The organism is Acinetobacter baretiae, assembly GCF_015627105.1.
GTDB lineage: Bacteria > Pseudomonadota > Gammaproteobacteria > Pseudomonadales > Moraxellaceae > Acinetobacter > Acinetobacter baretiae.
Genome location: NZ_VTDM01000008.1, coordinates 1 through 57,671 on the forward strand (window position 1 = coordinate 1; position 57,671 = coordinate 57,671).

Annotated in this window: 51 protein-coding genes and 1 tRNA gene (1 of these 52 running past the window's edge); 29 read left to right on the top strand and 23 right to left on the bottom strand. The window is 37.9% G+C overall.

Features of this window, described 5'->3' with window-relative positions; all coding sequences use genetic code 11:
* The 3 genes from I2F17_RS12680 to sohB form a co-directional block, all read left to right on the top strand.
* On the top strand, positions 1-183 hold a 183-nt coding region (locus I2F17_RS12680), incomplete at its 5' end, for a transposase (protein WP_211139098.1).
* Between the two features lie 600 nt (positions 184-783).
* Positions 784-2,415, top strand: a complete 1,632-nt coding sequence (locus tag I2F17_RS03490) for an inorganic phosphate transporter (RefSeq protein WP_196422859.1) — start codon at positions 784-786, stop codon at positions 2,413-2,415.
* Between the two features lie 175 nt (positions 2,416-2,590).
* A complete protein-coding gene (gene sohB / locus I2F17_RS03495; protein WP_196422860.1) occupies positions 2,591-3,529 on the top strand; it encodes a protease SohB in 939 nt (312 codons plus the stop codon).
* A gap of 49 nt (positions 3,530-3,578) precedes the next feature.
* Here sohB and I2F17_RS03500 read toward each other — a convergent pair whose 3' ends face one another.
* Together I2F17_RS03500 and I2F17_RS03505 are read right to left on the bottom strand one after the other, a co-directional pair.
* Complete coding sequence (locus I2F17_RS03500; RefSeq protein WP_211139099.1) at positions 3,579-4,340, bottom strand: 5'-nucleotidase, lipoprotein e(P4) family; 762 nt, start codon at positions 4,338-4,340, stop codon at positions 3,579-3,581.
* A gap of 72 nt (positions 4,341-4,412) precedes the next feature.
* Positions 4,413-5,651 carry a L,D-transpeptidase family protein gene (locus tag I2F17_RS03505; protein WP_196422862.1) on the bottom strand — a complete coding sequence of 413 codons (1,239 nt, stop codon included), beginning with the start codon at positions 5,649-5,651 and terminating at the stop codon, positions 4,413-4,415.
* A 178-nt stretch (positions 5,652-5,829) separates the two neighbouring features.
* Here I2F17_RS03505 and hemE point away from each other — a divergent pair, with 178 nt between their 5' ends.
* On the top strand, positions 5,830-6,903 hold the full coding sequence (gene hemE / locus I2F17_RS03510) for a uroporphyrinogen decarboxylase (protein ID WP_211139100.1): 1,074 nt from the start codon (positions 5,830-5,832) through the stop codon (positions 6,901-6,903).
* Complete coding sequence (locus I2F17_RS03515; RefSeq protein WP_211139101.1) at positions 6,904-7,728, top strand: DUF817 family protein; 825 nt, start codon at positions 6,904-6,906, stop codon at positions 7,726-7,728.
* Between the two features lie 40 nt (positions 7,729-7,768).
* Here the strand turns inward: I2F17_RS03515 and folE are convergent, their stop codons facing one another.
* From folE to I2F17_RS03540, 5 genes are all read right to left on the bottom strand, one after another.
* The gene (folE, locus tag I2F17_RS03520; RefSeq protein ID WP_196422886.1) at positions 7,769-8,317 is read right to left on the bottom strand and encodes a GTP cyclohydrolase I FolE; all 549 of its coding nucleotides are present in this window, start codon (positions 8,315-8,317) and stop codon (positions 7,769-7,771) included.
* A 91-nt stretch (positions 8,318-8,408) separates the two neighbouring features.
* A complete protein-coding gene (locus I2F17_RS03525) occupies positions 8,409-9,095 on the bottom strand; it encodes a Smr/MutS family protein (protein ID WP_196422865.1) in 687 nt (228 codons plus the stop codon).
* A 107-nt stretch (positions 9,096-9,202) separates the two neighbouring features.
* On the bottom strand, positions 9,203-10,009 hold the full coding sequence (gene trpC / locus I2F17_RS03530; protein WP_196422866.1) for an indole-3-glycerol phosphate synthase TrpC: 807 nt from the start codon (positions 10,007-10,009) through the stop codon (positions 9,203-9,205).
* Positions 10,010-10,030: 21 nt separating this feature from the next.
* The gene (gene trpD / locus I2F17_RS03535) at positions 10,031-11,071 is read right to left on the bottom strand and encodes an anthranilate phosphoribosyltransferase (protein ID WP_196422867.1); all 1,041 of its coding nucleotides are present in this window, start codon (positions 11,069-11,071) and stop codon (positions 10,031-10,033) included.
* A gap of 5 nt (positions 11,072-11,076) precedes the next feature.
* Positions 11,077-11,661: an aminodeoxychorismate/anthranilate synthase component II gene (locus tag I2F17_RS03540; protein WP_211139102.1), complete on the bottom strand. Its 585-nt coding sequence runs from the start codon at positions 11,659-11,661 to the stop codon at positions 11,077-11,079.
* 274 nt (positions 11,662-11,935) lie between these two features.
* On the opposite strand from I2F17_RS03540, the gene I2F17_RS03545 reads away from it, so the two are divergent.
* From I2F17_RS03545 to I2F17_RS03575, 7 genes are all read left to right on the top strand, one after another.
* Positions 11,936-13,045, top strand: a complete 1,110-nt coding sequence (locus I2F17_RS03545) for an acyltransferase family protein (RefSeq protein ID WP_211139103.1) — start codon at positions 11,936-11,938, stop codon at positions 13,043-13,045.
* 662 nt (positions 13,046-13,707) lie between these two features.
* A complete protein-coding gene (gene glnA, locus I2F17_RS03550; RefSeq protein ID WP_196422870.1) occupies positions 13,708-15,117 on the top strand; it encodes a type I glutamate--ammonia ligase in 1,410 nt (469 codons plus the stop codon).
* A gap of 134 nt (positions 15,118-15,251) precedes the next feature.
* On the top strand, positions 15,252-15,686 hold the full coding sequence (locus tag I2F17_RS03555) for a MarR family winged helix-turn-helix transcriptional regulator (protein ID WP_196422887.1): 435 nt from the start codon (positions 15,252-15,254) through the stop codon (positions 15,684-15,686).
* Positions 15,687-15,774: 88 nt separating this feature from the next.
* Positions 15,775-16,206, top strand: a complete 432-nt coding sequence (locus I2F17_RS03560) for an organic hydroperoxide resistance protein (RefSeq protein WP_211139104.1) — start codon at positions 15,775-15,777, stop codon at positions 16,204-16,206.
* A 173-nt stretch (positions 16,207-16,379) separates the two neighbouring features.
* The gene (locus I2F17_RS03565; RefSeq protein WP_196422872.1) at positions 16,380-16,892 is read left to right on the top strand and encodes a chorismate--pyruvate lyase family protein; all 513 of its coding nucleotides are present in this window, start codon (positions 16,380-16,382) and stop codon (positions 16,890-16,892) included.
* Entirely contained in the window at positions 16,892-17,767 is an 876-nt protein-coding gene (gene ubiA, locus I2F17_RS03570; protein ID WP_211139105.1) for a 4-hydroxybenzoate octaprenyltransferase, read from the top strand. The genes I2F17_RS03565 and ubiA overlap by 1 nt, the downstream gene beginning before the upstream one ends.
* 44 nt (positions 17,768-17,811) lie before the next feature.
* The gene (locus I2F17_RS03575; RefSeq protein ID WP_196422874.1) at positions 17,812-18,048 is read left to right on the top strand and encodes a hypothetical protein; all 237 of its coding nucleotides are present in this window, start codon (positions 17,812-17,814) and stop codon (positions 18,046-18,048) included.
* 153 nt (positions 18,049-18,201) lie between these two features.
* On the opposite strand, the gene I2F17_RS03580 is transcribed toward I2F17_RS03575, so the two are convergent.
* Both I2F17_RS03580 and I2F17_RS03585 read right to left on the bottom strand, forming a co-directional pair.
* On the bottom strand, positions 18,202-18,639 hold the full coding sequence (locus tag I2F17_RS03580; protein ID WP_211139106.1) for a DUF2726 domain-containing protein: 438 nt from the start codon (positions 18,637-18,639) through the stop codon (positions 18,202-18,204).
* Positions 18,640-18,699: 60 nt separating this feature from the next.
* A tRNA-Asn gene (locus I2F17_RS03585) sits at positions 18,700-18,775 on the bottom strand.
* Between the two features lie 309 nt (positions 18,776-19,084).
* Here I2F17_RS03585 and I2F17_RS03590 point away from each other — a divergent pair.
* From I2F17_RS03590 to I2F17_RS03605, 4 genes are read left to right on the top strand one after another with little or no spacing between them, the layout of a single operon-like run.
* Positions 19,085-20,278: an efflux RND transporter periplasmic adaptor subunit gene (locus I2F17_RS03590; RefSeq protein ID WP_235985910.1), complete on the top strand. Its 1,194-nt coding sequence runs from the start codon at positions 19,085-19,087 to the stop codon at positions 20,276-20,278.
* Between the two features lie 13 nt (positions 20,279-20,291).
* Positions 20,292-23,405, top strand: a complete 3,114-nt coding sequence (locus I2F17_RS03595; RefSeq protein WP_196422876.1) for an efflux RND transporter permease subunit — start codon at positions 20,292-20,294, stop codon at positions 23,403-23,405.
* Between the two features lies 1 nt (position 23,406).
* Positions 23,407-26,529 (top strand): efflux RND transporter permease subunit, encoded by a 3,123-nt coding sequence (locus I2F17_RS03600; RefSeq protein ID WP_196422877.1) that lies wholly within the window; start codon positions 23,407-23,409, stop codon positions 26,527-26,529.
* Between the two features lies 1 nt (position 26,530).
* On the top strand, positions 26,531-27,946 hold the full coding sequence (locus I2F17_RS03605) for an efflux transporter outer membrane subunit (RefSeq protein WP_211139107.1): 1,416 nt from the start codon (positions 26,531-26,533) through the stop codon (positions 27,944-27,946).
* Positions 27,947-28,140: 194 nt separating this feature from the next.
* Here I2F17_RS03605 and I2F17_RS03610 read toward each other — a convergent pair whose 3' ends face one another.
* From I2F17_RS03610 to mrcB, 6 genes are all read right to left on the bottom strand, one after another.
* Positions 28,141-29,232, bottom strand: a complete 1,092-nt coding sequence (locus I2F17_RS03610; RefSeq protein ID WP_196422625.1) for an ABC transporter permease — start codon at positions 29,230-29,232, stop codon at positions 28,141-28,143.
* Positions 29,229-30,359 (bottom strand): ABC transporter permease, encoded by a 1,131-nt coding sequence (locus tag I2F17_RS03615; RefSeq protein ID WP_196422626.1) that lies wholly within the window; start codon positions 30,357-30,359, stop codon positions 29,229-29,231. Before I2F17_RS03615 ends, I2F17_RS03610 begins: the two co-directional genes overlap by 4 nt.
* A complete protein-coding gene (locus I2F17_RS03620) occupies positions 30,359-31,426 on the bottom strand; it encodes an HlyD family secretion protein (protein WP_211139108.1) in 1,068 nt (355 codons plus the stop codon). The genes I2F17_RS03615 and I2F17_RS03620 overlap by 1 nt, the downstream gene beginning before the upstream one ends.
* An 18-nt stretch (positions 31,427-31,444) precedes the next feature.
* On the bottom strand, positions 31,445-32,956 hold the full coding sequence (locus I2F17_RS03625; protein WP_196422628.1) for a TolC family protein: 1,512 nt from the start codon (positions 32,954-32,956) through the stop codon (positions 31,445-31,447).
* 693 nt (positions 32,957-33,649) lie between these two features.
* Positions 33,650-34,267 (bottom strand): hypothetical protein, encoded by a 618-nt coding sequence (locus tag I2F17_RS03630; protein ID WP_196422629.1) that lies wholly within the window; start codon positions 34,265-34,267, stop codon positions 33,650-33,652.
* 57 nt (positions 34,268-34,324) lie between these two features.
* The gene (gene mrcB / locus I2F17_RS03635; protein WP_211139142.1) at positions 34,325-36,649 is read right to left on the bottom strand and encodes a penicillin-binding protein 1B; all 2,325 of its coding nucleotides are present in this window, start codon (positions 36,647-36,649) and stop codon (positions 34,325-34,327) included.
* A 156-nt stretch (positions 36,650-36,805) separates the two neighbouring features.
* Here mrcB and I2F17_RS03640 point away from each other — a divergent pair, with 156 nt between their 5' ends.
* Positions 36,806-37,720 (top strand): NAD(+) kinase, encoded by a 915-nt coding sequence (locus tag I2F17_RS03640; RefSeq protein WP_211139143.1) that lies wholly within the window; start codon positions 36,806-36,808, stop codon positions 37,718-37,720.
* Positions 37,717-37,962: a YeaC family protein gene (locus tag I2F17_RS03645; protein ID WP_211139109.1), complete on the top strand. Its 246-nt coding sequence runs from the start codon at positions 37,717-37,719 to the stop codon at positions 37,960-37,962. Before I2F17_RS03640 ends, I2F17_RS03645 begins: the two co-directional genes overlap by 4 nt.
* Positions 37,963-37,986: 24 nt before the next feature.
* Here the strand turns inward: I2F17_RS03645 and I2F17_RS03650 are convergent, their stop codons facing one another.
* Complete coding sequence (locus tag I2F17_RS03650; RefSeq protein ID WP_196422633.1) at positions 37,987-38,979, bottom strand: glycosyl transferase family protein; 993 nt, start codon at positions 38,977-38,979, stop codon at positions 37,987-37,989.
* A 233-nt stretch (positions 38,980-39,212) separates the two neighbouring features.
* Here I2F17_RS03650 and pheA point away from each other — a divergent pair, with 233 nt between their 5' ends.
* Positions 39,213-40,316 carry a prephenate dehydratase gene (pheA, locus tag I2F17_RS03655; RefSeq protein ID WP_196422634.1) on the top strand — a complete coding sequence of 368 codons (1,104 nt, stop codon included), beginning with the start codon at positions 39,213-39,215 and terminating at the stop codon, positions 40,314-40,316.
* Positions 40,317-40,352: 36 nt separating this feature from the next.
* Positions 40,353-42,596: a bifunctional prephenate dehydrogenase/3-phosphoshikimate 1-carboxyvinyltransferase gene (locus I2F17_RS03660; RefSeq protein ID WP_211139110.1), complete on the top strand. Its 2,244-nt coding sequence runs from the start codon at positions 40,353-40,355 to the stop codon at positions 42,594-42,596.
* A gap of 123 nt (positions 42,597-42,719) precedes the next feature.
* Here the strand turns inward: I2F17_RS03660 and I2F17_RS03665 are convergent, their stop codons facing one another.
* Positions 42,720-43,415: an SIMPL domain-containing protein gene (locus tag I2F17_RS03665; RefSeq protein WP_211139111.1), complete on the bottom strand. Its 696-nt coding sequence runs from the start codon at positions 43,413-43,415 to the stop codon at positions 42,720-42,722.
* A gap of 456 nt (positions 43,416-43,871) precedes the next feature.
* Here I2F17_RS03665 and I2F17_RS03670 point away from each other — a divergent pair, with 456 nt between their 5' ends.
* The 8 genes from I2F17_RS03670 to I2F17_RS03705 all read left to right on the top strand — a co-directional run bounded on the left by I2F17_RS03670 (position 43,872) and on the right by I2F17_RS03705 (position 52,998).
* The gene (locus tag I2F17_RS03670; RefSeq protein ID WP_196422637.1) at positions 43,872-45,245 is read left to right on the top strand and encodes a diaminobutyrate--2-oxoglutarate transaminase; all 1,374 of its coding nucleotides are present in this window, start codon (positions 43,872-43,874) and stop codon (positions 45,243-45,245) included.
* A 3-nt stretch (positions 45,246-45,248) separates the two neighbouring features.
* Complete coding sequence (locus I2F17_RS03675) at positions 45,249-46,766, top strand: pyridoxal phosphate-dependent decarboxylase family protein (RefSeq protein WP_211139112.1); 1,518 nt, start codon at positions 45,249-45,251, stop codon at positions 46,764-46,766.
* 168 nt (positions 46,767-46,934) lie between these two features.
* Positions 46,935-47,966 (top strand): substrate-binding domain-containing protein, encoded by a 1,032-nt coding sequence (locus I2F17_RS03680; RefSeq protein ID WP_196422717.1) that lies wholly within the window; start codon positions 46,935-46,937, stop codon positions 47,964-47,966.
* A 79-nt stretch (positions 47,967-48,045) separates the two neighbouring features.
* Positions 48,046-49,425 carry a phosphate ABC transporter permease subunit PstC gene (gene pstC / locus I2F17_RS03685; RefSeq protein ID WP_196422639.1) on the top strand — a complete coding sequence of 460 codons (1,380 nt, stop codon included), beginning with the start codon at positions 48,046-48,048 and terminating at the stop codon, positions 49,423-49,425.
* A gap of 47 nt (positions 49,426-49,472) precedes the next feature.
* Entirely contained in the window at positions 49,473-50,810 is a 1,338-nt protein-coding gene (pstA, locus tag I2F17_RS03690) for a phosphate ABC transporter permease PstA (RefSeq protein WP_407926543.1), read from the top strand.
* Positions 50,811-50,831: 21 nt separating this feature from the next.
* On the top strand, positions 50,832-51,734 hold the full coding sequence (pstB, locus tag I2F17_RS03695) for a phosphate ABC transporter ATP-binding protein PstB (protein WP_196422718.1): 903 nt from the start codon (positions 50,832-50,834) through the stop codon (positions 51,732-51,734).
* Positions 51,735-51,864: 130 nt separating this feature from the next.
* Positions 51,865-52,419: a nicotinate-nicotinamide nucleotide adenylyltransferase gene (locus I2F17_RS03700; protein ID WP_211139113.1), complete on the top strand. Its 555-nt coding sequence runs from the start codon at positions 51,865-51,867 to the stop codon at positions 52,417-52,419.
* A 27-nt stretch (positions 52,420-52,446) separates the two neighbouring features.
* Entirely contained in the window at positions 52,447-52,998 is a 552-nt protein-coding gene (locus tag I2F17_RS03705; protein WP_211139114.1) for a YceI family protein, read from the top strand.
* 14 nt (positions 52,999-53,012) lie between these two features.
* Here I2F17_RS03705 and I2F17_RS03710 read toward each other — a convergent pair whose 3' ends face one another.
* The 4 genes from I2F17_RS03710 to dapD all read right to left on the bottom strand — a co-directional run bounded on the left by I2F17_RS03710 (position 53,013) and on the right by dapD (position 55,790).
* Positions 53,013-53,483, bottom strand: a complete 471-nt coding sequence (locus I2F17_RS03710; RefSeq protein ID WP_196422643.1) for a peroxiredoxin — start codon at positions 53,481-53,483, stop codon at positions 53,013-53,015.
* 63 nt (positions 53,484-53,546) lie between these two features.
* Positions 53,547-53,954: a hypothetical protein gene (locus I2F17_RS03715; RefSeq protein ID WP_211139115.1), complete on the bottom strand. Its 408-nt coding sequence runs from the start codon at positions 53,952-53,954 to the stop codon at positions 53,547-53,549.
* Positions 53,955-54,177: 223 nt separating this feature from the next.
* Positions 54,178-54,891, bottom strand: coding sequence for a 7-carboxy-7-deazaguanine synthase QueE (gene queE / locus I2F17_RS03720; protein WP_196422645.1), 714 nt, complete (start codon positions 54,889-54,891; stop codon positions 54,178-54,180).
* 77 nt (positions 54,892-54,968) lie between these two features.
* Entirely contained in the window at positions 54,969-55,790 is an 822-nt protein-coding gene (gene dapD, locus I2F17_RS03725) for a 2,3,4,5-tetrahydropyridine-2,6-dicarboxylate N-succinyltransferase (protein WP_196422646.1), read from the bottom strand.
* A gap of 222 nt (positions 55,791-56,012) precedes the next feature.
* Between dapD and I2F17_RS03730 the strand changes: the two genes are divergently transcribed.
* Entirely contained in the window at positions 56,013-56,642 is a 630-nt protein-coding gene (locus tag I2F17_RS03730) for a hypothetical protein (RefSeq protein WP_211139116.1), read from the top strand.
* A 41-nt stretch (positions 56,643-56,683) separates the two neighbouring features.
* Here I2F17_RS03730 and I2F17_RS03735 read toward each other — a convergent pair whose 3' ends face one another.
* Positions 56,684-57,382 (bottom strand): methionine ABC transporter permease, encoded by a 699-nt coding sequence (locus I2F17_RS03735; RefSeq protein ID WP_196422648.1) that lies wholly within the window; start codon positions 57,380-57,382, stop codon positions 56,684-56,686.
* A protein-coding gene (locus I2F17_RS03740) for a methionine ABC transporter ATP-binding protein (protein WP_211139117.1) crosses the window boundary here: on the bottom strand, positions 57,379-57,671 show its end. It continues 727 nt past the right edge of the window; 293 of the gene's 1,020 nt are visible here — the last part of the coding sequence; the start codon falls outside the window, past its right edge — the gene reads right to left on this strand; its stop codon occupies positions 57,379-57,381. Before I2F17_RS03740 ends, I2F17_RS03735 begins: the two co-directional genes overlap by 4 nt.

Here is a 57,671-nt window from a genome sequence, read left to right on the forward strand (position 1 = left end):
TCGGATATACAGGAGTTATTGGAACACTATGGGCATCAGATTTTATGGTTACCGCCTTATAGCCCTGATTTGAATTTTATTGAAAAGACTTGGGCATGGATTAAGAAAAAGAGAAAAGAATGGCAAGAGGATTGTATTGATCGACTCTTTCAGATGTTTTTTCATTTCTGTATGAGTAATTAGATTGTTTGACTATACAGCCAAAAACATATAAGAAATCGATGTTAAAGAAAGCATGTATAAGATTCGATTTGGGACTAAGGTGAGTATTTATTTTTATTTAGTTGTTTAATCATGGATCGACATGAGTAAAAACGATGTGTATTACACAAATTTCCTTTTTTATACCAACAATAAAACCCAGTCATTGTCATGTAGGTATTATAAGATCGGGTTTTTAAAATGACCAATATATAAAATAGTCATTTTATTGATGATGATGTGCTTTTGAGGGTATCTATTTGGCATTTAATGATGTTCAACATTGGTTAAATTCGTGTGATATCGCAAAAATTTAATCATTCAGTGATGTTCGTTAATCATATTGAAATATTTTTTGTATAGCTTATGAAAGCATTCAACATTTTAGGGCATTTATGGAATTAAAAAAAACTGACTAAAAACGGTACTCTACCATTTATCTTCATTTTATATCTTTCGTTTATTGCTTTTAAAAAAAGCAAATAGACTTAGACTCCCTATTGTCACGTCATTTTTGTCATATAACTGTCATAATTAGGGTGAACAATATGCGCATCTTATAGAGTCTATTATTTTGGCCGTATGAATCAGCAAAAAACACCTCAAGACAGCACCGCTCCAATGGCATCATCAGAGTTGTCGAAAAATGTAAATGTCCCAACGCCAAAGTTTTTTATGCCTGTTTTTCTAACAGTCATTATTGCAACGCTGATTTATATTGGATTTCAGTTACACAGTGATCTTTCAAGCGTTCCACCATTAAGTTTGTATTCCGTCATTTTACTTTCAACAGCTTTGTTTATTGCACTAGGTTTTGAGTTTGTGAATGGATTTCATGATACAGCCAATGCAGTTGCAACAGTAATTTACACCAATGCACTACCTGCACCTGTTGCAGTGATGTGGGCGGGTTTTTGTAATTTTTTGGGTGTTTTACTGGCAAGTGGTGCTGTTGCTTACGGAATTATTGCGCTATTACCTGTTGAAATGATTATGAATGTAGGTACAGGTGCAGGATTTGCAATGGTATTTGCAATATTAATTGCAGCCATACTGTGGAACTTGGGTACGTGGTTTTTTGGGATTCCCGCATCAAGCTCACATACGATGATTGGCTCTATTTTAGGCGTCGGGATTATGAATTACCTGATCAATACTGCTGCAAATGTGCAAAGTAGTGGTGTTGATATGGAACAGGTTATGAAGGTGGGTAAAGCCTTGTTGATCTCACCTTTAGTGGGTTTTGTTTTTGCTGCTATTGTATTTTTACTGGTGAAGTTTTTTTTAAGAAAGCAACTTGCATTGTTTCAGCCACCGAAAGGAACAGAACCACCACCACCTGTTATTCGTGCTTTACTGATTTTTACCTGTACAGGTGTAAGTTTTGCACATGGTTCTAATGATGGTCAAAAGGGCATGGGATTAATTATGTTAATTCTGATTGGTCTAGTACCTTTGGCATATTCTTTAAATAAAAATCTAGATAGTAATCAACTTCAGCAATTTAAAAATTTATCGAGTGAAACGGCATTGGTGATGTCTACAACACAACAACCTGCGCCTAATGTAGATACTGCTCGAAATGTATTGACACATTATATTCAAGATAAACAAGTCACCGCTGAAATTATGCCTGCTTTGGCCGTGATGACAGCACATGTTGGGCAAGTACTAACACCATACCAATCATTAAAAGATGTGCCTGAACATACTGTTGCACAACTACGTAATGAAATGTATTTAAATACCGCAACGTTAAAAGCACTCAATAAGCAAAAAGCATTGCCTGAATGGACAGCAGAACAACAAAAAACAGTCAAAGCTTATCAAAAAGGATTAGATGGCTTTTTACAATATATTCCAACATGGGTGAAAGTTGCTGTTGCTTTGGCGCTCGGATTAGGAACCATGGTGGGCTGGAAACGTATTGTGGTCACTGTTGGTGAACGTATTGGTAAAAACCATATGACGTATGGACAAGGAATGTCGGCAGAACTTGTTGCAATGACAACAATTGCAGCAGCAGATGGCTTGGGTATGCCAGTATCGACAACCCATGTTCTAAATAGTGCAGTGGCTGGGACTATGGTTGCAAATAAATCTGGTCTACAATGGGCAACCATTCGTAATATTTTATCTGCATGGGTGCTGACGTTACCTGTTACAATTTGTTTGTCTGGTGGATTATATTGGATATTTTTGGCAGTTTTTTAAACTTAATTTTTGTAAAAAACCTATGCATCGCATAGGTTTTTTTTACTTTTTCAATCATGTTTATATCATATAAAATGTATAATTTCAGTATTTACAATGATCTGAGCGCTTGATTTTTTAGTAAAAGAGTCCATATTAAACATACGATCAATAGTATTTAAAATTAGGCGGATATATGTTATTTCAGTTGCCAAAACTGCCTGCAGACATTCATGTCACTCATTTAAATGAGCGTTTGGACACTCAGAAAAAGAAAATTAAAGTGATTAAGCCTGAGCAAAAATTCTCTTTTTTAAGCTTGCTTAAATCAAAAAAATCAGCGAATAAAAAGAGTAAAGAACGTATTTTCGTTTTAGATTTTAAAGGTGATGTACAAGCTTCCGCTGTGGCGAATTTTAGAGAAGAAATTACACTGATCATTGCAACGGCAACGCCAAGGCAAGATCGTATTATTATTCGTCTAGAAAGTCCGGGAGGTGTGGTACATGGTTATGGTCTAGCTGCAGCTCAGGTGGCTCGTTTAAGAGATGCAGACTTTCACGTTACTGTATGTGTAGATAAGGTGGCAGCCAGCGGAGGCTATATGATGGCCTGTGTTGCCAATGAAATCATTGCTTCGTCATTTGCAATTTTAGGTTCGATTGGTGTTGTTGCACAAATTCCAAACTTTAATCGATTATTGAAAGATAAAAATATTGATTTTGAACAATATACTGCGGGTGAATATAAACGCACAGTGACCATGTTTGGTGAAAATACAGAAGAAGGGAAGACTAAATTTAAGCAAGAACTTGAAGAAACACATGAGTTGTTTAAATTGTTTGTAGAAAAATATAGACCGCAGCTTAATGTTGAACAGGTTGCAACGGGTGAACATTGGTTTGGTGAACACGCTTTGTCACTCAATTTAGTCGATCAATTAAAAACCTCAGATAGTTTACTGTTAAGTTTAATTAGTCAACATGATGTTTATTTAATTGGTACTCGTAGCAAACCAACTTTAGGTGAAAAATTAGGCTTGCAAGCTGCACAAGTTGCAGATGAACTTGTGCCTGTTGTGCTTAATAAATTAGTTGATGGTATGTTTAAGGCACAACAAAGTAAGATTCAATAAACTGACTTTGTTGTGAAAAACCACAGCACATACCAAGCTGTGGTTTTTTTTAATGCTCTTTCCATGTATCTAAAATATTTTTATGCCAACTGCCATAGCTTGCATTAGGTAATACAATCCAATCTGTCCCAAAATGTGCTTTATTTTTTTCTACGGCTGCTAAACCTTCAGATTTACTTTGCTTACTGTTAAACTCATTAGAAAAGTCATGTAATGTATCACCAAGCAACATAATCGTTTGATAGCCTTGAGCGGTGACCATATCGCGTCGTTTTTGTTTTGCAGGCCCTAAAAGAAGCACTTGATCTGCGTTGACTTGTGGTAATTTAAGTTGTCGCAATGTTGCAAGCGTTGCTGCTTTGTTTTCATCACTTCGATCGGAAATATAAAATATTTTAATTCCTTTATCATTTAGAAAATTAAAAAAGTCTAAACTACCTGCAATCAGTGTAGGATTTCCTGATTTTTCCCATGCTGACCACGTGTCCCAACCTGACCAATCGTGGCAAGCAAGCGTATCTCTTGCTAGTAAAGCACTATTATCTAGTACAGTTTCATCCAAATCTGTGACTACAGCCAATGGCTTAGTGATTTGAGGATGTTGTTCTAGATATTGTTGAATGCGCAACGTGGCGAGTGCATAGCTTTGCTGTTGTAATGCCTGAATTTCAGGTGAGCCTTGTTGGTACTTTAAGGCCATTTGATACTGTTGAATTGTACAATCAGGCGGTGCTTTAGCCAAAGCAGTTGTAGATAGGCATACACCGAATAATGTGCTCAAAATTGCCGCACTAAATTTGTTTTTTATCATATAAACCCCAAATAAGCGTTTTGTTGTGGATATAAAAAAGCACCCTAAATTGGGTGCTTTAACGAGAAAAAATTATTCTAAGAATTTAACGACAGTACCTGATTTAACTTTGCGACCGAGGTCATTGGCATCCCAGTTGGTTAAACGAATACACCCATGTGATGCAGTTTTAGAAATTGTAGATGGATTTGGTGTGCCATGTATACCAAACGAGCGCTTGCTTAAAGCAATCCAAATATTACCCACAGGTGCATTAGGGCCAGGAGGTAAAGAAAGTGGCTTTAAGTTATTCCCTTGTACGAAGTTACTTGGTGAGTAGCTATACCAAGGGTTTGGTGTGACACCTGTGACTTTATATGTTCCTGTTGGTGATGGTGTATCTGAACTACCAATGGTTGCTGGAAATGAACCCACCATTTGATTTTTTGAATTAAATAAGTAGAGCTGTTTTGCACCTTTGTGTGCCACAATTAAGTGAATGTCTTCAGATAAATTATTGCGAATATTGGTAACAATAATTTTTTGCCCAATTTTATTGAAATCTGCTTTTGGGTTAAGTTGTTTGAGAAAGCCTTCATCCATATGAAACTTTTCACCCAACATTTCTGTGACTCGAGTGTAATACAAGCCTTTCATTTTTGCTTGTAAAGCATAGTCATGTGGAATTTCTTTGGCATAAGGACCTTTGAGGTCACTTTCGCTAATCGTATATTCTTGAAAAGCAGGTTTATCTTGTGCGGTAACTAAAGCGTCCCATGTTTCTTGATCTAAAGCACCTGTGGTTTTTAAGCCTTGCATTTGCTGAAATGATGCAATGGCTTTGAGCATGTTTTTACCACTAGAACCATCGATTGCACCCGGTGATGCGTGTGCATTATTTAACATGACTTGTGCTCGAGCATAAGCAGGAAATTGCCCTCGACCAAGGCTTGATGACCATTCACTGTTATTTAAACCGTCAACTGTCCACGTACCTTTTTCAGATTTATTAAACGCTTTTGTTGTATTTTGTTTTTCAGCAGTTGTACCTGCGTCTATAGTTTGAGCCGTGTGTGAAACGTTATCTATGTGTTTTTGCTCTTCAGTACTGATTTGAACCTCAGATGCACTTGTATTAGATACTTGTTGATCTGCCATGACCTGAGAGGCGCCTTTATTATCAAGCACTAAAGGATCGATTGGATCTGCAACAGGTAATGATGCAACAGCAGTTGCATCTGTGGTTGCTACAGGAGTCTCTGAAGATACGGCAAATGCTGTTTGGCACATAATATAGCTTAGGCTCACAGCGAGTATTGAACGAACGAGCATGGATTAAACCTTAGAATTATAGTGTGATAAATCACAGTTAGTATTACAGAGTTTAAAATATCATGCATCAATTATTTTGTGCATATATAATAACAATGCTGTGCATCGTAAGGCTCTATTATCTAATTAAAAGAGTTTTTGTTATGATGGGGCAAATGAATAAGCCGTTGGAAAGGGCATGACTGAATTAAAAAATGATCGTTTTTTACGTGCATTATTGCGTGAACCTGTTGATACCACGCCCATTTGGATGATGCGTCAAGCAGGACGTTATTTACCTGAATATCGTGAAACTCGAGCAAAAGCAGGTGATTTTTTATCACTGTGTAAAAATACAGAATTTGCATGTGAAGTGACACTACAACCCCTTCGTCGCTATGCACTTGATGCGGCAATTTTATTTTCAGATATTTTGACAATTCCAGATGCATTAGGCCTAGGACTTTACTTCGAACCGGGTGAAGGGCCTAAATTTAATAAAGTTATTCGTACTGAGCAAGATATTCAAAATCTACCTAAACTAGATGTCAAACGTGACTTAAATTATGTTATGAATGCCGTATCGGCTATTCGCTCGGCATTGTCGGGGGCGGTTCCGCTCATTGGCTTTTCAGGAAGTCCATGGACACTGGCAACATACATGATTGAAGGTGGATCAAGTAAAGATTATCGCTACACCAAGCACATGTTATATAAAACACCAGAGCTACTGCATGCTTTACTTGATCATTTGGCTGACTCAGTTATTGATTATTTAAATGCGCAAATTGATGCAGGTGCACAAGCGATTCAAATTTTTGATAGTTGGGGCGGTGCATTGGCACACCGTGAATACGTAGATTTTTCTTTAAACTATATGACTAAAATTGTTTCTGGCTTGAAGCGAGAAAAAGATGGTCGCCGTATCCCGATTATTTTATTTACTAAAGGTGGCGGGCAGTGGCTTGATGTTATGCTTGAATCTGGTGCAGATGCCTATGGGTTGGATTGGACTACAAAGCTTGATCAAGCAAGAGTACAAATTGCAGGACGTGCAGCCGTACAGGGAAATCTTGATCCTGCAACATTATATGGTTCGTCTCAAAGTATAGAAAAAGCTGTAAAGGCGATGCTAGATGATGCTTATCGAAATGGTGAAAAAACGGGTTATATTGCCAACTTAGGGCATGGTATTACTCAATGGGTAAACCCTGATATGCCTAAAATATTTGTAGATACCGTACATGAATACAGTGCTAAGTATCTTGGTTAAATGAATCACATTTTTTCGTTTACTTTTTTGATAGCGCAGCGTCTGATTTCGGCTGCGCTTTTTGGTATTTTGCTTTTAATTATTTTTGCAATTACTTCATTAATGACAGATCAATCTTATTGGGGGTTCTACCGCTATGATTATCTGTTTTTTTGTGCAGTGCTCATTCAGATTTTAATGCTGTATTTTAAGCTAGAATCTTTAAATGAAGTTAAAGTCATTGCGCTCTTTCATCTCATGGCGATGTGCATGGAGTTAGTTTTAACGGCACCACATATTGGTTCTTGGCAGTATCCTGAACCTGCTATACTTAAAATACTGACCGTTCCTTTATTTGCAGGGTTTATGTACTCTGCGGTGGGAAGTTTTTTTGTTAGATTAATACGCCTATTTTCAGTTTGTTTTGAAAAATTACCTCATTTAGGCAATATGAGTGCACTGGCAGTTTTGGCATTTATAAATTTTATGAGTAAGTTTTTTATTGTAGATATTCGCAGTCTTTTATTTGTTTGGAGCATTCTCATTTTTTGGCGAACCAAAATATGGTTTAACGTACAACACTATACGATGAAGTTACCTCTTTTGCCTGTATTAATCTTTTTTGCTTTTATAATTTGGATTGCTGAAAATATTAGTACTTTTTATGATATTTGGGTATACCCCAATCAAGCTGATGGCTGGCGTTTGGTGTGGTTGGGTAAAATTGGTTCGTGGTATTTGTTGTTATTGTTAAGTTTTGTGTCGGTGTTGGTATTGTTAGGACAGCGTCAAAAAAATGGTCATTGGTACATGCGTGAACAATTTATTGGGCATAAAAAAAGATAAGTACAGGACTTATCTTTTTAAGTTTTTATTTTAAAATAAATTAGTAGCTTTCAGGGACTGCACTTAAAAACTCTCGGCGAGCATCGGTATTGGATTTAAAATCACCTAAAAAAGAAACTGTACGAGTTGTTGAATTTTGTTTTCCAACACCACGCATCATCATACACATATGTGCAGAGTCAATGACCACAGCAACACCACGAGCTTGAGTGACACTTTCTACGGCTTCAGCAATTTGTTGGGTTAAATTTTCTTGGATTTGTAGTCGTCGAGCAAACATTTCTGTAATACGTGCAAATTTAGACAACCCTAATACGTTGCCTTCAGGTAAGTACGCGATATGCACACGGCCATAAAATGGCAATAAATGATGTTCGCATAATGAATAAAATTCAATATTTTTCACCAAGACCATCTCTCGATTGTCTGAGGGAAAAACAGCACTATTGGTGACTTCTTCAAGACTTTTTTCGTAGCCTGAAGTTAGATAAGAGAATGCTCTTGCCGCACGTATAGGCGTGTCTTTCAGCCCTGGGCGTTCTAAATCTTCACCAATGGTTTGGAGTATATGTTGGTAGGATTGCTGCATAGACATAACAGGTGTTCACTTACACAGATTAAGCAAGGGCGACATTGTAACAGAAAATTCTATAAGCGCATGCTTCAATCTTAAAAAAGCTTTAGGCTTTCTCGTTTTTTATTGGTACACGGCGTTTGAGTAAAACCAGTACTGCTCCTGTACCACCTTGATTTTCTGGTGCACTGACAAATGCAAGAACATCTTGGTGTTGTCTGAGCCAACCGTTCACATACGTTTTTAAGATCGCTTCAGGCCCTTTACCATGTACAATTTTAATCACTGTTTGATTTTCAGTTTTTGCCATTTGAATAATATCTAATACCGCAGTTCGAGCTTGTTCAACTGTACAACCATGCAAGTCTACAGCTTCAAACCAACGAAGTTTTCCTGTTTTAAGCTCGTCAAATACTTTGTGCTGTAACGTTGTTGTGCGATAACTTAAGCTTTGTTGGCTTCCAACAGGATTAAGTATAGCTTGTGTGTCAGACATGGCAGTTGTGTCATGCTCATGCGCACCCTCAGCCGCAGCACGTTTAGCAAGTAACTGAGCATCGAGCTTTTTTTTCTGCACTTTAACAGGAGCAACATGATTGCTGTGTGCAAATTTTTCGACACCTTGCATGGCTTTTTTAAATAAATCATCATCATTTTGAACATGGGCTTGTTCAGTGGACATGTTGGATACTTGGGCTTTGTGGTCTGCGTGTTGCATGGGACTTATTTGTTTTCGAAATGCTTTAAGTAGCTTTTCTTGCTCTTTAGATAAGAAACTATCTTGTTTGCTCATGTGTTCAGTCACCATAAAATAAGATGGACGAGAGATCGTGTATAACAATGAAAAAAGATGGCAGTATTTAAACGACCATCTTCTTCATAATTGCGGCATATTTACGGTTACATGGATTTTGGTTGACCAAATAACTCAAAAAATGCTTGGTCTGGTGCAGCATGTTTCATAAAACTTTCACCGACTAAAAAGTGGTTAATATGATGTTCTTGCATTAATGCGACATCTTGTGGTGTTGCGATTCCACTTTCTGTAATTAACATGCGATGTTGAGGTAACATGTTTTTAAGTCGAATGGAGTGTGATAGATCGACATTAAAGGTTTTTAAATCTCGGTTATTTACCCCAAGTAGACAGCGTTCATCTAACATTAGTGCACGTTCAAGCTCGATTTCATTATGAACTTCAACAAGGACATCTAAACCATACTCAAATGCAGTTTTAGACATTTCTTCAAGTTGCTGATTGGATAAACAGGCAACAATAAGCAAAATACAGTCAGCATCAATTGCTCTAGATTCTACAACGTTATATGGGTCAATCAAAAAGTCTTTTCTTAGTGCGGGTAAATGGCAGTGTTGACGTGCAATGTGTACATTTTCATCTGCACCTTGAAAAAAATCAATGTCTGTAAGGACAGATAAACATGCCGCACCTGCATGCTCATACTGTTGTGCTATTTCAGCAGGGTTAAAATTTTGACGAATAATACCTTTAGAGGGAGAGGCTTTTTTTATCTCCGCAATTACACCTGGTTTTTTATGTAATAGAGCATGGGCAAAACCACGTACAGGACTGGCTTGTTGCGCCAATTGTTCTAGGTCATAGAGGCTATGACGTTGCTGTCGTACAGTGAGTTCTTCGACTTTGCGGTCAATGATTGTACCTAAGATTGTGTTTTTGATATTGGTCATGTCTGTACTCAACTGTAATGTTTAAACCATTTTTAAGTTTTTGGTAAACTCAGCAAAAACACTCATCTTTTCTAGTGCTTGGCCACCATCAATAATATCTTGTGCAAAAGCGACCCCTTGAGCATAACTGTTCGCTAAGCCTGAAACATAAATTCCAGCACCTGCATTTAATGCAATCATTTGTGCAGCTTTATGACCGAGGTCTGATTTTTTGCGTCCAAGCGCATTTTGAATTAATTTTAGGCTTTGTGCAGAGTTTTCAATGCTCAGGCCTGTCAGTGTTTGAGAGGTGATTTGAACATCTTCAGGACATATAGACCATTCCCAAATTTGACCTTCACGTAATTCAGCAACATGTGTAGATGTAGCAAGACTCACCTCATCAAGCCCATCTTGTGAGTGCACAACCATTACATGTTCAGCCCCAAGTTGTTTTAACACTTCAGCCAGTGGTAGACATAACTCTTTGGAAAACACACCAACCACAAGTCGTTTTACACCTGCTGGATTGGTGAGTGGGCCAAGTAAGTTGAAAATAGTGCGTATCCCTAAATCTTTACGGGCTTTAATGGCATATTTCATGGCTTGGTGATGATTGGGTGCAAATAAAAATCCAATTCCCATTTCACGAATACAGCGCTCGGTTTGCTGAATATTTAAATCTAGCTGTATGCCTGCTTGTTCAAGTAGGTCAGAAGAGCCCGAAGAACTAGATACTCCGCGATTGCCATGTTTTGCAACATGTGCACCTGCAGCTGCAATAACAAAACTTGATGCGGTTGATACATTAAATAAATTTTGACCATCACCACCAGTACCAACAATATCAACCAAATGTTCTACATGGGTGGTATCGACTGGAATCGCAAGCTCTCGCATAACCCGAGCGGCAGCGGTAATTTCTTCAATGGTTTCGCCTTTTAGACGAAGCCCCATGAGTAAAGCACCGATTTGTGCATCTGTTGCTTGACCTTGCATAATCGTACGCATGACTGCGGTCATTTGTATATCGGTCAGGTGAATCTGTTTGGTGATGTGGTTGAGTGCTTGTTGAATGTTCATTGTGCTTATTTATAAATCTCTAAAAAATTCTTAAAAACGTCATGGCCGTGTTGGCTCAAAATAGATTCTGGGTGAAATTGCACGCCTTCGATTGGCAGTGTCTTGTGGCGTACACCCATAATTTCCTCGATTGAACCATCTGTATTTTCAGTCCAACAAGTCACTTCTAGACACTTAGGTAAACTGTTTTGATCAATCACCAATGAGTGGTAACGTGTTGCAGTAAAAGGTGAGGGTAGATGACTGAAAATCCCAACATCGTGGTGATACATTTCAGATAAACGCCCATGCATGACTGTTTTTGCACGCACCACTTCGCCGCCAAAGGCTTGGCCAATACTTTGGTGCCCTAGACAAACGCCTAAGATCGGAATTTTACCTGCAAAGTGTTGAATTGCATCTAATGAAATACCTGCTTGTGTCGGGGAGCAAGGCCCAGGACCAATCACAAGGTATTTAGGTTGCCATGATTCAATGTCTTGTAATGATACTTGGTCATTGCGAACAACTTTAACCTCTTGATTTAACTCGCCAAAGTATTGGACGATGTTATAGGTGAAGCTATCGTAATTATCAATCATTAAAAGCATTTTGTATCCAACCTTTTGAAAAATAATGATTTATTTAAATATGATGGGGTGAGTTACTCAAACTATTACCCAAAAAATTTACAATGCGAAGTTTAATTTAACATTATTTTGTCGCTTTGTGGCAATTTAAGCGATTCATCTGACATCTTAGCGATCGCTATAAACAGATTTAATTGATCTATTACACGATGGGCATTGTTTTGGGGGTGGAACCACCAAGGCTATTGCCCTCCTAAATATTCCCTTTTTTTCTTTAAAATTTACTTGATTGCTTATGCGTAATTATAACATTGATATTTTGCGTGGATTTTCGATACTTTTGGTTCTCATTCATCATTTTAATATTCCTTATAAACTCGATGACACCTTTTTTAATGTTCAAATCTTTGGAGAAAATTTAACTACGTTGGTGGCTCGAAATGGCAATTATGGGGTCACTATATTCTTTGTCATATCTGGTTTTTTAATTACTCAGCATCTGTTGCGAAAAGAAAATTCTTGTAAAAGCATTGATCTAAAAAATTTTTATATTCGAAGAATCGCTAGAATTTTTCCATGTTTAATTTTACTCATTGTGATGGTGACTGCTTTAAAGCTGTTTGGTTTGAGTGCTTTTATGAATCATGCGCCTCGCCATATTGAGGTGTCTTATGGCATGACAATTTTATCTGCGCTTACTTTTTGGATGAATATTTTAATTATTGAAAATGGCTGGGTGAATTACGCGTTAGGGGTGCTTTGGTCATTGTCTGTTGAAGAGGTATTTTATCTTGTTTTTCCTCTCCTTTATTTGGTTTTAGGGCGTGGTAAGGGGTTAATTTTAGTTTTATGTGCTGTGATAATGTATGCACCTTATTTTCGTTCTTTACATTTTGCTCAAGACAATGAAGCGTATCTTTATCACTATTTCTCTAGTTTTGATGCCATAGCGATGGGGTGTTTAACCGCTTTATATACACCATATAAAAGCATGCCTTCTTTGTCCCGTATGACACCAATCGTATTGATTGTGTTGATGGTTGCGTTATATCTCTATGCACCAATTAAAGAGGTCAGTACATGGTCGATGAGCGTATTTGCCCTTTTGACTGCAATGTTGATTCTTTGTTGGTCTAAACCACAACATCAAGAAAAAGATAGTGTCGTGTTGTTTAAAGTTTTGATATGGATTGGACAACGTAGTTATGAAATATATTTATTTCATTTGGTGATTTTAGGTATGTTTAAAGTGATCTATATGCCTAAAGTCACTTTACCGTATGAAAAAACAATCCTACTGGTGGCATATTTTATTCTTGTATTTACTTTAAGTTGGGTGATTGAAAAATATTATTCAACTCCATTGAATCTGAAAATCAGACATCGTTTTATTGATAAAAAATAGTGTAATGAATTACTTAGTTCAGATGAATGATTCAGTTTTTGACAATTCATCATGAGGACAGACTTTCATTTTTAACCACATTTGACTTAGATAGAATCAAAGACAATTCTATTTTTTAAGTGTTGTTGTCTGATGATATCAATAGGTTTAATGTTTGGCCGATGATTTGAGTTTGTTCGATACATTGCAACCAATAAAAAAAATGGTGGTGCCTTAAGTAGACGTATGGCACCTGAGAAATTATCATGACTTGTGATGATGTATTTTTTTGGTGCGAAATATTCCTGTTTAAGTGAAAAGAAGAGAGGGTTTTGCGTATTTAAATGGTCTTTCATCGTATTTTTTTATTTTTTATCATTTTATTGGATTAAAATTAGTTCAAATATTGATTATTGAGATGTTTGTGCACTTAGTTTGTGCATTTTTTTAAAGAAAAAGGCAATTAATAGAGTAAATATGTATCAATGTTTATTTTTGGTGCGTTAGATAAATAATCATTTGTAATTTTGTATATAAAAATAGAAAAAAGTGATAATGTATTTTCTTGTTATCAACACCTTAGCCTCGATTGTCTAAGTTGGCATGAGAGTTGCTTTTCTAGGGGGTAACAACCAACATGCACTTCGCAAGTGCAATAAAATATGTTAAATGGAGCAAAGAGCATGTCAAACAAGGTTCTTGAACTAATCAAAGAAAGCGGTGCTAAATGGGTTGATTTTCGCTTTACCGATACAAAAGGTAAAGAGCAACATGTCACGTATCCATCTGATTCAGTTGATGAAGATAATTTTGAAGATGGTAAAATGTTTGATGGTTCTTCAATTGCAGGTTGGAAAGGCATTGAAGCATCAGACATGATTTTACGCCCAGATGCCAACAGTGCTTTTATTGATCCATTCTTTGCTGAACCAACTGTTGTTGTTACTTGTGATGTTATTGAGCCAGCAACTGGACAAGGTTACGAACGTGATCCTCGTTCAATCGCACGCCGTGCAGAAGAATATTTAAAATCTACAGGAATTGGTGACACGGCATTTTTTGGCCCAGAACCAGAGTTTTTTGTATTTGATGAAGTGAAATGGGACATTGATATGTCTGGTGCACGTCATACAATTTATGCAGAAGAAGCAGCATGGTCTACAGGTAAAGACTATGACGCAGGTAACTCAGGCCATCGCCCTCGTGTAAAAGGTGGTTATTTCCCTGTACCACCTGTAGATTCTCATCATGATATGCGTGCAGAAATGTGTGCAAAAATCGAAGAAATCATGGGACCTGGTCGTGTAGAAGTACATCACCATGAAGTTGCATCTTGCCAGTTAGAGATTGGGGTAAGCTTCAACACATTGGTTAAAAAAGCAGATGAAGTACAGCAGTTTAAATATGCGATTCACAATGTTGCGCACCAATATGCAAAAACAGCAACATTTATGCCAAAACCAATGGTAGGTGACAATGGTTCGGGCATGCATGTACATATCTCAATTGCAAAAGATGGCAAAAACTTATTTGCAGGTGATGAGTATGCAGGATTGTCAGAAATGGCACTGTATTTCATTGGCGGTATAATTAAGCATGCACGTGCATTAAATGCATTAACTAACCCTTCAACGAACTCGTATAAGCGTTTAGTTCCGCATTTTGAAGCACCAATCATGCTTGCGTATTCTGCATGTAACCGTTCTGCATCAATTCGTATTCCCTATGTTTCTAGCCCGAAAGGCAAACGTATTGAAGCGCGTTTCCCAGATCCTACAGCTAACCCATACTTATCATTTGCAGCATTACTTATGGCGGGCCTTGACGGTATCCAAAATAAAATCCACCCAGGTGGCCCTGCTGATAAAAACTTATATGACTTACCACCAGAAGAAGAAGCTAAAATTCCAACAGTGGCTCATAGTTTAGATATGGCACTTGAAGCTTTGGCTGCAGACCATGAGTTCTTGCTAAAAGGTGGAGTATTTACTAAAGATACAATAGATGCATTTATTGAATTAAAAACAGAAGAAGTACGTCGTTTAAATACAACCGTACATCCAGTTGAATTTGATATGTATTACAGCGTTTAATTTGAAATAAAAAAAAGCTCACTTCGGTGGGCTTTTTTTGTTTACATTGAGTGAGATAGATTACCTACATCTTAATTTTTTATATAAAAATGCTATAATGTTCAAATAGATTGATCAATTGTGAGTGATACATGCTGGAAAAAGATGAACTTCTGAAACTCGAGAACCAACTTTGTTTTGCTGTGTATTCTGCTAATTTATCGTTTAATCAAAAGTACCGTAAACTTTTACAGCCATTAGGATTGACGTACTCGCAGTACTTAGTAATGTTGGTTTTGTGGGAAAAAAAACAAGCAACAGTGTCAGATATTGGTAAAAGGCTGTTCTTAGAGTCTTCGACTTTAACACCTATGTTGAAGCGTTTAGAAGGGTTAGGATTTATTGCACGTAAGCGTTCTGCACAAGATGAAAGGCAAGTGATTATTACGCTTACCCAAACAGGTGCAGATTTAAAAGCATTGGCAGAAAATATCCCTGAAAAAATTCAGTGTGAAAGTGAATATACGTTACAAACTATCCTAGATATTAAACACCAATTAAACGATTTACGTGATAGGCTAATTAAGTAGGTCGAGATTTATTGTATAGGCTGTATTGACATCTTAAATACATCGTGTACGATAAAGTTGCAAGATAATTAAATATTGGAGCATAAAAATGTCATTAGAAAAAGTGGTTTATACTGCAAAAGCTGTAGCAACAGGTGGTCGTGACGGACGAGCAACTTCAGATAACGGCGCTTTAGATGTAAAACTGGGTGTACCTAAAGAAATGGGTGGCGCAGGTGGTAATGATGTGACCAACCCAGAACAATTATTTGCAGCAGGTTATTCAGCATGTTTTCTTGGAGCAATGAAGTTTGTTGCAGGCCGTGATAAATTAAATATCTCAAAAGATGTATCTGTGGCTGGTGAAGTCGGAATTGGCCCTGTTCCAACAGGTTTTGCCATTCAAGTAACATTAAATGTCTCTTTACCGGGTATGGGTGAAGAAGAAGCCACTAAATTGGTTCAAGCAGCACATATTGTATGCCCATATTCAAATGCAACACGTGGTAATATTGATGTTACATTAAATGTGACGACTTAATTCGTTAACATTAAAATAACACTCAAAAATGCTCACACCTTGTGGGCATTTTTTATGATGAGGTTTGAAAAAATAATGGCGTGGCTGTTTTATTTTAAATGGCGTTATCAGTCAGAAAAAAATCATGTAAGATGGTGGCCTGAAAAATTCATTATTAATGTAAGTAGTCGTGCATGTTTAAAAATGCTCAAGTACGTTCAGTATCTGCTGCTCAAGACATTCCAGATGTATTACAGTCGTGGTTGTATGCCTCGGGCTCTTTAACTGCACAGCTAACCCAATTATCAGAAGGTCAGTTTAAAGTTACGCCTGTTAAAGAAAGATTTGAGCGACAAAAACGAGAATATAATCAATGGTTAAATATGCCATTGCACCATACTGCATGGGTTCGAGAAGCATTACTTTATGGTTCAGAATCTTTTCCATGGGTAAAAGCCACCAGTATTTTTCCAATCACGAGCATACAAAAAAGAGCTCGAATTTTTAAAACATTGGGCAATAGACCTATAGGTTGGTTTTTATTCCAAAGAACTTCTCCTGTGTGTGAGCGTCGTATATTAAAACTTGATGAGGGTTGGGCACGGCAAAGTCACTATCGATGGCATGGTTGCTCATTTATGGTTCAAGAGATATTTCTTGTATCATTTGAAGAATATTTATATCGAAAGCAAAAAAAAGGTCTGTAATGACAACATTTCAAGGACGCTGGACACAAAAAATATCTGCATATTATCGCCTGTGTCGCTTGGATAAACCGATTGGGACAGAGCTTGTACTGTGGCCAACATTGTGGGCATTGTGGATTGCATCAAATGGCATACCCAATCTAAAAATTTTATTGATTATGATTTTAGGTGCTATATTTATGCGTGCTGCAGGTTGTGTCATTAATGATTTTGCTGACCGTAAAGTCGATTTACATGTGCAACGAACCAAACATCGTCCTTTAACAACAGGTGAAATATCCTCCAAAGAAGCCTTAACATTATTTTTCATCTTGCTAGGGGCAAGTGCAAGCTTATTGATCTTTTTGCCGATCACGAGTTTTTATTGTGCACTGGCTGCCTTGTTTCTCGCATGTGTTTATCCGTTTATGAAACGTTACACACATTTGCCTCAAGTGGTCTTAGGTGCTGCATTTTCATGTTCTATTCCTTTGGCTTTTACCGCAGTAGGTCGTCCGATAGATTTAACATGTGTATTATTATATATGGGTAATTTGGCATGGACAGTGGCATACGATACACAATATGCAATCACTGATCGGGTAGATGATTTGAAAATAGGAGTCAAATCAACCGCCATTTTATTTGGTCGCTTTGATCTTGCGATCATTGCGATCTTGCAATGTTTAAGTACATTACTGATTGCTTGGGCAATGTATAGAGATGATATACTGCATCCATATGGAACGATTGCTTTAAGTGTGGTGATCATTGATTTTTTATATCAGTGGTGGAATACACGACATAGACATCCACAGCAGTGTTTTAAAATGTTTTTGCACAACCGTTGGGTGGGTATGATGATCTTTATTGGTATATTTTTTAGTTTGTTGTAGCTACTCGATAGTCAGCAGATAAATCTTGTGGAGAAGGGTGTAAAATGACTCAAAATCAGCGTCAAATTAATAAAAAACGATGGATTATTTTTGGTGTTGCTTTACTGTTGCCTATATTATTGGTTTTATTGTTGTTTGTTGCTGCATCTCAAGATGCAAAAATGAAAAAACAATATGAAGCAGAAAGAGCATCGTATGCTGAGAATTATCAAAAAACACAAAGTGAGCAATTGATTGCTTCAGATCCAGAAGCTCGTACATCGTCAAATGTAAAACCTTAAAAAGATACCGCCATGTTGGCGGTTTTTTGTTCTACAGTGCTTAGATATGTACAGTTTGTTTGCTGTAAGATAGTCTTTTACGTTATGTGGTTTATTGTTTGTATGATTAAACGATTCAATGTTCTGATGAGTCATATGGTGTTTTGAATGCTTTTAAGACAGTAGATCTTTTCTAAGCTGAGTGGTCGATGGAATAGCAGTGTAACGAAATACTCGGTATCCTGCTTGATTTAACATATAGTCTCTAAAAGCATCTTCTTGCTCTTTTCCTTTATGGCTTGGATCATCTAACTCTATAATCGCAACCACTTGCATACTTTTTGTCGTAATTACAAAATCTGTGACTTTTCGATTAAATTGATTGCGAAATTTATAATCTTCACTGGTAATTAAGGCACTAAAAGCCACTTGCGTGAGGATATGGTGATGAGGGAATGCTTGATGTAAACGTACAAACATACGTGTTTCAAATTTGGTAATAATAGGTCGTGAAAAATATTGTTTGCGCTGTTTAAAAAATACATTCCATATGATGTATATGGCTACAAAACAAAGGCCGATTAGTAAAATAATAGTGTGTTGTTGTGACATGGAAAATAATTACTCAGGGCCATAAAAAAACCCATTCAAATTGAATGGGTTTTTAGAATTTGGCTCTCCAACCTGGGCTCGAACCAGGGACCTGCGGATTAACAGTCCGTCGCTCTACCGACTGAGCTATTGGAGAATCTGAAATGGATTTTAAAGACAAGTGCCTGTTGAGTCAAGCGCCATTGCAAAAAAAATGTCACAAATGCATCTATTTGCTTTAAAAATAACCTTTTTAAAGAAGAGGTGTATTAATTGTGTTCAAGCGTGACTTTTAAGAAAACGTTCACTTTTGTTCTGTAAAGATATATACAAGATATATTATTTTTTTTTACATGAAAGACATGATTCATTCATGAATATAATGAATACTATGTACTTAAAAGTCATGAATAAATGTCTTTATACCGATAAAAGCAGTACGCTATTTACAAATTAAGGTTGCGCTATGTCTGGAAGAATAAAAACCATTGTATGGTTTGCAGTGGTTGTGGTGGTGTGTGCAGGTATTTATTTCTATTTTAAGTTGCAACCTTCTAAAAATGAAAAAGCAAACATGAAATTTAACAGAGATACACCTGTGCAAGTGGGGGTTGTATCCTTGCAAGATGTACCTGTTCAGTTAAATGCCTTAGGTACAGTTGTGGCAGACAAAACGGTCACGGTCACTAGCCGTATTACCGGACACTTACAGCAGGTTTATTTCCAAGAGGGTCAGTATGTCAAGCAAGGACAATTGTTAGCTCAAATCGATGTTCAGCCTTATCAGGCGACATTAGAACAATACCAAGGTACATTGTCTGAAAGTCAAGCACAATTGAAAAATGCACAGCTTATGTTGGCACGTTATCAGCGTTTATATGCCAAAGATTCTATTGCCAAACAAGATTTAGATACACAAACGGCTACCACCACACAGTATCAAGGTGCGGTAAAATCTGCTGAAGGACAAATTAAATCTGCAGCGTTAAATATTCAGTATGGACGCATTACAGCACCTATTTCTGGTTATATTGGGCTCAGAAAAATAGATGTAGGCAATACAGTGAGTGCAGACAGTACTAGTATTGCTGTGATTACTCAAATGCAACCGATGGCAGTTACGTTTAATATTCCACAAATTAATATTGCCCATATCATTCAACCTTTACGACAAGGTCATGCGTTGAGTGTAGATGCATTTGATCAAGCAGGAGCACAACGTATTGCCGAAGGTCAAGTTAAAGTGATTAGTAATGAAATTGACAGCACCACAGGCACAGTCATGCTCAAAGCGATGTTTGATAATAAGGATAATGTATTGTTTCCTAATCAGTTCGTTAATATTAAATTGAAAGTAAATACGTTAAAAGATGCGATGACGGTCCCTAGTGCCGCAGTGCAGATCGGAACAGGTGGTAAATATGTATTTGTTATTGATGATCAATCTATAGCACAAAAAGTGACGGTGTCTACAGGCCCTGAAACAACAGATGGTCAAGTGGTCATACTCAATGGTTTAAGTGTGGGACAAAAAGTTGTGACCAGTGGGGTGAATGCTTTGGGCAATGGGAGTAAGGTCAATATTGTGACACCTGAAAAAGTTGATGTGAGTGTACTAGATGCTGCAAAACAGCATGATCATAACAAACGCCCACGTTGATGAGTAATCTGGTATGAATCCATCTCGTATTTTTATTGAGCGCCCTGTAGCTACGCTATTAATAATGATAGCCGTGGTGCTTACGGGTCTTTTAGGATATAAAAACTTATCTATTTCAGCCTTGCCTGAGGTCGATTATCCTGTAATTCAAGTCACTACGTTATTTCCTGGGGCAGGGCCTGAGGTGATGACAAGTGGCGTGACTGCACCTTTAGAGCGTCAGCTTGGACAAATGGCAGGTTTAAGCCAAATGTACTCTACAAGCTCAGGAGGCGCATCGGTAATAACCCTTAAATTTAGTTTAAATACATCTTTGGATGTTGCAGAACAAGAAGTACAAGCCGCAATTAATGTAGCTGACTCATTATTGCCTAGTGGACTACCAAATAAACCCAGCTACAAAAAAGTTAATCCTGCCGATACAGCAATCGTTACTTTAGCGGCCAGTTCTGAAACACTGCCGTTAACGCAAGTGCAAGATGTATTGAATAATCGTGTAGCACTTAAGTTGTCACAAATTTCTGGTGTTGGTTTAGTGACGCTCGCTGGTGGCCAACAAACAGCAGTGCGTATAAAAGCCAACCCTATGTTATTGGCACAACATGGCTTAGCATTAAGTAATATTTTAACGGTAGTTAATGCGTCAAATGTGAATGGTTCAAAGGGTGGATTTGATGGCCCAAACCAATCTATGACGATTGAAACCAATGATCAATTACGCAGTGCAGATGATTATAAAAATCTTATTTTAAAATATAACAATGGCAGTGCAATTTATTTAAAAGATGTAGCTGATGTGGAACAGGCTCCACAAGATATATATCAAAGTGCATCTGCAAATGGTCAACCTGCTATTATTATTAATGTACAACGACAACCCGGAACCAATGTGGTGGCGATTGTCGATAGTATTCGTCAACAATTACCTGCGTTGCAAGCCAGTTTACCTGCATCTGTCAAGTTAACCATACTCTCTGATCGTACACAGACCATTCGAGCATCCATTCATGATGTGCAGTTTGAATTAATTTTGGCCATGTGTTTGGTGGTCATGGTGTCTTTTTTGTTTTTAAGAACATTTGCAGCAACATTTATTCCGAGTATTACGGTGCCTCTGTCTATTATTGGGACTTTTGGGGTGATGTATTTGGCGGGTTTTTCACTGAATAACTTAACGCTCATGGCATTAACAATCGCAACAGGTTTTGTGATCGATGATGCGATTGTTGTTGTTGAAAATATACAGCGTCATATTGAACGTGGTGATTCTCCGATGCAAGCGGCCTTGAAAGGGTCAAAAGAAATTGGTTTTACGATTGTTTCTTTGACCATTTCTTTAATTGCTGTACTAATTCCTTTACTGTTTATGGGCGATGTGATTGGGCGTTTATTTAGAGAATTTTCAATTACTCTTGCAGTATCTATTTTAGTATCTATGGTCGTTTCTTTAACCTTAACACCGATGTTGAGTGCTTATTTACTCAAGCATATTCCAGAGCATAAGCATCATCGAGTTGCGCAAGTATTTGGACATGGCTTTGAAAAATTGTTGCAAGGTTACGAGCGTTGTTTAAAGTGGGTACTGTCACATCAAACATTCACTTTAATGGTTGCCATTGCCACACTGTTTTTTACTGTCATTTTGTATGTTTTTATTCCTAAAGGTTTTTTTCCTACACAAGACACTGGTTTAATTCAAGCAACCACCATTGCACCTCAAGATATTTCATTTGCTCAAATGGCAAAAAGACAGCAAGAATTGGTGCAGATTTTAGCAAAAGATCCTGCGGTCGATGCGATTTCATCTGTGGTTGGTGTAGATGCCGTGAATAACAGTACACTCAATACAGGCCGTTTACAGATTAGCTTAAAAGCCTTTTCAGAAAGAGACAGTGCCGATACGGTGATTCATCGTTTGAAACAAGATGCTGAAAAAGTCACAGGAATTTCACTATATGCCATTAAAAATCAAGATTTAAGTGTTGATGATCAAGTCACTCCGAGCCAATATCAATTTAGTTTAGATACATCAGATCAAAAAGATTTAGAGTTTTGGACATCAAAAATGTTAGATGCTTTACATCAGCACGCGATGTTCCGTGATGTGACAGAAAATTTACAGCATCAAGCCAAAGTGGCTTATGTCGATATTAATCGTGTAGAGGCGAGTCGTTATGGATTAACTGCAACAGATATAGACAATGCTTTATACAATGCTTTTGGTCAGCGTTTGATTTCAACGATTTATACTCAAGCGAATCAATATCGTGTGGTGTTAGAAGTTGATGAGCAATATAAAAAAGATATGTCTGCATTTACAAATATTTATTTGGCCAATGCGAGCAGTACAGCAACAACAAGCACAACCACCAACCCTGCGATGGTGCCATTAAGTAATTTGGTCAGCATTTCTGAGCGGACAGGGTATTTAAACTATACGCGTATTGATCAGACACCTGCGGTGACTTTTTCTTTTAATTTGGCTTCTGGTTATACGCTAGATGATGCCAATCAAATGCTCACCCAAATTCAATCTGAGATTGGCTTGCCACATACAGTGAATTATAAGGCACAAGGTGCTTTGTTGGCATACACGGCAACTGGCTCAAATACCTTGTGGTTGATTTTGGCAGCGGTTGTGACGATGTATATTGTATTGGGTATTTTGTATGAAAGCTGGATTCATCCGATTACTGTACTTTCGACTTTACCTTCGGCTGCAATTGGTGCATTACTTGCACTGCGTTTAAGTGGCACAGAGTTTTCCTTAATTGCTTTAATTGGGATTATTTTATTGATTGGTATTGTGAAAAAAAATGCCATCATGCTGATCGATTTTGCGATTGAAGAAAAATCACAGGGTAAATCTGCACGTGATGCTATTTATCAAGCATGTATTTTACGTTTTAGACCTATTTTGATGACCACCTGTGCTGCATTATTGGGTGCTATTCCACTGATGTTTGCAGCTGGCTCAGGTGCAGAATTGCGTCAACCTTTGGGTTTGGTGATTGTGGGGGGGTTGATTTTTAGTCAATTGCTTACACTGTTTACCACTCCTGTCATTTATTTGGCTTTTGAGCGTTTAGTTACACAAAATAAAAAACCAACACAGTTGGAGCGATGATATGAATTTTTCTAAAATTTTTATATTACGTCCAATTGCAACGTGGCTGTTGAGCATAGCCATTACTTTATTGGGTGCATTGGCTTTTTATTTAATGCCTGTTGCCCCTATGCCTAAAGTTGAAATTCCGACCATTACTGTTCAAGCCAGTTTGGCAGGTGCAAGTCCAGAAACGATGGCTGCTACGGTGGCAACACCTTTAGAACGTGCCATGGGACAAATTGCAGGAGTGACTGAGCTTACATCGACTAGTGGGCAAGGATCAACCAATGTGGTGATTCAATTTGAGTTGAGTAAAGATATTAATAATGCTGCTCGGGAAGTTCAAGCTGCGATCAATTCGGCACGTAGTCTATTGCCAAGTAGTATGAAAACATTGCCGACTTATAAAAAAGCAAATCCTTCAGATGCTCCGATTGTGATTTTATCTTTGACGTCAAAGCATTTAAGTCGTGGGCAATTATATGATTTTGCTTCAAGTAAATTACAACAAAAAATAGCTCAAATACAAGGTGTTGGGCAAGTCTCTATTCGAGGGAGTGCTTTACCTGCAGTACGGGTAGGGTTGGAGCCTAAAAAACTAGAAAGCTATGGTATTTCTTTAGATGCTGTACGTACTGCCATTAATAATTCCACCACCAATAGCCCACGAGGGCTATTAAGTAATGATCATCAAACTTTATGGATTGATGCCAATGGTCAATTAACAAAAGCCGCAGATTATCAACATATTGTGGTTGCATACCGCAATGGTGTGGCAGTGTATTTAAACGATGTTGCTTCTGTGGTTGATTCTACTCAAGATATTTATGCAGCAGGTTATTTAAATAATCAACCCGCGGTGATGATTTCGGTCACACGCCAAGCCAATGCCAATATGTTGCAAACCATAGATGCACTTAAAGCAGAAATGCCAGTGTTAAATAGCATGTTACCTGGCGATACGACATTAACTTTGACCATCGACCGTTCACCATTAACCCGTAGTGCATTGCATGATACCGAAGTGACCTTGTTGGTTGCGATTTTACTTGTGATTGCCGTGGTGTTCTTATTTTTACGTAATGGCCGTGCTTTGATTATTCCCGCAATTGCATTACCTATCTCTATTATTAGTACATTTTCAGCCATGTATCTATTGGGTTATACCTTAGATTCTTTATCTATGTTGGCGTTAATTATTGCAACAGGTTTTGTGGTAGATGATGCAATTGTGGTACTGGAAAATATTAGTCGGCATTTAGAACAAGGAAAAACACCGTTACAAGCAGCTTTAGATGGTAGTCGTGAAATTGGGTTTACGGTTGTATCTATGACGGCTTCTTTGATTGCTGTATTTATTCCATTGTTATTGATGGGTGGAATATTAGGTCGATTATTTAGAGAGTTTGCAGTGACATTGTCCGTATCACTGTTGTTTTCTTTATTTGTTTCGCTAACACTCACCCCAATGCTCTGTGCTCGGTTACTGAAATCTAAACCGCACGGCATGACGGATCAGGGGTGGTTTTATCGTACGATAGAGCGGTGTTTGACTGGATTGCATCATGCATATATGCGAAGTTTAGCCGTTATTATGCGGTATAAAAAATTAACTATGTTGAGTTTATTACTCACTGTTATTGGTAATGTATATTTATATACTGCTGTTGAAAAAGGATTTTTCCCAGATCAAGATACAGGTATTTTGATGGGCATGGTTCGTGCTGACCAAAATGTAAGTTATCAAGCCTTTGAGCCAAAACTCAAAATGATTGCAGATCATTTAATGAAAGATTCTAATGTTCAGTATGTGATGTCTTCGACAGGAGGAAGTGGTTTTGGTGCAAGAAACACGGGTACTTTTTTTATTCGTTTGAAAGATTTGAGTGAGCGTAAAGAATCTGCCATGCAAATTGCCAATCGTTTGAGTATGAGTACAAAGAGTATGGCGGGTGTGTCTTTGTTCTTAATGCCAGCACAAGATTTAAGACTAGGTGGGCGTAGTGCCAACGCAACGTATCAATATAGTTTACAGTCAGATGATTTAACAACGTTAAGAGCATGGAGTCCAATGGTGTATGCAGCACTGAAAGGCTTACCTGAGCTCACCAGTGTAGATAGTGACTCCCAAACCGGTGGGCAAGAAGTGAGGGTCATTATTGATCGAGAAGCAGCAAAACGGTATGGGTTAAATGTTGAGGATATAGATACTTTTTTAAATAATGCATTTAGCCAAAGACAAGTTGCCACACAATATAAAATGCTGAATCAATACTACACTATTATTGGTTTAGCTGAACAATATACGCAAGACCCACAGATTTTAAATCAATTACAAGTCTTAAATAGTAATAATCAAGCCATTCCTGTGTCTGCATTTGCACATTTAGAGTATGCAAATACCGCACTGTCTGTTGCACATCAAAATCAAATGGCAACTACAACGATTGCATTTAATTTAGCAGATGGGGTGTCGTTACAACAAGCTCAGCAGGCCATTGATGAAACTGTTACACGTATTGGTATGCCAAACACTATTCATGGCAGTTTACAAGGAACAGCAAAACTATATGCAGCTTTAGCACAAAATATACCTTGGCTTATTTTATGTGCTTTACTCACAATTTATATTTTACTTGGTGTGCTGTATGAAAGCTGGATTCATCCATTAACCATTTTATCGACCTTGCCTTCAGCGGGTGTGGGGGCTTTGATTTTACTTTTATTGACTAAAACTCAATTTACAGTCATTGCAATGATTGGTGTGTTGTTATTGATTGGTATTGTGAAAAAAAATGCCATTTTAATGGTGGATTTTGCATTAGAGGCTGAGCGTAAACATCACCAATTGCCAGAACAATCGATTATAGAGGCATGTTCTAAGCGATTTAGACCCATTTTAATGACAACTTTGGCTGCATTTTGCGGTGCACTTCCATTAATTGTGGAAACAGGTGGAAATGCAGAAATACATCGACCACTTGGTTATGCAATTTGTGGCGGTTTGGTGGTGAGTCAAATTTTAACTTTATATACAACACCTGTCATTTATGTGTATTTAGACCGCTTTGCAACTTGGATTAAAAAATGTTGGTCTGCATGGTATCAACCATCGATCGAAGATCATTCTCGTAGGCATTAATATGTTAAAAAATAAATTGTTTCAGTCATTGTCTATCTTATTGCCTGTATGTGTGCTCACAGGGTGTATGGTTGGCCCCAATTATCAAGCACCACAGTTAAGTATGCCTACGCATTTTAAAGCACTGTCGGGGTGGAAGGTTGCTGAACCGAAAGACACCGATGAGCGTGGTGCATGGTGGCAGATATATCAAGACCCGATATTAAATGATCTAGAACAACAGGTACAAATTTCCAACCAAAATGTTGCACAGTATGTGGCGAAATATCAACAAGCTCTTGCTTTGGTATCTTCTTCTGAAAGCGGTTTATTTCCTTCGTTGACTGCCACACCAACAGCTACTCGTGCAAAAAAAGCCAGTAGTTCAAGCGATCGTGTGAGTAATAGTTATACTGCCAGTATAGGTAGTACGTGGGAGCTTGATTTATGGGGGAAGCTTCGTCGTCAAGTAGATGAAAATAAAGCCAATGCATTAGCAAGCCAAGCGGATCTTGCTAATGCCACTTTAAGTGCACAATCTACACTGGCTCAAAGTTATTTTGCGTTACGTGTATTAGATCAGCGCCTTGATTTATATGATCATACAATAAATGTGTATGAAAAATATTGCCAAGTTTTAGCTGAAAAATATAAGGAAGGAATGATTGCAAAATCTGATCTGACACAAGCACAACAATCTTTATATAGTGCACAGGCTTCAAAGCAAGATTTAATATGGCAACGTGCTCAATATGAGCATGCGATTGCGGTATTAATTGGTAAAACACCTGCTGATTTTGATGTGGTTAAACAGGTGAATCCAACATTGTATGTTCCTCAAATACCAAATACTTTACCCAGTGAGTTATTAGAGCGCCGTCCAGATATTGCTGCTGCTGAGCGTCGTGTTGCAGCGGCCAATGAAGCGATTGGTATAGCGATTGCTGGGTATTTTCCAAGTTTAAGTTTGTCGGGCAGTGTAGGTTCAAGTACCAGTCATTTTTCACAATTATTTTCTGCAAGTACAGCGATTTGGTCGCTTGGTGCTTCAGCATCGCAAACACTTTTTGATTTTGGTGCAAATAAATCTAAAGTTGTATCATCACGTGCAGCATATGATGCAACAGTGGCAAGTTATAAACAGACTGTACTCGATGCAATGCAAACGGTAGAAGATAGCCTTGTCAAAGCAAACAGTTTACAACAGCAATTGATTGCACAACAAAAAGCGTTACTTGCATCAACGGAATCGGCACGAATTTATCGTAATCAATATAGTGAAGGTTTGGTCGATTATGCCAATGTGGCCAGTACGGAGGCCACGCGCTTAACTAGCCAGCAAAGTATTTTGCAAACTCAATCGACACAGTTGCAAAATAGTGTGGCTTTGATTGTTGCTTTAGGTGGTGGTTGGCATACAACTTATGAATCTAAATAATGTGATCCATATTTTTTTAATCGCTTGACTTAGATATAGTTAATACATAAAAATCGTGAAATCGTGAAATCGTGAAATCGTGAAATCGTGAAATCGTGAAATCGTGAAATCGTGAAATCGTGAAATCGTGAAATCGTGAAATCGTGAAATTTGGGTTGATCAAGTATATTCAGTTCAATTGAAATTTCACGAATTTATCGTTGTAATCTTCTATGTGCAAGTAATATAAACACAATACCACTTACACTTAAAAATATAAGTTTTGGTATGACAATGCTTGTAGGTACACCCATTTGATTTAACTGTACAAACATTTGAATGGCATGAGTAGAAGGTAAGCACAAGCTTAGCCACTGCAAAGGTAGCGGCATAGACTGTAATGGCCAAGATGTTCCACTTAATAAAAAAAATACAATAGATAAAGGAACAAGAACGTGTCCAACTCTTTCAGGCATATCGAAAAAGGTGGCAATAAACATACTTAAGCCAATGATACAGCTGACAAAAATGGGCACAGCAATGAGCATACCTACAAAATTGCCTCCTCTTGGATAATCGTATAACCAAAATATAAAGCCAAATAAATAAAAACAAGCTAAACAACCAATGGTCAAAATAGCTGTAAAAAACCCAAAAAACTCACTTGGTTTGGGTTTCCAGACATTTTTTTCTCGATAACCTGCAACAAGCATCCCCACACCGAGCAAAATGGTTTGGTGAATAATTAAAGGTGCAACAGCTGGAAAAATATAGCTTCCATAGCCTGACAATGTATTAAATAAGGGAATTTGATGAATTGGAAGTTCAGGACGAAAATGACTAATCTGACTAAAACGCTCTACGTGATCTTGTATGACATTTTCTAAAGAGGTTGCAAGTCCTGACGCAATTTGTTTCACACGAATTAAATATGCCGAACTAATATAAAGACCTACACCTGTATTTTTTGGATTAGCCAATAAATCGGAAGAGAGGTGTTCAGGAAGCAATAAAATGGCATCGGCTTTTTGTGCTTGAACGTATTGTTGTGCTTCTAAAAAATTAGATGTCACTTGAGTAATGTGAATATTTGGATTTGATCGTATGGTATGAATAATTTGTTGAGTTAAAACACTGTGTTCTTGATCGACAATAATAATCGGTAAATCTTCAGCCTGTTGTGCTTTATAGGCAGTTGGGTAAAAAAAACCATAGAGTATTGAGCCTAAAACCAAGGTGGTAAATACAGCAGAGAAACGTTTAATCTCTTTAAAGGTATGAAGAAAATGAAAAACAAATGACTTCATATTTCAGCCTGCTTGCTTATTTTTTTTAAGCAGAATAAAGACAATAAATAGCCAATCATACAAAAAAGAATAAGGATCAAAAAAGGAGGGATTGAAATCTGTGTGGGGCTTCCAACCACCCATTGTTGGGTTTGTAACCTTACATAAGGCGTATAAGGAATGAGATTTGACCAAAATTGTGTAAAAAGTGGGGCATTGTTTAATGGAAGTGTAACACCTGCAAAACTTAAAGATGATCCGCCATAAATCGCAATCATTCCAAATGTGCGTGTTAAATCTTTCAAAGCAAGTGTCATTGCTGTGATTAACAGGGCATAGCTTAAATATAATAAAAATAAAGCCGCCAATAAAAGAAAAATATTTCCAGCAATAAACCAACCTCGAATTACAGTCAGCCAAAATAACCACAGTAGTGACCAACCAAATAAAATAGTTGTATGAACTATGGCTTTCGCAAAAATTGCTTGACTAAAAGAGGTATGATCTAACCACTGTCGTATCGTTTTAAATTTTATTTCTTGCCCGACAGAAAATGAAATCGAACAACAAATAATTAAATGAAGCAATGCAGGAATAAGAAATGGTTCTAAAAACAACTCATAGTTTAGTGTTGGATTAAATAGTGGAGAAATTTTAATATGAGGTGTAGAAATATCTAAATAGGGAATATTGTTTCTAAAATGGTTGTTTTTAAGAAAGTCTATAGTGGCTTCTGCGGTAGATTGAAGCATCGCAGAGGATATGGTGTTTCCAATACTAAAAAAAGATTGATTATAAGTGATCGCAATCTGAGCGTCTTGACCTTGTACTAAGCGCTTTTCTGCACCCTCTGGAATAATGACATACCCCCAGATATTCGTTTGATTTAACGCTTTTTCAGCATCGGTTTGATTGTTGGTGTGTAGCTGTATGTACAATGAATGATTTAATGTCAAATAGTCGGTAATGTTTGCACTTAACTGAGTTTGATCTTGATCAATGATTGCAATGGGGAGATGTTCAGGTTTACCTTGCATCAACATACTGCTAAAAATAATAATAATGAGCAGAGGTGTAATGGTGAGCATAGATAAATCCCACAAGTGGGTCTTTAAATAAGTAAGCTCTCGCCAAATTGCTTTAAGCATTAGTGTGCCTCTTGTACTTTAAAAATCACACTCATGCCCTCTTTCAAAGGAATATTACGATCTTCAGGAGTGAGGTGAAGTTTAAAGCTTCGAATGTCATAGCCACCTGTTTGGCGAGTAGTTTTGATGGTTGCAAAATCACCCTGAGGGTCAATATTTTTAATTTTAAACATCATGTTTTGACGAAGAGCAGGGACATATCCTTCCATACTATTTTTTTTATAAATGTTAGCGTATTGATCTTCACGGATATTTAAACTGACCCAAAGGTGATCAGTATCTATAATGTCAATAACAGGTACACCTGTAGCCACCAGTTCAGAAGGATTACCATAAATATTTGAAATTGTGCCACGAATAGGTGAGCGTAATTGAGTTTCAGTTTCTAAAGACTTCACTTCATTGACAGCTGCTTGAGCAATTTCAACTTGAGCATCTGCCATAGATTTTTGTTCGGTTGTACTGCCATCTTTTGCACGTTTATATTGTTGATAAGCAGCTTCTGTCATTTGTGCAGATGATTGCTGTGCTGCATACATTTCATCTCTACGTTGTCTAGAAATAACACCTTCTTTGTAAAGATTTTCACCACGTCCATAGGTGGTATGTGCTAGTTGTTGCTGTGCTTTTAAGCCTTGCCAGTTTGCATAAAGACTTGCAAGATTTTCTTCACGTGTACCACGATTTGTGGTGGCTTGTAGTGCCAAAGCTGACTGTAAAGAGGCTAAAGCTTGCTGTTTTTTTGCATCAATTTCAGGGCTGTGTAAACGAATAAGCGGTTGTTCTTTGTTAACGATTTGACCTTCAGACACATAAATTTCATCAATACGGCTAATGAGTTTTGTACTTACATGAATGACTTCAGCTTGAACACGACCCTGAATCGAAACGGGTTCAGGCTGATAGCTTTTCCATAGTCCAAAACCGATCAGTAAAGGAATAATGATCAAAATAAAGATAAAAATAATGGTTTTGCGTAAGTTTTTAGATGGTTTAGGTGCATGTTGAGATTGGTTTTCTAATGTATGTTCAGTCGACGTATTCTTTTCGTTGTATTGTTCGCTCATGAAGTTCTCTTAAATACATTAATGAATAGATATTGTATTTGATTGGTTGATATATTGAGGGAATTGCTCAATTGAACCGTTGGCTTGTAACAGTGCAGCGAGTGCTAAAATATATTTATAGGCATTCATTGCAGATTCGGCTTGCATGGCATGATAGACATTTTCAGCATCAATTACTTGCGTAGCTGTCCCCATGTTTTCTTTAAAAGATAATGTTTGAATTCGAAGGTTTTCTTGAGCAGCTTGCATATTTTCTTGGAGTAAACGATGCGTATGTTGTGCACTTTCCATGGTTGTGTATGCTTTAAAAATTAAATTTTGTAACTCCTGCTTGGCACGTTCGGTCGCTAAAGCACTTGCATCTCGTTGCAGCTGTGCTGCTTGTACTTGTTTTTTATGGTCTATCCCTGAAAATATATTATATTTTGCAGCAACACCAACCACCCAATTTTCTTTATGATCAATCACATATTCTCCAAAAGCATACACACTGGGTTTTTGCGATGCACGTTGAAGTTTAATATTTTGATCTGCAAGTTGTGTATCCATTTGCATTTTTCGCAGTAAAGTTGATTTATCATCGAGTTGATGAAAAATATTAACCAATGGTTGACTCATTGAACTATTGATAAAAAGTGGTGTGATTAAACGAAAAGTCTGTTCATTTTGTAAAAGTTGTTGCAATGTAAAATAGCTTTGTTTGAGTTGAATATCTAAAGCATCTAATGTTCTCAAAGAATTATTGTATGCTACTTCAAATGGCATGCGTTGGCCTTTACTAATAAAACCTTGTTGCTCTAGTTTTACTGCATTGCTGACATGTTTTTGCATGGCATTGACATTAAATTGAGCAATATCTACTAATTTTTTTTGTAATTGAACATTAAAATAATTTTGAATGACCTCAAATCGCTGATTGTCTTGTTGTTGTTGTACCGTAAGTTCGCCACGTGTGGCCTGTAAAGCAGCCAAATTTTTCGTGGCAGAAATAATACCACCTGTATACAGTGGCATAATGACTGAAACAGTAGGCCGAATATCATGGTCTTTAACAACAACATTGGTTTGATCAGGAATAAGGTTATTTATTCCGTCAGCAATATTTTGATCGCCAATTTGGCTGATTTGTGCGATCGCATCTGAGTTCATGCCAAGTTGAGATCCTACGGTTGAAATTTGACGATTTAAATTCTGAGAAACACTTTGATTAATATTATTTTTGATATTGGTCAGTGGAACATCTTGTTCAGCACGAAAAGCATAAGCACGTACATTAAAATTAATATTTGGACGTCCTGCATGTTTCACTGCTTCTGCATTGAGTTGTGAAGCACGTTGCAAATTTTGACTGGCCTGAGTGCTGTAGCTGTGACTTAATGTTTGTTGTTCTGCTTGTTGATAACTGAGGTCATCTGCAAAACTGTGTTGTAAGTAGGTAAATCCGAGTATGAATAAAAGAGATTGAGATATCTTTACGTATAAGTTTTTTTTACTTTTCAGCGTCAAGGTTAAACAATGAACATTTTGCATATGATTATAGATCTTTCGTTTTGATCGTTGTTTTAAGCGATTTTGGTAAAAATAGTCTATGGAGAAAGTGAAGTCAATCAATGATTCATAGAGCAATCATATATGGCTAAAAAATTATTTTTTATAAATATTAATCAATGATTTAACTTTTAATCTAAGTTTTAGTACATTGATTATTCTGTAAAATTTATATTTTTTAGTCTTAGTAATCATCACATCATGTTTAATATTATATGCTCGTCATAATGCCTGATTTTTCTGTAAAAAGTGAAGTCACTTATTGTAAAGAAACTGCAATAAATCGCAGTATGGCTCAATAAATTTTAATTTGAAAAGTAGTGAATTGATGGGTGTATAACACATAATGAAATGACAGGTTTAAATGTTTATGCGCATAAAAACATCAATCTACAGCGTAGTACAAGGTTATACATTCAATGGACTTATTCATTTCTACTGACTATTGGTAGTAAAACACATCATTTCACAGCTTGTACGATGTGCACTGCAACGTCAGATGAGTGAATACTAAATTATTGAAATAGTTTTATTTTATAGAATACGCTTACATCTCAGCTTCAAAATTTAGAATGTGCTAAGCATAGAGAGTAAGCGAAAAATCAGCAAATCTCTCTAGTGAGAACTGTATTTTACATGATGCATCAATGTGTTTAATTTTAAGTCGCTGAAAAATCACTGCAAGCCACTAAGAATACTTTGTGCTTTGTTCATTAAAGGCACATTTTGCTGTTGTTGAGCTGTTTGTAAAACCAATGTCCATAGCTGTCTTTTGGTTTCATGATTTGATGTTAAAGCTGCACCTCGCTGAGCGAGTGCCTGTGCTTGAGGTATATTGTTTTTGCGTAATGCAATTTGTGCAAGAAAAGCATAGCTGTCACTGCTTTGTGGTGCAATACGCTGCGCTTGCAGTGCTAAATGTTCGGCACGATCAAACTGCTGTTGTCGAAAAGCTTGTGTGGCTTGATTCATGAGGTTTTGTGCAGCAGGAGGTTGATTGTTTTGAACTGTTGAATTTTTTGCGACCACTTTAGGTGGCTGTCTAGTTGGAATAACCACCGTTGTTGCTTGAGGAGGCTGTATTGTCGGAGGTGGCAAGACTTCTTTTGTAATTTCTTCTGTAGGATAAGGGTGAATGACCACGCTATTTTCTGGATGAGGCTCAGGCTTGATCGGCTGTGGTATGGGAGTGGGTGCAGGTACAGATACCGATTGAGTTTGTGGTTTTGGAAGTTGGCTACAGCCGACCATGGTCAGTAAAAGCAACTGACTTATAAATAGTGAGCGTTTCATCTATTGTTCTCCAATAATTTGTAAAAGGCACAGACCTAAATGATCTGTGCCTTTAAATTAGTTTGGTGTAATTTGAATTAAATGTTCAAGAGAGTCAGAGCTACTTTCAGGATCGGAAGAGCTTGGATTTTCTGCAGGTACTTCATAATTAGGTACTGCACAAGAAATAGCTTGATTAGGTACTTTTTGTGCTAAAAGTGGAACATACATTGCATTTGGACACCCCTGAGCAGATAGATACCCTGTTGCTGGGTCAATCCATTGCCACTGTACATCATCAGGTTGTTTAATATTTACAGGTTGCTGGGGAAGCTGTTTCATCACACTTGTCCATACAGGGAGTGCTCCTGAAGACCCTGTTAATCCTGTAATTTTGTTGTTGTCTAATCCTAGCCATACCACAGTGACATAGTTACCTGAATAACCTGCAAACCATGAGTCACGTGTGTCATTGGTTGTTCCAGACTTTCCTGCTAAATTGAGCGAACTTGGTAGGCTTCTATACGCAGCTTGTCCAGTACCTGAATGCATCACTTCTTGTAAACCATAGTTTAAAATATACGCAGCATCGGGGTCTATGGTTTGCTGTACATCTAGGCCATATCGCTCAAGCACTTTGCCATTTTGGTCAATAACAGCACGAATGGCTTTGGTTGGATATTTAAATCCACCCGTGGCAAAGTTGCTATAAATACTCAAAACTTCCATAGGTGACATATTCACTGCACCTAAAAAAGCAGATGGGTAGGGTTGAATATCGCTAGTGACACCAAATTTACGCAAATTGTTGATAAATGCAGGTACACCAAATGTTTGCCCCATGTTTACTGCGGCGAGGTTGTAGGAGTGTTCAAGTGCTTGCACCATTGGCACCATGCCATGTTCACCTCCACTGTAGTTTTTAGGTGTCCATGTTTTTCCACCACTAGAAATGCTTACTGTTGAATCAGGAATCAGTGTTGCCCAATTATATTGTCCAGATTCAATGGCATTAATATAAATTGCAGGTTTGAGTAACGAGCCAACTTGTCTTTTTGCATCTAATGCACGGTTAAAGCCTGTAAAATCTTCAGATGAACCAACCACTGCAATTAATTCACCATTTTCTGGGCGTTGAATGAGCACAGCACCTTGTAAATTGTTCAATACTCTTGGATTGCGTTTCACCAAAGCATCGACACTTTGTTTAAACTGATTTTCAACTTTTGTTTGTGCCAATGGGTCAAGTGTAGTGAAAATTCGTAACCCTTGATTTGTTAAATCTGTGTCTTGATATTCTGCTCGAAGCTGACGTCTAACAATATCCATAAAATCAGGGAAGCGCGTAGGCCCCATAGATGGCTTTTCAATGACGGCCAAAGGACGTGCAATTTCTTGTTGATATTGATCTTGAGTGAGTTTCCCCATGATCAACATGTTATTGAGTACCAAATTACGGCGTTCTTTTGCACGTTCAGGGTTACGCCATGGGTTATACAACGAAGGCCCTTGAACCAATCCGACTAAAAATGCCTGTTGAGAAATATTGAGCTCATTAAGTGGAAGGCCAAAATAAAATTGCGATGCCAAACCGTAGCCATTAATGGAATAATTACCATTTTGACCCAAATGTACTTCGTTTAAATAAGTCTCTAAAATTTGATCTTTGCTATAGTGCATCTCTAGCAAAACTGCCATAAATGCTTCATTAATTTTACGTTTGTATGTTTGTTCAGGAGATAAAAAGAAGTTTTTAATTAATTGTTGTGTAAGTGTAGAGCCACCTTGTCTGCGCCCACCTGTAAGATTACTAAAGACAGCACGTGCTGTACCACGTACAGATATCCCGTGATGGGTGTAAAAATCACGGTCTTCAGTCGCAATGAGTGCATCAATCAATGGTTGAGGAACGTTAGCAAGTTTGATTAATACACGGTCTTCATTATGTTGAGGATAAATTCCACCAATCAAAAGCGGTTCTAACCGTGTAATCCCTGTCTCTGATGGATGAGTGGTGTCTACATTAATAATTTGGTCTTGTGCAAAGGTCAGATCGAGTATTTGTTCAACCTCTTCGCTATCGCCAAAATTAAAGCCACGAGTATGTATTTCCACATGATTACCATGTGAGAAAAAAGTACCTGGATTTTCTTTATTGTCGGCTTTCTTATAACCGAGCATATTGAGCTCTTGTAAAAGGTTACTTTGACTCAGTGGTGCTTGATTGTAGATTTCCAAAGGTCTTGCATAGACTTTGGCGGGAATGTCCCAACGCTGTCCTTCAAATTTTGAACGTATTACACCATCTAATCGTACCAGATAAATACTCAGAGCAATAAAGCCCACCACAAAACAGATCGTAAAGATCAATAGAAAAACACCTAAACCACGTTGCGACTTCATAAAAGATGATAAGCTATCTGAAAATAAACTAGACAATCATGCGAACCTTTTCTTAAATTTGCAATAATTATTGTCATAACGATACAAAAACACTGCGTTTTTTCTAGGAACTTACGTGTTATTGTGGATGCTTCATGCAAGGGAGAGCGGATGATGGTGGAAAAAAAATTTGAATCATTTCATCGTATTGGGTTAATTGGACGACCAGGTAAATCGTCTGTAGTGACGACCTTGTGCTTGATTTACGATCATTTAATTGAACTGGGTTTAAAACCTGTTTTTGAACAAGATACGGCATCATTTATGCCCATTAAACCGATAAATACCTTACATAAAGACCACATGGGCGAGCATGTTGACTTGGCCATCGTTGTAGGGGGAGATGGTACGTTATTACATGCTGCACGTTCATTGGTAAAATATAATATTCCTGTGGTTGGGGTAAACCGTGGTCGTTTGGGATTTTTAACTGATATTAATCCAACAGAAGTGATTACCAAGCTAGATCAAGTTTTACAAGGTGATTTTTTACTTGATCGGCGTTTTTTATTAGAACTTGAAATCCGAAAACACGATGGTCATGCATACTATAAGGCCATTGCGCTGAATGACATTGTTTTGCATTCGGGAAAATCTGTACATATGGTAGATTTTACCTTAGAAATTGATGGGCAATTTGTGTATAGACAACACAGTGATGGCTTGATTGTGGCAACCCCAACAGGTTCGACCGCCTATGCGTTGTCGGGTGGCGGGCCAATTATTCATCCAAGTATGGAAGCGATTGCGTTAGTACCTATGCATCCACATACCTTGTCTTCACGCCCCATTATTGTTGGCGATCAAAGTGAAATTGTGATTAAGGCACAAGAAAATCGGTGGCAACCTATGGTGAGTGCTGATGGGCAAGAAAGTATTTCTTTGTCTGATGATGATCTATTGTATATACGAAAATATCCTCATAAACTCAATTTATTACATCCACCGGGCTATGATTTTTATATGTCTTGTCGTACAAAGTTGGGGTGGAATCAAGATTTTGAAGGTTTAAATACAGAAGGGAACTCATGAATTTAAATGCGATGTTAGAAATGCTCGATGAAGAAATTGTTGAACGTTTAAAAACCGCTGTAGAGATTGGTAAATGGCCAAATGGCATAGCTTTAACCAATGAGCAACGCACAATATGCATGCAAGCGATGCTGGCGTGGGAGCATACACACTTACCTCAAGAGCAACGAACGGGGTATATTGAAAAACCTCATTCTGCAAAACATACAGATGAGGATGATTTGCCCATTCGTTTTGTGTGAATGTTCTTGTAAATAGGGTGCAGTTTATCGAGTGTGCCAAAAATGCTGTGCTTTCACGAGAGCATGTTCAAAGCTATCGGCTTGTTGCATGGTGTAAAGTGCAATAGCCATCGTTTCTATAATGGCAGTTTCACCATACGTATGTTCTTTTGTTCCTTCCCATACGGCTTTATACAGTGCAAGGTCGAGAGCATCTTCGCTAGGGCTACGTGTGACCGTCAATTTAGGTAGCTCATGCTCATAGAGTATGCCATTTTTTATACCACAAATTAAGGTTTTCGCATCGGGATTGCGTTCAAATTCCCCACCTTCACCTTTAATAACGGCACTATTTTTATAACCAAGCATAAGTGCCGCATGTTGGTGTGAGCTGCGATAAGCAGGGTGGAAAATAGACTGTAAGGTTGCTTTTGCATCAAATGGATTAATGAGCCGTGCAAGGGTGTGTATTGGTGAGCGAAGCCCCATAAGATTTCTTAAATTGATTAACTCATCAAGTACAGGTGAAATAGCTGTCAGTGGTAAATATGCAAAGTGACGTTGTTGAAGCTCAGATTCAACCTCTGATTGATGCTGACAAATCGGAACATCTAAATAGCTGAGCACTTGCTCGGTGTACACACGATTAAGTGTATGACCTGCTGCACCGTGCATTACAATATTAAAACCATGTTTTGCCAATGTTAAAGCTGCAAGTAAAAACCAAGGATAGTGTTTACGCTTGCCTGCATAAGATGGCCAATCTAAATCAACTTGAATGGGATTGAAATTAAGCTGATCCTTGGTGGCTTTTACAAAACCTGCAAGCTCCTCGATAGACTCTTCTTTGACACGCAATAGCATTAAAAAAGCACCAATTTGCACATCAAATACCTCTTTGTTCAAAATAAGATGAAATGCATGGTACGCCTCGTCAAAATTTAAAGAGCGAGCGCCTGTTTTGCCTTTACCAATAATACGAATATATTGTGCAAAAGGATGTTCTAATTCTTGATAAATATTTCGTTTTGTACTCATTGTCATATGTATTTTGACCTTCATGTATATGCGTAAAAAGTTTAATGGCGTAAAAGGAGCAAGGAAGAAGGGTAATCTAAGCGATTCAAACCGTTCATTTTGTTTTAAATGATCTATTTAAGGCAGTCCCGCTTTACTTTACGTCATTTTTGTAAAAATCCAAATAACACTTCTGTTTTGAATGTGGTTATACTTAGCTTCAATGCATTTTAGTAAATAGGGCAACGCTGTATATGTCTCAAAATGACCAAAGTCCTGCGCTTAATTTAAGTGATATTCGTTCTCAAATTGATCAGGTTGATCTACAAATCCATGAGTTAATTAATCGCCGTGCACGTTTAGCGGAAACGGTGGCTCATGCCAAATTTGCTCAAGAAGAAAATCCTTTATTTTATCGACCAGAACGAGAAGCTCAAGTATTACGCCATATTATGCAGCGTAATGAAGGGCCATTGTCTGATGCAACTGTTGCGCGTTTGTTTAGAGAGATTATGTCTGCATGCTTAGCACTAGAAGCACCTCAAAGTATTGCATTTTTAGGCCCTGAAGGGACATTTACTCAAGTTGCAGCGTTAAAACATTTTGGGCAAGATGCGGTAGTCCGTCCTGTTACAACAATTGATGAAATCTTTAGAGAGGTTGAAGTGGGTAGTGCACACTATGGGGTTGTTCCTGTAGAGAACTCCTCTGAAGGCGTGGTGAATCATACGTTAGATTGTTTTAAATCATCTCATTTAAATGTGATTGGTGAGGTTGAACTGCGTATACATCATCAATTTATGGTCTCAAAAAATACGCGTAAAGACAGTATTAAACAAATTTATGCACATCAACAATCATTGGCGCAATGCCGTCAATGGTTAGACACCCATTATCCAAATGTGGAGCGTGTTGCATTGAGTTCAAATGCTGAAGCTGCACGCCGTATCTGTAATGAATGGCATTCGGCTGCAATTGCTTCAGATATTGCAGCAACAACCTATGATTTAGAAATATTACACAAAAATATTGAAGATAACCCAGAAAATATTACTCGCTTTTTAGTGGTCGGTCGGGAAAAAATTCCACAAAGTGGACGTGACAAAACATCGTTGTTGATTTCTGCTAAAAATCAAGCAGGGGCATTGATGAAAATACTTGCGCCTTTTTCAACGCATAATATTAGTTTGACCAGTATAGAAACCCGTCCTGCATTACGTGAAAAATGGACGTATGTGTTTTTTATTGATTTAGAAGGGCATATTGATCAAGACAATGTTCGAGCAGCACTTGATGAAATTCGTCCGATGACGAAAGAGTTGCGCATTTTAGGCTCGTACCCAGTTGCTGTGTTGTAACATCAACAAAGTGACATGGAAAAGGTAAACACTGATATGACACAAGCATTGTTTAAAAAAGTGGCTTTTATTGGCTTTGGTTTGATTGGATCGAGTCTAGCTAGAGTGATACAACAACAAAAGTTAGCTGAGCAGGTAGTTGCATCGACACGCTCAATTAAAACATGGCAAGATGCTAAAGCTTTAGGCTTGATTACACACGGCTATACAGACCCTGTTGCGGCTGTAGAACATGCAGATCTTGTGATTTTGGCATTGCCTGTGCAAGCGACTCAAGCCGTATTACAGCGCATAGCCCCTTATATTGGTGATCAGACCATTTTAACAGATGTAGGGAGCACCAAAGGTAATGTGGTTGAAGCTGCAAAAAAAGTGTTTGGATCGTTGCCTGAGGGTTTTGTGCCGGGGCACCCTATTGCAGGAAGTGAACACACAGGGGTACATGCTGGTAAAGCAGATTTATTTGCTGGACATAAAGTCATCCTAACACCGCTTGAAAGCTCTGCGCCGTGGGCAGTACAGCAGTTAACCCAGTTATGGCAAGCTACGGGTGCAGAAGTGGTGTGTATGTCTGTGCAAAAACATGATGAGGTCTTGGCACATACAAGTCATTTACCTCATCTTATGGCTTTTAACCTTGTAGCACAGTTCACAAGTAGACAAGATAATCTTGATATTTTCCGATATGCTGCAGGTGGTTTTAGAGATTTTTCTCGTATTGCGGCATCAGATCCACAAATGTGGCACGACATTTTTTTATCAAATAAAGATGCAATCTTAAAAGCAGTAGATGGGTTTGAGACGCAACTACAGCAGATTCGTAGGTTAATCGAACAAGAAGATTCCAATCATCTCATGCAAGTGCTTCAAGATGCGCAGTCTGCACGACAACATTTTAACCATATGCTGAAAAAAAATACTGTTTTGGAGAAAGAACACGTGACTCAACAATTTACAATTTTACCTAAAAAGCATCATTTTAAAGGCACATTTACGATTCCTGGTGACAAGTCGGTATCTCATCGTTCAATTATGTTTGGTTCGATTGCTGAAGGTACAACAAATGTGACCGGTTTTCTAGAAGGTGAAGATGCACTTGCAACTTTGCAAGCATTTAAAGACATGGGTGTACATATTGAAGGGCCAAAAGATGGCAAAGTGACCATTCATGGTGTAGGTATGTCTGGCCTAAAAGCACCAACACAAGCATTATATATGGGTAACTCAGGTACAAGTATGCGTTTGTTATCAGGTATGCTGTGTGCACAACAGTTTGATACTGTGATGACAGGAGATGCATCATTGTCTAAACGTCCAATGGAGCGAATTGCTAAACCACTTCGTGACATGGGTGCTCAAATTCAAACAACAGGCGAAAAAGGTACACCTCCTGTCAGTATTACAGGACAGCAAGTTTTAAAAGGTATTCATTACCAATTACCAATGGCTTCAGCACAAGTTAAATCGGGTATTTTACTTGCAGGGCTATGGGCACAAGGTGAAACATCAGTGGCGGAACCTGAACCAACGCGTGACCACACTGAGCGTATGCTGCGTGCTTTTGGGTATGATGTCAAAACCGAAGGCAATACTATTACTTTAACAGGTGGTGGTAAGTTGGTAGGAACCGATATTCAAGTCCCTTCAGACATTTCATCTGCAGCATTTTTTATGGTTGGTGCTGCGATTTGTGAAGATTCAGATGTGACTTTGGAAGCGGTTGGTATTAATCCAACACGCACAGGTGTAATTGAAATACTAAAGCAAATGGGTGCAGATATTTCAGTGAATAATGCCCGTATTGCAGGAGGTGAGCCAATTGCAGACATTCGTATACGCGGTACGCGCACTTTAAAAGGTATTCACATTCCAGAAGATCAAGTACCTTTAGCGATTGATGAATTTCCAGCCCTTTTTGTGGCTGCATCATGTGCAGAAGGTCAAACTGTACTCACAGGTGCAGCAGAACTTAGAGTGAAAGAGTCAGATCGTATTCAAGTGATGGTAGATGGTTTACAAGCCATGGGAATTGACTGTACACCAACGCCCGATGGTATTGTGATTGAAGGAAAAGGACAATCTGGAGATTGGTCACCTATTTTTAAAGGTGCAGAAGTACAATCGCATCATGACCATCGTATTGCTATGAGCTTTAGTATTGCTGGAATACGTGCTGCTGAAAAAATTGTTATTCATGGCACAGAAACGGTTGCAACTAGTTTTCCAACATTTACTCAACTTGCAAATGAAGCTGGATTAACCATTGATACAGTAGACTAGTATTCGAAGATTCAGACATAAAAAAACTAGAGGGTCACCTCTAGTTTTTTTATGTCTGTTATATGACAACTCAAATGATTTTTATGACCAAAATGTGTCATGTTTTTAATCTGTCATATTTTGTTAATCTAGTTGAATTGTACCACTTGCAGTGACAGTCACTTTACTGTCGCCTGCGTTAAAATTTTGTACAGGTGCGCTTGCAGACATCATTTTACTCGATGCCATTAACATGCGAGGTTGTATAAATGATTGTTCATTACCTCGTAAATCTAAATTGACGAGACGATATTTACTCTTTTGCCATGTTTGAGAGATAAGTTGAGCACGTTTTTGGAAATTTTGGCTAGCAGTAGTCATTAACTCATTTTCTACGAGCTGTCTTTGTTGGTCAGAAACATTAAATTGAATAGATTCTGTTTGAAACGTATTTTGTAATTGATTAATGATTTGGCTCATTGCTTTGAAGTCGGTACTTTTTAGACGAACTTCTGCGCGACTGCGCCATTCTTTTAGTTTTTGACTGTCATTATCATAGATTGGATACGTACTTTGTTGTCCTGTTTCCATTTTGATTTCAGGATATTTTTGTCCTATAGCGGTGGCTTGATTCATGGCTTGATTGATTTGGTTGGTTAGTACATTGGTTTGAGCATGACTTTTTTCAATATACATTACCGCCGTCATTTGGTCATTGTTAACCTCTTTGGATGCTTCGGCTTGTAGATTTACCATATTGTAGTTAATGGTTGTATTTTCTGCAGAAAAGGCAGGTGCGGCCAACATGAGTGATAACGTGGCTAATGTGATTTTGTACATATATTTGATCCTATAATGTCTTGTTTAGTGTATGCAAAAACCCCTGAGGATAACCTCTGACTTTTTGTAGAGACTTTGTAAAAAAATATAGTGTTTTTATAATGTGGATATTTAAATAAAATTATGTATAACAATGTCTTATAAGTGTATGTGTGAAGATGTTAAGAGGGGTTTCATCAATACGTCATGTTGTTGTCACCTCAATGTAAGCTTTGTTTTTGTTTTTTGATTTAATCAAGACTACACTACATGAAGTGATGTAGGAGTACGCTGTCGTAAAAAATAAAAATAAAATGACCTTGGGTCTTTATTTTTATATAAAAAAGCGTATCATCGCCCTCCTAGTTATTTATTGTAAATCATACAGCTAGCTAGAAACTCCTAAAGCACCGAGTCAAAAGACCTTACGTCATCAGACTTATTTCTTTCAACCCTTATCAGAGATGGTAATCCGATATGAGCGTTAATTCTGTAAATTCTGCCAACCATTCCACAAATGAATATTACCTGACTCGCCAAAGTCAGATGGAATCAAATGTGCGTAGTTATCCACGTAAATTGCCGTTAGCGATAGCGAAAGCACAAGGTTGTTGGGTTACTGATGTTGAAGGTAGAGAGTACCTTGATTGTTTAGCTGGAGCGGGAACACTTGCTCTAGGTCATAACCACCCTGCTGTTATTCAAAGTATTCAAGATACGTTGACCAGTGGTATTCCATTACACACACTTGATTTAACAACACCGTTAAAAGATAAGTTCACTGAAACTTTATTGGCAGAATTGCCAGGCGGTAAAGACGCATACTGTTTACAGTTTTGTGGCCCATCTGGTGCAGATGCAACAGAAGCTGCAATGAAACTTGCAAAAACATATACTGGGCGTAGCTCGATTATTAGTTTTTCTGGTGGTTACCATGGTATGACGCATGGTTCGCTCTCTGTAACAGGTAATTTGGGTGCAAAAAACGCAGTCAATAACCTGATGCCAGGTGTACAATTCTTGCCATACCCACACGAATATCGTTGTCCGATTGGTGTGGGTGGAGAAGCTGGTGTAGATGCCTTAACATATTACTTTGAACAATTTATTGAAGATGTTGAAAGTGGTGTAACTAAGCCTGCTGCTGTGATTTTAGAAGCAATTCAAGGTGAGGGTGGTGTAGTTGTTGCTCCAACCAAATGGCTGAAAAAAATCCGTGAAGTCACAGAAAAACACGATATTGTCCTTATTTTAGATGAGGTACAAGCTGGATTTTCTCGTTCGGGCAAAATGTTTGCATTTGAGCATGCAGGTATTGAACCCGATATTATTGTGATGTCTAAAGCCGTTGGTGGTAGCTTACCACTTGCCGTATTGGGTATTAAACGTAAGTTTGATGCATGGCAGCCTGGTGCACACACAGGAACATTCCGTGGAAACCAGTTGGCTATGGGTACAGGACTTGCATCTTTAAATGTCATTAAAGAACAAAATCTTGCACAAAATGCATATGAGCGTGGTGCATTTATTCAAGCCGAATTGAAAAAAATTGCTGCAAAATACCCATGTATTGGTAATGTTCGCGGTCGTGGACTAATGCTAGGTATTGAAATCGTTGATGAACGTCAAGCTGCAGACCACATGGGTTCTTATCCTGCTGATTCAACGCTAACGACTGCAATACAAACAGCATGTTTTAATAACCAATTGTTATTAGAAAAAGGCGGTCGTCACGGTACAGTGATTCGTTTACTTTGCCCATTGATTATTACGCAAAGTGAAACAGAAGAATTATTGAAACGTTTCGAAAAATCGGTTGCAGATGCCTTGACTACGGTACGAGGTACTTAAGTCATGACAGAGATTACGCAACATCGCCAAGCGTTGTTATGTAATGATGCACAATCCATTGCTGACTATGAGTCAGCAATGGAGCAAGCTGTGAAAGCAGTCAGTGCATGGTTACAAAATGACAAAATGTATACAGGTGGTAGTATAAAAGCACTTCGTTCAGATATTGCTTTTAATGCCAATAAAGAAGGCTTAGGTGTATCTGCTGCACTACAGCGAATGATCGAGCTTTTCTTAAATAAGAGCCTTAAAGTACATCACCCGCATTCACTTGCTCATTTGCATTGTCCAACGATGGTTGTGAGCCAAATTGCAGAAGTACTCATTAATGCAACCAATCAATCGATGGATTCGTGGGATCAAAGTCCTGCTGGTTCATTAATGGAAGTGCAACTCATTGATTGGTTACGTCAAAAAGTGGGTTACGGTGCCGGTCAAGCAGGCGTATTTACATCGGGTGGGACGCAATCAAATCTCATGGGTGTACTGCTAGCACGTGATAAATGTATTGCAACACATTGGCAAGGTCATTCAGTACAGCGTGATGGTATTCCAAACGAAGCCATGAAAAACGTCAAAGTGATTTGCTCTGAAAATGCACATTTTTCAGTGCAAAAAAACATGGCACTCATGGGCATGGGTTTTCAATCTGTCGTAACAGTACCTGTGAATGATCGTGCCCAAATGGACCCTGTTGCTCTTGAGCAAACAATGTCTGCGCTACATGCTGAAGGTAAGATTGTGGCATGTGTAGTTGCAACTGCAGGCACAACAGATGCAGGTGCAATAGATCCGCTGAAAGAAATTCGTACAATTACTGAAAAGTACGGTACATGGATGCATGTCGATGCTGCATGGGGCGGAGCACTGATTCTATCAAATGACTATCGTCATTGGTTAGATGGCCTAGAAACGGCTGATTCGGTGACGTTGGATTTTCACAAGCATTATTTCCAAACCATCAGTTGTGGTGCATTTTTGCTTAAAGATGAAGCGAACTATCGTTTTATGCATTATGAAGCTGAATATTTGAACTCGGCATACGATGAAGAGCATGGTGTACCGAATTTAGTGTCAAAATCTTTGCAAACCACAAGACGTTTTGATGCATTAAAATTGTGGATGACCATTGAAGCACTAGGTGAAGAGCTATATGGTTCAATGATTGACCATGGAATTAAATTATCAAGTGAAGTGGCAACGTATATTCGTGACACCACACAGCTTGAGCTACTTTTAGAGCCTCAATTTGCTTCAGTGTTGTTTAGAGTCGTACCAGAGGGCTATCCTTCACAATATTTAGATAGTTTAAATCAAAATATTGCAGATGAATTATTTGCTCGAGGTGAGGCGAACGTTGGAGTCACAAAAGTAGGTGAGGTACAATCACTTAAAATGACTCTCCTTAGCCCTGTAGCAACATTAGATCATGTTAAGTCTTTACTCGATCAAATTTTGACTGAATCTGATCGAATTAAAGCCTCTATTGTAGATGGTACATATACACCACCTATTTCATAATTTTAAAATGGCTACTTCGGTAGCCTTTTTATTGTCATAAAACATAATTAAATCGTCATCAAGTTGTAACTTAATTGTCATAAAAATAAATCAGAATGTAATGAATTAAGCACGGTATCACATCACTTCACGATAAGTAATGTAAGTTTGAGGCATTGAGAGATGACAATGAAGTTAAGTAAAAAATATGCAACACTTGCGCTAGCAATTTCAGGTGTAGCTTTTGCTGCAAATGTAAACGCTGCACGTGACACCATCCAAATTTCTGGTTCTTCAACTGTACTTCCGTATGCAAGTATTGTGGCTGAAGAATTCGGTAATACTTTTCCTCAATTTAAAACACCTGTTGTCGGTTCAGGCGGTACATCTGGTGGCTTGAAGCAATTTTGTCAAGGTGTAGGTGATAACACGACAGATATTGCAAACGCTTCACGTAAAATCAAAGAAGCTGAACTTGAAAGCTGTCGTAAAGCAGGTGTTCGTCAAGTTCAAGAAATTAAAATCGGTTATGATGGTATTGTCTTTGCATCAAACTCTTCAAAGCCTGCATTTAAATTAAAACCATATCATGTCTTCACTGCACTTGCAGCGCAATTGCCGTCAAATGGTAAACTGGTTGCGAACCCGTATACCCATTGGAATCAAATTGATGCCTCTTTACCAAATGAGCCAATTACTCTTGTAATTCCGGCATCTAACCATGGTACACGTGAAGTGTTCCAAGAAAAAATGGTTGAAGCGGGTTGTGAAACTTACGAATATTATAAAAATCTACCTAAAGATGATCGTGCAAAAGCATGTTCTACTTTCCGTAAAGATGGCCGTGTTGTTGAAATTTCTGGGGACTACACAGAAACATTGGCTCGCTTAAAAACATCACCAAATGCTGTAGGTGTTTTTGGTTTAGGCTTCTATGATCAAAACAAAGATCGTTTACGTGTTGCGACTGTAAATGGTGTAGAGCCAAGTGAGCATACAGTACTTAATGGCAGTTACCCTGTATCACGTCCTTTATTCTTCTATGTAAAAGGTGAGCATACAAAAGTGATTAAAGGCTTACCTCAATATGTTGAATTTTTCTTAAGCAAGAAAATTTCAGGTAAAGGATCTAAACTAGATAAAGCTGGTTTGATTTCTATGTCTGATGCTGAACGTGCACAAATACTTGCTGACTTTAAAGCTGGTAAATATGTAAAGTAACACAATATGTTTGAAGGTGAGGATGGGGTGACTCGTCCCCACCTTTTTTGGTTTTTATATAATACATAGCGGAGATGATATGAATCTGCTTCTTTTAGGTGTGTTACTTGCTGTTGTTGCGATTGGCTATCAGTTTGGACTGAAAAAAAGCCGTCATATTGCAGGTCAGGGCAATAATTCAGCAACATTACATTCAAGACCGGGTTACTACGGTGCACTTGTTGCATTATGGTGTGGTGTTCCAGCAATCCTTATTTTTGGTATTTGGAACTTTGTTGAACCAATGCTACTGCGCCAAATTGTTTTTTCTCAAGTGCCAGCAGATGTATTTTTACATTTAGATGCTTCAAGCAAATCGGTTTTGCTTGATAGAGTTCAAGCGATTGCTTCTGGTTTCGGTGTAACAGATCAAGCACAACCTTATGAATTGATGGCGGCAGAACATTACTCTCGTGCCATGAAAATTGGTGATTATGCACAATTTGCAGTTGTTGTTTGTATTGCTTTGGCAGGATTGGTTTTTGCACATAAAAAAGTAACACAAAAATATCGTGCCAGAAATCATGTCGAAAAATTTACACGTATTGTGTTGGCTTTATGCTCAGGCGTTGCGATTTTGACGACCATTGGTATCGTCATGTCAATGTTTAGCGAAGCGCTCAGATTTTTCCATTTTGTCAGCCCTATGCAGTTTTTCTTTGGTACACAGTGGGACCCAGGATTTACTACAAGTGGCACCTCAGATGGTAGTTATGGTTTACTCCCTTTACTTTGGGGTACTTTGCTTGTAAGTGCCATTGCATTATTAGTTGCTATTCCTATTGGGTTATTTATTGCTATTTATTTGGCTGAATATGCATCGCCTCGTTTGCGTGCTTGGACAAAGCCAGTGATTGAAATTTTGGCAGGTATTCCGACCATTGTATATGGTGTATTTGCTTTGATGGTTGTTGGACCATTCTTTAAAGCCATGGGGGATATGGTTGGAATACATATTAATGCAACCAGCGCATTGACGGCAGGGTTTGTCATGGGGATTATGATTATCCCATTTGTATCATCATTGTCAGATGATATTATTACTCAAGTTCCTCGTGCGCTTAGAGATGGTTCATTAGGTTTAGGCTCAACCAAATCGGAGACAATTCGTCAGGTTGTTCTACCAGCAGCTTTGCCAGGTATTGTCGGTGCATTTTTATTGGCTGCATCGCGTGCGATTGGTGAAACGATGATTGTGGTATTAGCCGCAGGTAATAGTCCGCTATTACAAATTAACCCACTCGAAGCGGTATCTACTGTAACGGTTACGATTGTGAACCAATTAACTGGTGATACTGATTTCGCAAGCCCACAAGCATTAGTTGCGTTTGCACTAGGATTAACGTTGTTTGTGATTACTTTGGGTCTAAATATTATTGCACTGTACATTGTGCGTAAATACCGTGAGCAATACGAATGAGTATGAATAATAGTTCTGCAGATGCCGCATTGGTTGGCCAATCATCGATGAGTAAAAAGCAAGAAAGAAAGCAAATTATTATAGACTCTTTATCTAAGCGTCATAGTAAAGAAAAGCGTTTTAAACTTTTAGGTTTATTGTCAGTAATCGCAGGCCTTTTGTTTGTCGCACTTTTATTTGGAAGTATTTTGTATAAAGGGTTGCCTGCATTTTGGCAAACGAGTATGAGTGTTCCTGTATATTTTGACCCTAAAGTGGTTGATGCGGGCGCCCCACCTGTGAAGAAATCAGGTGAAACGCCTGCTGTTTATCAAGAACGTTATGTAGATTGGCAAACCAAAATGAGCATGGTGGATTGGGATGCGTTGATCACACATGCTTTAGTGGCCAAGGATAAATCGTTGGCAGGTAAAGAAAGTGATCTATCAAGTATTTATACCAGCTCAGAAACGTATCGTTTACGTGATATGGTGTTTGCAGATCCAAGTTTAGTGGGTAAAACAATTGATTTAAAATTTTTAGCAGATGCTAACGTAGATGTGTGGTTGTCAGGCAAAATTGATCGTAGTTTACCTGCTGAACAGCAACAGCTGAGCCCTGAGATTCGCCAGTTGGCAGATCAAATGAAAGCACAGGGAATTTTAGAAAACAGTTTTAATTTTCAAATTTTCACAAATACAGATTCTAGAAGTTCTCCTGCAAGTAGTGGTCTAGCAGGCGCATTTATGGGTTCTTTATTTATGATGCTGATTGTTATCTTTATTTCTATTCCAATTGGTGTGGCAAGTGCTATTTATCTTGAAGAGTTTGCAAAGAAAAACTTAATTACAGATATTATTGAAGTAAACATCAATAATTTAGCGGCAGTACCATCTATTGTATTTGGTTTGTTAGGGGCCTCTATTTTTATTGGTTGGATGCATTTACCATTGTCTGCACCTTTAGTTGGTGGTTTGGTATTAAGCTTGATGACATTGCCTACGGTAATTATTACCACAAGAGCATCATTAAAAGCTGTACCACCATCGATTCGTCAAGCAGCACAAGGTTTGGGTGCTTCGAATGTACAAACTGTGTTTCATCACGTTTTGCCACTTGCTTTACCTGGTATTTTAACAGGTGCTATTATTGGTGTGGCACAAGCTCTAGGTGAAACAGCCCCATTATTGTTGATTGGTATGAGTGCATTTGTGGCCAGTGTTCCAACAACACCGTTAGATCAATCGACTGCATTACCTGTACAAGTATTCTTGTGGCAAGGTAATGAATTACGTAACTTCTTTGAAGGGCGTACGGCTGCAGCAATTATCGTATTGCTTGCAATGATGATCGGACTAAATAGTTTAGCAATTTGGTTACGAAAGAAATTTGAAGTACGCTGGTAATTGGGAAATTTTAATATGACAATCAACAATACGTTAGAGCCAACTCGCACACAAGAGAAGGAAAGTCAGGTGCAATTACAGTCAGAGACAAATCAAGATCAGCCTAAAATCAGTATTGGTAGTTTTGATCAAGCGAAAGCTTCTGAGAAGTCAGCAGATCAAACGAAAGAAGTGAAAATTAGTGCTCAAGATGTTCATGTTTACTATGGTGAAGCAGAAGCAATTAAGGGCATTGATATTGATGTGTATCAAAATGAAGTCATTGCATTTATTGGACCATCAGGTTGTGGTAAATCTACATTCTTACGTACATTAAACCGTATGAACGATACGATCGATACGTGTCGTGTTACAGGCAAAGTTCTCTTAGATCAACAAGATATATATGATCCAAGTTTGGATGTAGTATTGCTTCGTGCGCAAGTGGGTATGGTCTTCCAAAAACCAAATCCATTTCCAAAGTCAATTTTTGATAACGTGGCTTATGGCCCAAAATTGCATGGCTTAGCACGTAATAAATATGACTTAGAAGAAATTGTTGAAAACAGCTTACGTAAAGCAGGTCTATGGGAAGAAGTTAAAGAACGTCTTAATCAACCAGGTACAGGTTTATCTGGTGGTCAACAACAACGTTTATGTATTGCACGTACCATTGCTGTGAGCCCAGAGGTGATTTTAATGGATGAGCCTTGTTCTGCGCTCGATCCAATTGCAACTGCAAAGGTAGAAGAGCTAATTTCTGAACTCTCTGATCAGTACACAATTGCGATTGTAACGCATTCAATGCAACAGGCAGCTCGTGTATCTCACCGTACAGCGTACTTTCACTTAGGTGATCTTATTGAAGTCAACTCGACTGAAAAAGTATTTACTCAACCAGATCATGAGTTAACAGAAGCGTATATTACAGGTCGTTTTGGTTAATTAATACCAAATATCTGTATAAAAAAGCTGGCTTAGTATAGGCCAGCTTTTTTTATGATGATGATACAATTTTCCTTCGATCATAAAGTGTTATGCTATAGCGTCTTTAATTTAACTCAAATGGCATACTATGTACGAGTTTGATGCTTTAGTTTTTATTGGTCGCTTTCAGCCTTTTCATAATGCACATTTAAAAACTATAGAAATTGCACTACAACAGAGTGCACAGGTGATTATTGCTTTAGGTTCTGTACAAGAAGAACGATCCGTAAAAAATCCTTTTTTTGCACACGAACGAGAGCAAATGATTTTAAAGAGTTTACCTTTAATACAGCAAAAACGAATAACTTTCATTCACTTAATTGATGTTCATAATGATCAAAAATGGGTTCAGCAAGTTAAAGATAAAGTATATGCGCAGGTAGAACCCTCAAAAAAAATAGGCCTCATTGGACATTTTAAGGACAACTCATCATATTATTTGGCGCTTTTTTCAGAATGGCAATTGTTAGAATTGGACAATTTAGAAAATTTTCTATCTGCAACAGATATTCGAAACTCATATTATGATGGTAGAATTTTAAAAGAACGTTTACCTTTAGCAACGATGACTTTTTTAGATCATTTTATAAAAACATTAGATTATCAGCATTTAAAACAAATATGGACTGATGAAAATCAGTAATATGTCTTCACTTAAAAGGTAGTTCAAATGTATAAGTCGCTGTTATGTTTAATGACGTTATGTGCTATAACTACAAATTATGCTCAAGCACAAAGTTACCAATTGGCGAAAAATGGTAGTGTTGGTTTTTATATTAAAAAATTTGCGATAAAAGTACTACAAGCAGAGTTTGAACAGGTAGATTCGCATATAGATTTTGATGCTACACGATTATCGCAGAGTCACATGTCTTTTGTGATGAAAGTAGATAGTTTGAAATTAAGTAATGATGCATTACATGATATGGTTTTAGGCCCTGATGTATTCAATGTACAACAATATAAAGATATTATCTTTGAAAGTACAGAGATTCAAAATATTGGGGAGCACAACTATCATGTTCTAGGTCATTTAACGATTAAAGGAAAAACAAAACCAGTGGTTTTCGATACGCAAATTATTCCAACCACGCAAAACAATCGTTTTATATTTAAAGCAAATACGCAAATTCAGAGCCATAATTTTGCAATGAAGTCAAAATTTGGTTCATTAACAGACCAAGTGAATATTTTTGTAGATGGAGAGCTTATTGCTAAATAAGCTCTCGTACTGCTTTATATACTCGTTTGTTGTAATTTCTTGAGATCTTCAAGAATCTGTTCTGCATGACCTGCTGCTTTGACCTTACGGTAGCTCTGTACCAATTTACCATGATGGAAAATGAAAGTTGAGCGTTCAATCCCGAACACTTTTTTGCCATACATATTTTTTTCTTTAATCACATCGAAGTATTTACATAATACTTCTTCTTTATCACTAATAAGATCGATAGTTAAACCCTGTTTAGCAATAAAGTTTTGATGTGTTTTTACAGAATCTCTAGAGACGCCAATCACTTGTGCATCTAGTTGTTTGAATTGGTCAAGAATACAAGAAAAACCAACCGCTTGAGTGGTACAGCCTGATGTTGAATCTTTTGGATAAAAATAAAGAATTAACCATGGTGAAGAAATCGTGGTTAAATCAATTTCACCCGTAGCGGTATGAAACGTTTGTTGGGGTAGAATCATATTTTCGTCTGACATAAATGTAGTACTCTTAACAGAAAACTAGCCACGAATGTGGCTAGTTTTAAAGCATAGAACGTATTATTGAGCAGCTTGTGGTTGAGCAGCTTGTTGTTTCATGGCTTCTTCAGTCAGTGCTTTGAGTTTAGAGGTCAATTGAGGGCCAAAACAGGTTTGTACGGCAGCATTTTGTTGCTGAATAAACGGTAAAGAACTTGGGCTTTTCTTTTGGTTGACTGTGCTGATAATTTGCCATTCTTGTGCTTTTGTAATTTTACCTTCAGCATCTACTTGGCAAGTACAGAATTTGTCGGCTTCGCTAGAGCTTAATTTACCTGCTTTAGTTGCACTTTCTTTACAGTTACTAATCAATGTGCCACGAACATTGCTACTTTTAGATGGATCTTGTGCTGCATGTGTTGCTGTTGCAACAAAACCCATTGATGCAACAAGTGCAGATAAAACTAATTTTGATTGTAAAAATTTCATAAATATACCTTGTTATGTCAGTCTTATCGTACCGTTATGAGGCTACAACACTAAAAATACAATAACGGTACCTGATGACAGTATGAACTGTGAAGTGCCATTTACTTACTAGTCTACACTATGTTGCGTATCGAGTAGATCATATTCGTTTTGCATAAATGTAACAAAGACTTGAGTGCTTTACAGAGCACTTTTCTATGTCATTTTTTATTCATGAGTGACTTTAACGCCCTGTTTCATCTTGCCATAGTAGCTTATGGAGCTGAAGTTGAAAGCGTACAGGAAGTTGATCATCTAATAACCATTGTGCTAAGTCACGAGCAAATTGAGGAAGCTTAGCTTGACCTTTTTCAACTGCAAAAGCAGGTGAAAACCACACGGTATTTACTTTTTTATTGAGTTGGTAAGATAATACTTGTTGTTTTGACCATTCATAGTCAATTTGGTTGCAGATCACAAATTTAATCTGATCTTTGGTGGTCAGGTAGTCTAGATTGCTCATCATATTACGATGGTCTTCGCCAGAAGTTGGTGTTTTTAAATCGAGTACTTTAGACACTCGAGAGTCAACTTTTGATACGTCAAGTGCTCCACTTGTTTCTAGTGATACCTCAAAACCTAGATCACATAATTGATGCAGTAGGGTAATGCAGTTTGGTTGTGCAAGGGGTTCACCACCTGTAACACAAATATAAGGGGTATTGTAACTTTTTGCTGTTTCTATAATAGATTCAAGGGATTGTCGCTGACCTCCATCGAAAGAGTAGGTCGTATCACAATAAGTACATCTAAGCGGACAACCTGTTAAGCGTATAAATACAGTCGGTAATCCTGCAGCATCTGCCTCGCCTTGGAGTGAGTAAAAAATTTCTGTAATTTTTAGCCCTGCAGTGGGGTCTGTTACAGGAATAGCTTTAGAGCGACGTAACGCGTTCATACACAATAATAACCATATTTTAAAAGAAAAAAATCTCTACGACCTTTTGATCGTAGAGACTTGGTAAAAACTAAATATTAGTCTTCACGTAAAAGATCGTTTAAGCTCGTTTTAGCACGTGTTTGTGCATCAACTTTTTTCACGATAATGGCAGCATATAGGCTATATTTTCCATCTTTAGACGGTAAACTACCAGGAACAACAACAGAGCCAGCAGGCACACGACCGTAATGAATCTCACCTGTAGCACGATCATAAATGCGAGTTGATTGGCCGATATAAACACCCATAGAGATAACAGCGCCTTCTTCAACAATCACACCTTCAACAATCTCTGAGCGTGCGCCAATAAAGCAGTTGTCTTCAATGATGGTTGGGTTTGCTTGTAATGGCTCAAGTACACCACCAATTCCAACACCACCAGATAAATGTACGTTTTTACCAATTTGTGCGCATGAACCAACAGTGGCCCATGTATCAACCATTGTATTTTCATCAACATATGCACCAATGTTGACGTAAGATGGCATAAGCACGACATTTTTCGCTTGAAAACTGCCACGACGTGCTACTGCAGGAGGTACAACACGAACGCCTGCTTCTTTAAATTGAGCTTCTGTCCAACCTGCAAATTTCGTGTCAACTTTGTCAAAAAATGCAAGGTCGCCAGCGTCAACAGGTTTGTTATCATTCAGTTTAAATGATAAAAGCACCGCTTTTTTTAACCACTGATGAACAACCCATTCACCTTCAATTTTTTCTGCTACACGCAGTGAACCGTTGTCTAAACCTTGTATTGCTTGTTCGACAGCCTGACGAATATCTGCTGAACAATCGGCAGCAGTAAAGTTTGCGCGGTTTTCAAAAGCCTGTTCAATAATCGTTGATAGTTCAGACATAATCACTTATTCCAAATCTAGTTTATAAAATGGGCTTAATTTTACACTAAAAAATACTTTTGCGGGCTGAATTTTTTACAAGCACGAAAAGAAAGTCGATGTCTGCATAATTTAAACACTTATATGATAAAACTTAAGCCATAATAAACAATAACGATGAACTATAGAGTATTGGGTGTATAACGTATGTGCTGGAAAACGGCTTAAAGTGAGCTATGGTCAATGATAAGTAAGAACAGTATATTTTTAATTGTAAGTAGCTTTTTATTAAATACGCATACTATGGCAGATGAAAAAGTGATTTTAGGGGCAGAGTCAACGGTTCAGCAGTATATTCCTGTTGCGGTTGGTTTAAATGTTGGTTCTTTAGGTTATGGTGCTACATTGATGTGGGACACCGACACAAGTGTTGGTGTGACTTTAGGATACACACATCATGAGTTATGGTACAACAAGGATGTATCAACTTCATTTGGCACATGGCAACGTCAATCTACGAACAGTCGAAGTCATTTTTTACATGTTGAATGGAAACCTTGGCAAGTGCAAAGTAAATTACTTTTAAAATCAAGCTATTTGAGTGTGGGTGCAGCCTACTTACAGCAAAGTTATGCGTTAAATCAGCCTGATCATGAGCGCAGTGGAATAATAAAGAGTAATCAAATTTCTCCTTATATTGGTATTGGCATGAGACCTATGTTGGGTTTGCATTGGGGGTGGTTGGCCGAAATGGGTGTACATTATATACCGCAACCGAGTATGTTTTTAAGTCAGGAAACAGCTCAATCGATTTGGGTCAAAAAAGATCGGTGGTTACCTGTTGCACAGATTGGTGTGGTATATCATTTTTGAATATACCCCGACTGTTTGGTCGGGGAAATAACGTCTAGCATTTACCATCTAAGTTTAGATAACCAATGTCCAACGGTTTGGGCAATTTGTACTAAGATCAGAAGTACAATAATGGTAAGAATCATAATGAATGTATCAAATCGTTGATAACCGTATGCATAGGCAAGATCACCAATACCACCGCCACCAACCACACCTGCCATTGCTGTTGCACCAATCAGGCTGATATTTGCTGTTGTTAAATTTAAAATGAGTGAACTACGTGCTTCGGGCAAAACAAATTTAAATATAATTTGTAAAGGTGTTGCACCCATTGCTTGAGCAGATTCAATGATACCTTCATTGACTTCTAGTAATGATGTTTCGATGAGTCGTCCCATATACGGTCCAATATAAACGACCAACGGTACAATGGCTGCTGCAGTTCCAATGGTTTTCCCTGTAATGAATTTTGTGATTGGAATCATTGCAATCATCAGAATAACAAAAGGCAATGAGCGTAGAGCATTGACGATAGGGTTTAAAATTTGATAGATCGCTTTATTGGGTAAAATACCTTTATCTCGGGTAAGTACTAAGGTAATTGCTTGTAAAAATCCCCAAATAGCCCCAAAGAAAAAAGCGACTACAACCATATAAATGGTTTGTTCAAGGGCTTGCATGAAATCTTCAACAGACACAAGACTTGTCCAAACAGGCTGGGTAACCTGTGTTAGCCATTCAATAAATGCTTCTTTCATGTTTCTACTCCAGCACGTTGTACAAAGACCCCTGAATTTTCAAGATGTTCAATGGCACGACTAACATCTTTTCCCAAGAGTTGAACGAACATTTGTCCAATGACTGTGCCATTAATTTCTGTCATATTGGCAAATAAAATATTTAGACTGACATCAAATTGCCGAATCATTGATTCGATAACAGGTTGCTGTGCTGATTGTCCTAAAAACTGAAGTCTATAAATACTTTGTTGATGTTGGTGCTCAAGTTGACTGAGAATATTTCGTGGCAAATGTTGTTGTAAAACGG

Bases quoted from the DNA above. Each gene is read 5' to 3' on its own strand.
- glnA (WP_196422870.1), top strand. From the start codon at position 13,708: ATGTCAAACAAGGTTCTTGAACTAATCAAAGAAAGCGGTGCTAAATGG.
- I2F17_RS03680 (WP_196422717.1), top strand. From the start codon at position 46,935: ATGAAGTTAAGTAAAAAATATGCAACACTTGCGCTAGCAATTTCAGGT.
- I2F17_RS03540 (WP_211139102.1), bottom strand. From the start codon at position 11,661: ATGCTTTTAATGATTGATAATTACGATAGCTTCACCTATAACATCGTC.
- folE (WP_196422886.1), bottom strand. From the start codon at position 8,317: ATGCAGCAATCCTACCAACATATACTCCAAACCATTGGTGAAGATTTA.
- I2F17_RS03645 (WP_211139109.1), top strand. From the start codon at position 37,717: ATGAATTTAAATGCGATGTTAGAAATGCTCGATGAAGAAATTGTTGAA.
- I2F17_RS03650 (WP_196422633.1), bottom strand. From the start codon at position 38,979: ATGAGTACAAAACGAAATATTTATCAAGAATTAGAACATCCTTTTGCA.
- I2F17_RS03515 (WP_211139101.1), top strand. From the start codon at position 6,904: ATGAATCACATTTTTTCGTTTACTTTTTTGATAGCGCAGCGTCTGATT.
- I2F17_RS03545 (WP_211139103.1), top strand. From the start codon at position 11,936: ATGCGTAATTATAACATTGATATTTTGCGTGGATTTTCGATACTTTTG.
- I2F17_RS03525 (WP_196422865.1), bottom strand. From the start codon at position 9,095: ATGAGCAAACAAGATAGTTTCTTATCTAAAGAGCAAGAAAAGCTACTT.
- trpD (WP_196422867.1), bottom strand. From the start codon at position 11,071: ATGAACATTCAACAAGCACTCAACCACATCACCAAACAGATTCACCTG.
- trpC (WP_196422866.1), bottom strand. From the start codon at position 10,009: ATGACCAATATCAAAAACACAATCTTAGGTACAATCATTGACCGCAAA.
- queE (WP_196422645.1), bottom strand. From the start codon at position 54,891: ATGAACGCGTTACGTCGCTCTAAAGCTATTCCTGTAACAGACCCCACT.
- I2F17_RS03605 (WP_211139107.1), top strand. From the start codon at position 26,531: ATGTTAAAAAATAAATTGTTTCAGTCATTGTCTATCTTATTGCCTGTA.
- pstC (WP_196422639.1), top strand. From the start codon at position 48,046: ATGAATCTGCTTCTTTTAGGTGTGTTACTTGCTGTTGTTGCGATTGGC.
- I2F17_RS03730 (WP_211139116.1), top strand. From the start codon at position 56,013: ATGATAAGTAAGAACAGTATATTTTTAATTGTAAGTAGCTTTTTATTA.
- I2F17_RS03710 (WP_196422643.1), bottom strand. From the start codon at position 53,483: ATGTCAGACGAAAATATGATTCTACCCCAACAAACGTTTCATACCGCT.
- I2F17_RS03700 (WP_211139113.1), top strand. From the start codon at position 51,865: ATGTACGAGTTTGATGCTTTAGTTTTTATTGGTCGCTTTCAGCCTTTT.
- I2F17_RS03660 (WP_211139110.1), top strand. From the start codon at position 40,353: ATGACACAAGCATTGTTTAAAAAAGTGGCTTTTATTGGCTTTGGTTTG.
- I2F17_RS03715 (WP_211139115.1), bottom strand. From the start codon at position 53,954: ATGAAATTTTTACAATCAAAATTAGTTTTATCTGCACTTGTTGCATCA.
- I2F17_RS03675 (WP_211139112.1), top strand. From the start codon at position 45,249: ATGACAGAGATTACGCAACATCGCCAAGCGTTGTTATGTAATGATGCA.
- I2F17_RS03500 (WP_211139099.1), bottom strand. From the start codon at position 4,340: ATGATAAAAAACAAATTTAGTGCGGCAATTTTGAGCACATTATTCGGT.
- ubiA (WP_211139105.1), top strand. From the start codon at position 16,892: ATGACAACATTTCAAGGACGCTGGACACAAAAAATATCTGCATATTAT.
- I2F17_RS03505 (WP_196422862.1), bottom strand. From the start codon at position 5,651: ATGCTCGTTCGTTCAATACTCGCTGTGAGCCTAAGCTATATTATGTGC.
- I2F17_RS03490 (WP_196422859.1), top strand. From the start codon at position 784: ATGAATCAGCAAAAAACACCTCAAGACAGCACCGCTCCAATGGCATCA.
- pstA (WP_407926543.1), top strand. From the start codon at position 49,473: ATGAGTAAAAAGCAAGAAAGAAAGCAAATTATTATAGACTCTTTATCT.
- I2F17_RS03565 (WP_196422872.1), top strand. From the start codon at position 16,380: ATGTTTAAAAATGCTCAAGTACGTTCAGTATCTGCTGCTCAAGACATT.
- I2F17_RS03670 (WP_196422637.1), top strand. From the start codon at position 43,872: ATGAGCGTTAATTCTGTAAATTCTGCCAACCATTCCACAAATGAATAT.
- I2F17_RS03615 (WP_196422626.1), bottom strand. From the start codon at position 30,359: ATGCTTAAAGCAATTTGGCGAGAGCTTACTTATTTAAAGACCCACTTG.
- hemE (WP_211139100.1), top strand. From the start codon at position 5,830: ATGACTGAATTAAAAAATGATCGTTTTTTACGTGCATTATTGCGTGAA.
- sohB (WP_196422860.1), top strand. From the start codon at position 2,591: ATGTTATTTCAGTTGCCAAAACTGCCTGCAGACATTCATGTCACTCAT.
- I2F17_RS03625 (WP_196422628.1), bottom strand. From the start codon at position 32,956: ATGCAAAATGTTCATTGTTTAACCTTGACGCTGAAAAGTAAAAAAAAC.
- I2F17_RS03600 (WP_196422877.1), top strand. From the start codon at position 23,407: ATGAATTTTTCTAAAATTTTTATATTACGTCCAATTGCAACGTGGCTG.
- I2F17_RS03620 (WP_211139108.1), bottom strand. From the start codon at position 31,426: ATGAGCGAACAATACAACGAAAAGAATACGTCGACTGAACATACATTA.
- I2F17_RS03705 (WP_211139114.1), top strand. From the start codon at position 52,447: ATGTATAAGTCGCTGTTATGTTTAATGACGTTATGTGCTATAACTACA.
- I2F17_RS03610 (WP_196422625.1), bottom strand. From the start codon at position 29,232: ATGAAGTCATTTGTTTTTCATTTTCTTCATACCTTTAAAGAGATTAAA.
- I2F17_RS03630 (WP_196422629.1), bottom strand. From the start codon at position 34,267: ATGAAACGCTCACTATTTATAAGTCAGTTGCTTTTACTGACCATGGTC.
- dapD (WP_196422646.1), bottom strand. From the start codon at position 55,790: ATGTCTGAACTATCAACGATTATTGAACAGGCTTTTGAAAACCGCGCA.
- I2F17_RS03735 (WP_196422648.1), bottom strand. From the start codon at position 57,382: ATGAAAGAAGCATTTATTGAATGGCTAACACAGGTTACCCAGCCTGTT.
- I2F17_RS03595 (WP_196422876.1), top strand. From the start codon at position 20,292: ATGAATCCATCTCGTATTTTTATTGAGCGCCCTGTAGCTACGCTATTA.
- I2F17_RS03665 (WP_211139111.1), bottom strand. From the start codon at position 43,415: ATGTACAAAATCACATTAGCCACGTTATCACTCATGTTGGCCGCACCT.
- I2F17_RS03560 (WP_211139104.1), top strand. From the start codon at position 15,775: ATGTCATTAGAAAAAGTGGTTTATACTGCAAAAGCTGTAGCAACAGGT.
- mrcB (WP_211139142.1), bottom strand. From the start codon at position 36,649: ATGAAGTCGCAACGTGGTTTAGGTGTTTTTCTATTGATCTTTACGATC.
- I2F17_RS03580 (WP_211139106.1), bottom strand. From the start codon at position 18,639: ATGTCACAACAACACACTATTATTTTACTAATCGGCCTTTGTTTTGTA.
- I2F17_RS03575 (WP_196422874.1), top strand. From the start codon at position 17,812: ATGACTCAAAATCAGCGTCAAATTAATAAAAAACGATGGATTATTTTT.
- pheA (WP_196422634.1), top strand. From the start codon at position 39,213: ATGTCTCAAAATGACCAAAGTCCTGCGCTTAATTTAAGTGATATTCGT.
- I2F17_RS03590 (WP_235985910.1), top strand. From the start codon at position 19,085: ATGTCTGGAAGAATAAAAACCATTGTATGGTTTGCAGTGGTTGTGGTG.